General features: G+C 41.8%; 51 protein-coding genes and 1 pseudogene. 29 read left to right on the top strand and 23 right to left on the bottom strand.

The annotated features are described in order from the left end of the window. The 4 genes and pseudogenes from VFM80_RS03130 to ruvA form a co-directional block, all read left to right on the top strand. Positions 1 to 363, top strand: a pseudogene (locus VFM80_RS03130) (DNA polymerase IV); the annotation flags it as partial. 154 nt (positions 364 to 517) lie between these two features. Further along, the gene (locus VFM80_RS03135; protein WP_395069459.1) at positions 518 to 1,354 is read left to right on the top strand and encodes an enoyl-ACP reductase FabI; all 837 of its coding nucleotides are present in this window, start codon (positions 518 to 520) and stop codon (positions 1,352 to 1,354) included. 3 nt (positions 1,355 to 1,357) lie between these two features. Continuing rightward, positions 1,358 to 1,930: a crossover junction endodeoxyribonuclease RuvC gene (gene ruvC, locus VFM80_RS03140; RefSeq protein WP_395069461.1), complete on the top strand. Its 573-nt coding sequence runs from the start codon at positions 1,358 to 1,360 to the stop codon at positions 1,928 to 1,930. A gap of 167 nt (positions 1,931 to 2,097) precedes the next feature. Continuing rightward, entirely contained in the window at positions 2,098 to 2,694 is a 597-nt protein-coding gene (gene ruvA, locus VFM80_RS03145) for a Holliday junction branch migration protein RuvA (protein WP_395069463.1), read from the top strand. 511 nt (positions 2,695 to 3,205) lie between these two features. Here ruvA and VFM80_RS03150 read toward each other — a convergent pair. Both VFM80_RS03150 and VFM80_RS03155 read right to left on the bottom strand, forming a co-directional pair. Then, positions 3,206 to 5,173 carry a CASTOR/POLLUX-related putative ion channel gene (locus VFM80_RS03150; protein ID WP_395069465.1) on the bottom strand — a complete coding sequence of 656 codons (1,968 nt, stop codon included), beginning with the start codon at positions 5,171 to 5,173 and terminating at the stop codon, positions 3,206 to 3,208. 337 nt (positions 5,174 to 5,510) lie between these two features. Beyond that, the gene (locus VFM80_RS03155) at positions 5,511 to 6,515 is read right to left on the bottom strand and encodes a sugar phosphate nucleotidyltransferase (protein WP_395069467.1); all 1,005 of its coding nucleotides are present in this window, start codon (positions 6,513 to 6,515) and stop codon (positions 5,511 to 5,513) included. A 221-nt stretch (positions 6,516 to 6,736) separates the two neighbouring features. On the opposite strand from VFM80_RS03155, the gene VFM80_RS03160 reads away from it, so the two are divergent. Next, positions 6,737 to 8,347 carry a UDP-N-acetylmuramoyl-tripeptide--D-alanyl-D-alanine ligase gene (locus VFM80_RS03160; RefSeq protein ID WP_395069469.1) on the top strand — a complete coding sequence of 537 codons (1,611 nt, stop codon included), beginning with the start codon at positions 6,737 to 6,739 and terminating at the stop codon, positions 8,345 to 8,347. Positions 8,348 to 8,404: 57 nt separating this feature from the next. Here VFM80_RS03160 and VFM80_RS03165 read toward each other — a convergent pair whose 3' ends face one another. Continuing rightward, the gene (locus VFM80_RS03165; RefSeq protein WP_395069471.1) at positions 8,405 to 9,631 is read right to left on the bottom strand and encodes an FtsX-like permease family protein; all 1,227 of its coding nucleotides are present in this window, start codon (positions 9,629 to 9,631) and stop codon (positions 8,405 to 8,407) included. 103 nt (positions 9,632 to 9,734) lie between these two features. Here VFM80_RS03165 and glgB point away from each other — a divergent pair, with 103 nt between their 5' ends. The 8 genes from glgB to rho all read left to right on the top strand — a co-directional run bounded on the left by glgB (position 9,735) and on the right by rho (position 20,516). Continuing rightward, positions 9,735 to 11,936 carry a 1,4-alpha-glucan branching protein GlgB gene (glgB, locus tag VFM80_RS03170; RefSeq protein ID WP_395069473.1) on the top strand — a complete coding sequence of 734 codons (2,202 nt, stop codon included), beginning with the start codon at positions 9,735 to 9,737 and terminating at the stop codon, positions 11,934 to 11,936. Positions 11,937 to 11,942: 6 nt separating this feature from the next. Continuing rightward, positions 11,943 to 13,448 (top strand): 4-alpha-glucanotransferase, encoded by a 1,506-nt coding sequence (gene malQ, locus VFM80_RS03175; protein ID WP_395069475.1) that lies wholly within the window; start codon positions 11,943 to 11,945, stop codon positions 13,446 to 13,448. A gap of 74 nt (positions 13,449 to 13,522) precedes the next feature. Next, the gene (locus tag VFM80_RS03180; RefSeq protein ID WP_395069477.1) at positions 13,523 to 14,344 is read left to right on the top strand and encodes a phosphosulfolactate synthase; all 822 of its coding nucleotides are present in this window, start codon (positions 13,523 to 13,525) and stop codon (positions 14,342 to 14,344) included. Between the two features lie 19 nt (positions 14,345 to 14,363). After that, on the top strand, positions 14,364 to 15,167 hold the full coding sequence (locus VFM80_RS03185; RefSeq protein ID WP_395069479.1) for a glycogen/starch synthase: 804 nt from the start codon (positions 14,364 to 14,366) through the stop codon (positions 15,165 to 15,167). A 36-nt stretch (positions 15,168 to 15,203) separates the two neighbouring features. After that, complete coding sequence (locus VFM80_RS03190; protein WP_395069481.1) at positions 15,204 to 16,418, top strand: hypothetical protein; 1,215 nt, start codon at positions 15,204 to 15,206, stop codon at positions 16,416 to 16,418. Beyond that, the gene (locus VFM80_RS03195; protein WP_395069483.1) at positions 16,405 to 17,721 is read left to right on the top strand and encodes a hypothetical protein; all 1,317 of its coding nucleotides are present in this window, start codon (positions 16,405 to 16,407) and stop codon (positions 17,719 to 17,721) included. The genes VFM80_RS03190 and VFM80_RS03195 overlap by 14 nt, the downstream gene beginning before the upstream one ends. Before the next feature lie 79 nt (positions 17,722 to 17,800). Further along, positions 17,801 to 19,135 carry a tetratricopeptide repeat protein gene (locus VFM80_RS03200; RefSeq protein ID WP_395069485.1) on the top strand — a complete coding sequence of 445 codons (1,335 nt, stop codon included), beginning with the start codon at positions 17,801 to 17,803 and terminating at the stop codon, positions 19,133 to 19,135. 163 nt (positions 19,136 to 19,298) lie between these two features. Further along, entirely contained in the window at positions 19,299 to 20,516 is a 1,218-nt protein-coding gene (rho, locus tag VFM80_RS03205) for a transcription termination factor Rho (RefSeq protein WP_395069487.1), read from the top strand. A gap of 41 nt (positions 20,517 to 20,557) precedes the next feature. On the opposite strand, the gene VFM80_RS03210 is transcribed toward rho, so the two are convergent. The 7 genes from VFM80_RS03210 to VFM80_RS03240 all read right to left on the bottom strand — a co-directional run bounded on the left by VFM80_RS03210 (position 20,558) and on the right by VFM80_RS03240 (position 24,412). After that, positions 20,558 to 20,878, bottom strand: a complete 321-nt coding sequence (locus VFM80_RS03210; protein ID WP_395069488.1) for a rhodanese-like domain-containing protein — start codon at positions 20,876 to 20,878, stop codon at positions 20,558 to 20,560. 9 nt (positions 20,879 to 20,887) lie between these two features. Further along, complete coding sequence (lptB, locus tag VFM80_RS03215) at positions 20,888 to 21,652, bottom strand: LPS export ABC transporter ATP-binding protein (RefSeq protein WP_395069490.1); 765 nt, start codon at positions 21,650 to 21,652, stop codon at positions 20,888 to 20,890. Between the two features lie 4 nt (positions 21,653 to 21,656). Then, complete coding sequence (gene purQ, locus VFM80_RS03220) at positions 21,657 to 22,355, bottom strand: phosphoribosylformylglycinamidine synthase subunit PurQ (RefSeq protein ID WP_395069492.1); 699 nt, start codon at positions 22,353 to 22,355, stop codon at positions 21,657 to 21,659. Positions 22,356 to 22,359: 4 nt separating this feature from the next. Next, a complete protein-coding gene (locus VFM80_RS03225) occupies positions 22,360 to 22,689 on the bottom strand; it encodes an ATP-dependent Clp protease adaptor ClpS (protein ID WP_395069494.1) in 330 nt (109 codons plus the stop codon). A gap of 3 nt (positions 22,690 to 22,692) precedes the next feature. Then, entirely contained in the window at positions 22,693 to 22,938 is a 246-nt protein-coding gene (gene purS / locus VFM80_RS03230) for a phosphoribosylformylglycinamidine synthase subunit PurS (RefSeq protein ID WP_395069496.1), read from the bottom strand. Between the two features lie 145 nt (positions 22,939 to 23,083). After that, the gene (miaA, locus tag VFM80_RS03235) at positions 23,084 to 23,992 is read right to left on the bottom strand and encodes a tRNA (adenosine(37)-N6)-dimethylallyltransferase MiaA (protein ID WP_395069498.1); all 909 of its coding nucleotides are present in this window, start codon (positions 23,990 to 23,992) and stop codon (positions 23,084 to 23,086) included. 288 nt (positions 23,993 to 24,280) lie between these two features. Continuing rightward, entirely contained in the window at positions 24,281 to 24,412 is a 132-nt protein-coding gene (locus VFM80_RS03240) for a hypothetical protein (protein ID WP_395069500.1), read from the bottom strand. Between the two features lie 225 nt (positions 24,413 to 24,637). Here VFM80_RS03240 and dnaN point away from each other — a divergent pair, with 225 nt between their 5' ends. The 3 genes from dnaN (at position 24,638) to VFM80_RS03255 (ending at position 27,487) form a co-directional block, all read left to right on the top strand. After that, on the top strand, positions 24,638 to 25,753 hold the full coding sequence (gene dnaN / locus VFM80_RS03245) for a DNA polymerase III subunit beta (protein WP_395069502.1): 1,116 nt from the start codon (positions 24,638 to 24,640) through the stop codon (positions 25,751 to 25,753). Then, positions 25,753 to 26,541, top strand: a complete 789-nt coding sequence (locus VFM80_RS03250; protein ID WP_395069504.1) for an SAM hydrolase/SAM-dependent halogenase family protein — start codon at positions 25,753 to 25,755, stop codon at positions 26,539 to 26,541. The genes dnaN and VFM80_RS03250 overlap by 1 nt, the downstream gene beginning before the upstream one ends. A gap of 139 nt (positions 26,542 to 26,680) precedes the next feature. Beyond that, complete coding sequence (locus VFM80_RS03255) at positions 26,681 to 27,487, top strand: class I SAM-dependent methyltransferase (protein WP_395069506.1); 807 nt, start codon at positions 26,681 to 26,683, stop codon at positions 27,485 to 27,487. Positions 27,488 to 27,621: 134 nt separating this feature from the next. Here the strand turns inward: VFM80_RS03255 and VFM80_RS03260 are convergent, their stop codons facing one another. The 4 genes from VFM80_RS03260 to VFM80_RS03275 all read right to left on the bottom strand — a co-directional run bounded on the left by VFM80_RS03260 (position 27,622) and on the right by VFM80_RS03275 (position 32,248). Continuing rightward, a complete protein-coding gene (locus VFM80_RS03260) occupies positions 27,622 to 28,626 on the bottom strand; it encodes a 6-bladed beta-propeller (RefSeq protein WP_395069508.1) in 1,005 nt (334 codons plus the stop codon). Between the two features lie 135 nt (positions 28,627 to 28,761). Next, a complete protein-coding gene (argS, locus tag VFM80_RS03265) occupies positions 28,762 to 30,390 on the bottom strand; it encodes an arginine--tRNA ligase (RefSeq protein WP_395069510.1) in 1,629 nt (542 codons plus the stop codon). A gap of 131 nt (positions 30,391 to 30,521) precedes the next feature. Continuing rightward, positions 30,522 to 31,085: a DsbA family protein gene (locus tag VFM80_RS03270; RefSeq protein WP_395069512.1), complete on the bottom strand. Its 564-nt coding sequence runs from the start codon at positions 31,083 to 31,085 to the stop codon at positions 30,522 to 30,524. Beyond that, positions 31,082 to 32,248, bottom strand: a complete 1,167-nt coding sequence (locus VFM80_RS03275) for an IscS subfamily cysteine desulfurase (protein ID WP_395069514.1) — start codon at positions 32,246 to 32,248, stop codon at positions 31,082 to 31,084. The genes VFM80_RS03270 and VFM80_RS03275 overlap by 4 nt, the downstream gene beginning before the upstream one ends. A gap of 78 nt (positions 32,249 to 32,326) precedes the next feature. Between VFM80_RS03275 and nadC the strand changes: the two genes are divergently transcribed. The 10 genes from nadC to VFM80_RS03325 all read left to right on the top strand — a co-directional run bounded on the left by nadC (position 32,327) and on the right by VFM80_RS03325 (position 41,364). After that, positions 32,327 to 33,157, top strand: coding sequence for a carboxylating nicotinate-nucleotide diphosphorylase (gene nadC, locus VFM80_RS03280; RefSeq protein WP_395069515.1), 831 nt, complete (start codon positions 32,327 to 32,329; stop codon positions 33,155 to 33,157). A 117-nt stretch (positions 33,158 to 33,274) separates the two neighbouring features. Then, positions 33,275 to 34,384, top strand: coding sequence for a quinolinate synthase NadA (gene nadA, locus VFM80_RS03285; RefSeq protein WP_395069517.1), 1,110 nt, complete (start codon positions 33,275 to 33,277; stop codon positions 34,382 to 34,384). Between the two features lie 128 nt (positions 34,385 to 34,512). Beyond that, complete coding sequence (locus VFM80_RS03290; protein ID WP_395069519.1) at positions 34,513 to 36,231, top strand: hypothetical protein; 1,719 nt, start codon at positions 34,513 to 34,515, stop codon at positions 36,229 to 36,231. Between the two features lie 6 nt (positions 36,232 to 36,237). Further along, the gene (locus VFM80_RS03295) at positions 36,238 to 36,435 is read left to right on the top strand and encodes an HU family DNA-binding protein (protein WP_395069521.1); all 198 of its coding nucleotides are present in this window, start codon (positions 36,238 to 36,240) and stop codon (positions 36,433 to 36,435) included. A gap of 3 nt (positions 36,436 to 36,438) precedes the next feature. Beyond that, positions 36,439 to 36,867, top strand: a complete 429-nt coding sequence (locus VFM80_RS03300; protein WP_395069523.1) for an HU family DNA-binding protein — start codon at positions 36,439 to 36,441, stop codon at positions 36,865 to 36,867. Then, a complete protein-coding gene (locus VFM80_RS03305; RefSeq protein WP_395069525.1) occupies positions 36,827 to 38,029 on the top strand; it encodes an SPOR domain-containing protein in 1,203 nt (400 codons plus the stop codon). Before VFM80_RS03300 ends, VFM80_RS03305 begins: the two co-directional genes overlap by 41 nt. A gap of 13 nt (positions 38,030 to 38,042) precedes the next feature. After that, positions 38,043 to 38,750, top strand: a complete 708-nt coding sequence (locus tag VFM80_RS03310) for a MotA/TolQ/ExbB proton channel family protein (protein WP_395069527.1) — start codon at positions 38,043 to 38,045, stop codon at positions 38,748 to 38,750. Between the two features lie 2 nt (positions 38,751 to 38,752). Beyond that, a complete protein-coding gene (locus VFM80_RS03315) occupies positions 38,753 to 39,166 on the top strand; it encodes an ExbD/TolR family protein (protein WP_395069529.1) in 414 nt (137 codons plus the stop codon). A gap of 4 nt (positions 39,167 to 39,170) precedes the next feature. Then, positions 39,171 to 39,992, top strand: coding sequence for a hypothetical protein (locus VFM80_RS03320; protein ID WP_395069531.1), 822 nt, complete (start codon positions 39,171 to 39,173; stop codon positions 39,990 to 39,992). Positions 39,993 to 40,020: 28 nt separating this feature from the next. Next, positions 40,021 to 41,364: a S41 family peptidase gene (locus VFM80_RS03325; RefSeq protein ID WP_395069533.1), complete on the top strand. Its 1,344-nt coding sequence runs from the start codon at positions 40,021 to 40,023 to the stop codon at positions 41,362 to 41,364. A 40-nt stretch (positions 41,365 to 41,404) separates the two neighbouring features. Here the strand turns inward: VFM80_RS03325 and VFM80_RS03330 are convergent, their stop codons facing one another. The 4 genes from VFM80_RS03330 to VFM80_RS03345 all read right to left on the bottom strand — a co-directional run bounded on the left by VFM80_RS03330 (position 41,405) and on the right by VFM80_RS03345 (position 47,427). Next, positions 41,405 to 42,424 carry a mechanosensitive ion channel family protein gene (locus tag VFM80_RS03330; RefSeq protein ID WP_395069535.1) on the bottom strand — a complete coding sequence of 340 codons (1,020 nt, stop codon included), beginning with the start codon at positions 42,422 to 42,424 and terminating at the stop codon, positions 41,405 to 41,407. Between the two features lie 133 nt (positions 42,425 to 42,557). After that, the gene (locus VFM80_RS03335; protein WP_395069537.1) at positions 42,558 to 45,032 is read right to left on the bottom strand and encodes a glycogen/starch/alpha-glucan phosphorylase; all 2,475 of its coding nucleotides are present in this window, start codon (positions 45,030 to 45,032) and stop codon (positions 42,558 to 42,560) included. Between the two features lie 114 nt (positions 45,033 to 45,146). Further along, on the bottom strand, positions 45,147 to 46,019 hold the full coding sequence (gene ispE, locus VFM80_RS03340) for a 4-(cytidine 5'-diphospho)-2-C-methyl-D-erythritol kinase (RefSeq protein ID WP_395069539.1): 873 nt from the start codon (positions 46,017 to 46,019) through the stop codon (positions 45,147 to 45,149). Then, entirely contained in the window at positions 46,012 to 47,427 is a 1,416-nt protein-coding gene (locus tag VFM80_RS03345) for a CCA tRNA nucleotidyltransferase (RefSeq protein ID WP_395069541.1), read from the bottom strand. Before VFM80_RS03345 ends, ispE begins: the two co-directional genes overlap by 8 nt. Before the next feature lie 117 nt (positions 47,428 to 47,544). Here VFM80_RS03345 and VFM80_RS03350 point away from each other — a divergent pair, with 117 nt between their 5' ends. After that, positions 47,545 to 47,946 (top strand): universal stress protein, encoded by a 402-nt coding sequence (locus tag VFM80_RS03350; protein ID WP_395069543.1) that lies wholly within the window; start codon positions 47,545 to 47,547, stop codon positions 47,944 to 47,946. Positions 47,947 to 47,971: 25 nt separating this feature from the next. Here the strand turns inward: VFM80_RS03350 and VFM80_RS03355 are convergent, their stop codons facing one another. The 4 genes from VFM80_RS03355 to VFM80_RS03370 form a co-directional block, all read right to left on the bottom strand. Then, on the bottom strand, positions 47,972 to 48,463 hold the full coding sequence (locus VFM80_RS03355) for an HAD domain-containing protein (protein WP_395069545.1): 492 nt from the start codon (positions 48,461 to 48,463) through the stop codon (positions 47,972 to 47,974). Between the two features lie 473 nt (positions 48,464 to 48,936). Beyond that, positions 48,937 to 49,617, bottom strand: coding sequence for a methyltransferase (locus VFM80_RS03360; protein ID WP_395069547.1), 681 nt, complete (start codon positions 49,615 to 49,617; stop codon positions 48,937 to 48,939). Positions 49,618 to 49,747: 130 nt separating this feature from the next. Then, the gene (locus tag VFM80_RS03365) at positions 49,748 to 52,228 is read right to left on the bottom strand and encodes a protein kinase domain-containing protein (RefSeq protein WP_395069549.1); all 2,481 of its coding nucleotides are present in this window, start codon (positions 52,226 to 52,228) and stop codon (positions 49,748 to 49,750) included. Between the two features lie 103 nt (positions 52,229 to 52,331). Continuing rightward, complete coding sequence (locus VFM80_RS03370) at positions 52,332 to 52,895, bottom strand: ECF-type sigma factor (protein WP_395069551.1); 564 nt, start codon at positions 52,893 to 52,895, stop codon at positions 52,332 to 52,334. Between the two features lie 229 nt (positions 52,896 to 53,124). On the opposite strand from VFM80_RS03370, the gene VFM80_RS03375 reads away from it, so the two are divergent. Both VFM80_RS03375 and VFM80_RS03380 read left to right on the top strand, forming a co-directional pair. Further along, a complete protein-coding gene (locus tag VFM80_RS03375; protein WP_395069553.1) occupies positions 53,125 to 55,026 on the top strand; it encodes a thiol-activated cytolysin family protein in 1,902 nt (633 codons plus the stop codon). Positions 55,027 to 55,294: 268 nt separating this feature from the next. After that, positions 55,295 to 56,953 (top strand): hypothetical protein, encoded by a 1,659-nt coding sequence (locus VFM80_RS03380; protein WP_395069555.1) that lies wholly within the window; start codon positions 55,295 to 55,297, stop codon positions 56,951 to 56,953. 93 nt (positions 56,954 to 57,046) lie between these two features. On the opposite strand, the gene VFM80_RS03385 is transcribed toward VFM80_RS03380, so the two are convergent. Further along, the gene (locus VFM80_RS03385) at positions 57,047 to 57,442 is read right to left on the bottom strand and encodes a hypothetical protein (RefSeq protein ID WP_395069557.1); all 396 of its coding nucleotides are present in this window, start codon (positions 57,440 to 57,442) and stop codon (positions 57,047 to 57,049) included. Positions 57,443 to 57,671: the final 229 nt, after the last annotated feature.

A 57,671-nucleotide genomic window follows, 5' to 3' on the forward strand; every position in this document is an offset into this window, starting at 1 on the left:
CCTCATCGGGTTCGCAAATCGTATGGAAAGGAGCGAACCTTCTCGGAGGACATCGACAGTCTGGAATGGGTAAATAATTTTTTGGATGAGCTGGGCCAAACCATTGCCGAAGGAATGAAAAAGATCAACGCGGCCGGCAAGACCATCACTCTTAAAGTCCGCTATGATGATTTTGATACTATCACCCGAAGTTATTCCCTTCCCCAGTACACAAATCGGTATCGGGATATCATGGATGTAGTGCGTAAGCTATTAGAAGAAACCGAAGTTGGAAATCGCCCTGTGAGGTTGCTTGGGATCACGTTGTCTAATCTAAACCTGAATGAAGAAACAGTTTGGGAGCAGTTAGAGTTTTCGTTTTAGTTTTCATGTGCTAACGTGTTACGGTGTTACAGTGGTTTACTTGCCACTGTAACACCGTAACACTTAAACACGGACACACAATACCGACTATCATTTTACCGAGATTATCGTGAATTTCCCCTTATACCATACAACAATAAGAAATTGATCAAACATGAGTGACGGTTACGGATTATTAAAAGGAAAAAAAGGAATCATTTTTGGCGCATTGGACGATCGAAGTATCGCCTGGAGAATAGCTTTAGCTTGTAAGCGAGAAGGAGCTGACTTTGTGCTCTCCAATGCACCGGTGGCATTACGACTTGGTGCGTTGGATGCATTAGGTGAAGAAACCGGTGCCCCCATCATTCCATGTGATGTCACCAAAGATGATGAGATCGAAGAGCTGATGAGTCAAACCAAAGAGCATTTGGGTGGAGTTGATTTCATTCTTCATGCCATCGGTATGTCGCCAAATGTGCGTAAGAAAAAGGAATACACCGACCTCAACTACCACTGGCTGCAGCAAACACTGGATATCTCGGCTATTTCTCTGCACCGGGTTCTTAACCACGCTGAAAAAGCAGAAATTTTGAACGACGGAGGGAGCGTCGTAGCACTTTCTTACATCGGAGCGCAACGTATCTTCTCTAAATATTCGGACATGAACGATGCCAAAGCCCTGCTTGAAAGTATTGCAAGAAACTATGGAAGTCGATTGGCCAAACGAGGTATTCGAGTGAATACTGTTTCTCAGGCTCCTACCAAAACCTCGGCCGGAACCGGTATCAAAGGTTTTGACGGAATGTACACCTTCGCCGATATGATCGCGCCGATGGGGAATCCATCTGCTGATGAATGTGCCGATTATTGCGTGACTCTTTTCTCTGACCTGACGCGAAAAGTGACCATGCAGAATCTGTTCCACGATGGCGGTTTTGTGAATTCCGGTATTTCAGAAGAAATGATCGAAGACCTTGCTAAAGTTTACGGTGACAAAGACGACGAATAATATATGCCTGATATAATCCTCGGTATTGATCCCGGTTCCCGAAACACCGGCTATGCCCTGTTAACGGAAGAAAACGGAAAGCTGATCGCCTTACGGTGTGATGTAATTCGTATGGCTGATATTGAAGATCATGCCGAGCGATTGCAGGTTATTTTTGACAAGATCTCGGCTATCATTCGTTCTAACAAACCCACGTCCTGCGCGGTTGAAACCCCGGTTTACGGAGTTGATCCCATGGCTATGCTGAAGCTGGGCCGGGCACAAGCGGCTGCCATGCTGGCCATCACCAACAACGGACTTCCCGCAGTGGAATATTTCCCAAAAGTGGTAAAGAAATCCATCACCGGAAATGGAAATGCCAGCAAAGAGCAAGTCGCTTTTATGCTGAACAAAATGGTGAAATTACCGGATGAGAAATTATCCAATGATGCCACGGATGCTTTGGCCGTGGCCTGGTGCCACATGATGAAGGGCAAAGGAATCCCCGGATTTTCCAAAAAGAAAACGCATCAGAATAATAAGAAAAGTGATTGGGCAAGTTTTGTGGCAGATAATCCCGATCGGGTGATTAAGTGAGAGTTGAAAGTTGATAGAGTGATTTTTGATGGAATTAGTTCTGCGATATTGAATCTGTACTCTTTTTTGAATTTTTATTTATACCGTAGGGGCGAATCGCATTCGCCCTGATGTTTGAATCTAACATAGGCGTATGCAATACGTCCAAAAATAGAAATGAATAACACATGATCGCATTTTTAAAAGGCTACATCGAAGAAAAAAAAGAAGGAGTCGTCATCCTTGATGTATCCGGTGTGGGTTACCGCGTAGAAATTTCCTCCATCACCCAGGAACAACTCGAAAGCGCCGGTTCAGAAGTAAAGTTACTCATCTACCATCACATCACCGACAGCGATCAGCGATTATTTGGTTTCTTTTCTTCGGATGAAAAAGCACTTTTTGAGAAACTCATCACCGTAAAAGGAGTGGGACCGAAACTGGGACTTACCATTTTATCCGGCTTACCGGCCGCTCAGCTTATCGGGGCTATCACCAACAGCGAAGCCGGAACCCTTTCCAAAGTACCCGGTATTGGCAAGAAAACAGCGGAGCGAATCATCGTGGAACTGAAGGATAAGCTTTCTGAATATGCTGCTTCCGCGGGAGTTACCCCGACTTCATCATCTGAATCGAGCGTTACTGGAGAAGCCATTTCTGCTCTTGAGTCGCTTGGATTCAAAAAGAAAGAATCGGAGCAGGCGGTGATGAAAGCCCTGAAAGAGACCGAGAGTGAGGATGCTTCGGTGATAATTAAAAAAGCACTGGTGAGTTTGAATAAATAGGCCAAAACCTTACTCAGTATCTATACCTCTCTCTATCATTTTAATGAATAAATTCATCGAGCTTTTAATGGTGTAGTATTCTTTGGAGGCATAAAAGACTATACCTGCCCAACCTAACCAACACGTAAGACCTACAGTTAGATCAAACCAGTTTGGTTCTGCACCATATTTAATGAGACTGATTATTCCATACAAAGAACAAAGTATCAAAGAAAAAGATACGGCTTGAAATATCTTTTTTGCTTTACCTATCTGCTCTTCTGCAAATTCTTAATAACGCTCTTCATTGAGCAGTTTTTTGTCCTTATACAAAAAATATTGAGAAGTGTCTCTAAGGTGTTCCTCAAAAAGTTTCCAGGATCTGTTTGGTTTCCATGACTTATGATTTCATTTTCACCCATAATTGAAATAAGAATTTTTTTAAAAAATATTCCATCCAATTTTTAGCTCACTTTCTACGAGATGAAACCCTTTATTCTGTAAGAGGAAATTTTCCAGGTGCCCAAAAACACTAAACCGTACTTAACACTACTAACTTTATATCCTCGGTCAATTTAACATTTTGGTGCCTTGGGATATTCAAACTGAGCTCTGATTTTAATTCCGCATTAGGAAGGTATACGCCAAGTACGGTATCCTGATATTCAGCGATGTGCTTTTCCAGATCTTTGAATTTTAGCACACCGGGTTGAAGGTTGTATTCAGAGAGATCCCTGAAAATAATTTCAGCCCCCCCAACCGTAAACAGCTCGTTATACACACAAAAGAGTTCTCGCCGCATTGCAATAGTTGCCAAAAGATTACTCAAAATGAGCGGGCTAATAATAGTTTCGCTGCGAAAGTTCTGGATGAGGATCTCGTTGCCGGGGTCTGTCAACTCCATTACTACATGCGGGCGTTTATCTGCCGTTTCAAGTAATTCTTCCAGCAGCGTGAAGCCAACGATGGTACGGGCATCAGCTTCTTCCTCATCGGCCATCTTATCACTGCTTACCAATAAAATGTGATCGAACCGATTAGGTTCTACAGCTCGCAATTCAGATTCCCGAATATAATCTGCAAGTACATGAGTACAAGTAATATTATTTACTGAGGATAAGATATGATCGATGGCAGAGTGGCGGTCTTGAAGCGGGCGTAACGCAGCAAAGGTGATATGAAATTCTTCATTTTCATAGGTGCCAAGCTCTTTCACCAATGCCGGAATATGGTGATTCCAACCAAGTACAAGCAATTTGGTGATTCCTGTATAATTGTTCACCTTAGGTCTTTCTTTCACTTTAAGTTCAGCGCTTAAAGGCTTGAGATGTTTCAAATCCTCGGGTTGAACTTCTATGTCATCTATACTTTTAGCTAAAAGGATCAACCGATCTGTTTTATCAACCTTCAGGCCAAGGGGGGGATTTAAAACGGGCGTAAATATACCATCCTGTTCCTTCACCACGCCAAATAGAATAGCTTTTGGAAATATTCCTCTAAGTTCGTTGATGGTTTTTCCATCCGCCTCCGGAAGTTCATAAGCATATAAATTATTATTCAAACTGTGCGAGAGTATCTCATTATATACCAGGGAGATTCCATCGTGATGCAAATTTTGGGTGATTAGCCGGCTAATGATGGTGTCACTTGAAATAACTTCTAAAGGTCCCCGATAGGCTCTATAGGCAGCTTTTACTTTATTTTCATCCTGAATTTCAGCTACTATATAGGGTTGTTTTCTATTTTTATGAAGCCTGTTAGACTCTGCATTCAAAGACAATAACGTTTTAATGGTCTCGACATCGGGTGTAATGAGTTCTTTATTTGCCCTGCTCGGACTTGGAATGATGATTGCTGAAGCATTCATGCTGTCAACCCTTCCTAAATGCTCCCTGTCCAGGACATCTCCTGATCTCAGTATCACTTCTTTTGCCCGCTTTCCGATCAGGGGATTATCTCTCAGTTCCTGAAGTTTATTGGGTGTTACATTATCAGCCAGTATGATCAGTTTCAGCACCCGTGCCCCATGTCTCTTCAAGAACTTTTTAACCCTCTTGGTGGATTGCATCAATTCTGAAACGATATGAATGGTTCGATTTGTCCAGCCTAAGATAACAACGTGATTGTAAGCTGTAACGGGAGAAAGTCCCTGCTCCAGGCTCCGGATCTTACGGTTTAGCCAGGCCGTAATAATTGCCACCATAGAACCCATAAATACTACATAACCTGCAACAGTGAGAAGGGTTGAAACTATTCTCCTCCAGGTACCCGAGTCATCTCCCAAATAACCGGGATCGGAAAGCCTGAGAAAAGCCCACCAAACTGAATCCCCAATTGAAGATGTAGGATCGCCTGCCGGCAGCACCAATAATCCACCTATCACTGAAATGATCCCGATCAGGGCAATTACAAATAGTAATTGAATATGGGTGCCTTTTATGAATTGTCGCTCCAAAAAGAAGTTGAACCATTCAGTGAAATATCGGGTAAGCTTTTTCATACTAGGGATTGATCCTGCTTTAAGATTGCTCTGAATATACTATTTAACCTGAGTTCGATATAAGATATCCCATAACAAGTAAAAAAATAACATAGGGTCATTCCCGCGTAGGCGGGAATCTGATTATAGCCATAAAATCAGCGGTTGATTCCTAAAAAGACAATTAGATTTCGGGCATTCGTCGCAAAATGAACCTGTACTTTATCATATGATTTATTTTTATGTCGAACTCAGGTTATTTACAAAGACATGAAGGAATTTGGAAAACAATTCCCGAAAATAAAAAAGGCTCCCAATAAGGAGCCCTTTTACTTCAAAATTCAATATTGAATATTCACTAATCAATATTCAACGCGCTATGGTCACCCACATCCACTTTTCCTTTTACATTTTTCAATGTAGTATGGGCTCCAATGGTTGAGCCTGAAGTCTCCACATCTTCCAGGGATGCATGATCGCGAATGATGGTATTTTCCACTTTGGAATTTTTGATCACCGTATCATTTTCAATACTCACTTTCGGGCCAATGGTACTGTTTTCAATTTCAACCCCTTCCCCAATATATACCGGCGGAATGATTTTGGTTTCTTTGAAACGGCTCTCATCCACACCGTCAAATTCTTTTTCGGTGATGATGCCGGTAGTTTCCAGCCAGGCAGGCAGCGTTCCGCAATCCAGCCATTCATCCACGGTTGCAGTTTTGAAGATCTTGCCATCCTGGATCATTTTATCCAAAGCAGCCGTTAGGAAATACTCTCCGCCCGGACCTCTCATATCATTATCCAGCACCCACTCGATCTGCTTTTTGAAATAATTTCCATCTTTGAAATAATACACCCCAATAATGGCAAGGTCAGAAATAAACTCTTTAGGCTTCTCCACAAATCCGGTGATCTTGTCGCCCTCGTGCACGGCCACACCAAATCGGGAAGGGTCTTCTACTTTCTTCAACCAGATCACGCTGTCAGCATCTCCAAGATCAAACTTTTCTTTACTGTCAAAAATGGTGTCCGCAAAAGCAATGATCACTTCTCCGTCCAAATGTTCTTTGGCCATGGCTACAGCGTGAGCAGTTCCCAGGGCTTCAGCCTGCACTTCAAAAAGAGCTTTGGCGTTGTGACGCTTGCTCATCTCGCGCAGCGGCTGCTTGATGTCTTCTCCAAAATCGGGTCCGAGGATATACACGATCTCTGTAATATCACGATCGAGCGTACGGTTAAAAGTTTCTACAATGCGTTCAACGATCATGGTTCCCGCAACAGGAAGCAGGGGTTTGGGAACTGTATGGGAATGCGGGCGAACGCGGGTACCCCGTCCGGCCATTGGGATAATTAATTTCATATATTTCTCTTCGTTTATTGAAACAATTTTATTGATTGCGCGGTGAATATAGGAAGGTTCTAAACCGATTTCGAATAACCGTTAATTTCATAACTTCCCAATAATCTTCAGCGGCTTAAATTTTTAAACTAATTCTGAACAATTTGAACTGGTATTACACGCTCCTTGATGTCGGCGCTATCCTTTTTTGCCTCATTCTTTTACGATACACTTGGTATCGCATGTGGTTTTTTCTTCATACGTATCAACAGGTAGGCTATAAAAACAACGAATTCTGGCAGTGGATGAAAAGTCACTGGGATGAAAAGATCATCCCGTCCAATATAGCAATGATCAATATCCTCATCTTTCTTTTACTTTGGTTTGAAGATTGGATCTTAGATAAGGTCACTTATTCTTCAGTTGCTGTGGTCTTGTTCACACTTTCCTTTTTCTGGTTCGGGTCTGTTGCCCGTTACAGTTCTGCCAAGATAAAAAAACCATTGGTTTATACTTCAAGGGTTAAACGTTTAATGGTGCCATTTGTAACATTCTCGGCATTTTTCCCCGCTTTATTTACATATATGAGTTTCACGGGATTTCTGCCTTTTTTAGATCTTCTCCTTCCCAATCACTTCGCGGGATTGCTTTCTTTTGATCTCCTGATGCTTCTTGTGGGATGGGGATTAGGGCTTGCCTTTATTCCCTTTTACATCCTCTCCTCAGGGCTTCTCACAAAGCCAATCGAAACTTATATTCAGAACGGCTTCAAAAATCAGGCCCGAAAGAAGCTGGCTTCCATGCCCGACCTTAAAGTGATAGCAATAACTGGCAGCTATGGCAAGACCAGCACTAAATTTATGATTCGTGATCTTTTGAAAGAGCGCTACAACGTGTGCTCCACGCCTGGAAGTTATAACACCCCTATGGGTATTTGCAAGGTGATCAACAACGACTTGCAGTCCAACCATCAGATCCTGATCCTGGAGATGGGAGCACGGTATGAAGGCAATATTCAGGAACTTTGTGATATCGCCAAGCCGGATATTTCAGTTGTAACGAATGTAGGAGTTGCTCACCTCGAAACATTTGGTTCACAGGATGTGATCGCCAAAGAAAAGGGAACCTTGGTTGATAATTTATCGGATGGAGACGTAGCTATATTGAATGCAGATGACCCCAGGGTTTCGAGAATGGGAGCAGATCTACCTGAGATCAATCGCATATTAGTCGGATTAGAAGAAGGGGACGTCCGAGGAAGCAACATTTCCTATGATACCTCAGGAATGGAATTCGATGTGGAGGCCGGGGATGAAAAAGAACGCTTTCAAACCAAACTTTTAGGTGCTCACAATGTCCAGAATTTATTGCTGGCTGTTGGCGTGGCAAAACATTTCGGCATCCGCTTGAAGACCATGGCACTGGCCGCAGCTAAGATCGAACCTATTGAGCACCGCCTGGAAATGAAGCAGCAAGGCGATCTTTTTGTGATCGATGATGCTTTTAACTCTAATCCTGTGGGAGCTAAAAATGCAGTAGAAATATTAAGTCAGTTCAATTCCGGTCAACGTATTATCATTACTCCCGGAATGGTTGAGCTGGGAGATATCGAGGCCGAGGAAAACCGGAAGTTTGGTTCTGCCATTGGTAAAGCTAATTTGGATCTTGTAGTGTTGGTGGGAGAAGAAAGAGCCCAACCCATCCTGGAAGGAATCAGGGAACACGACACCACTGCCATGAATGTCCGTGTAGTTAATAACTTATTTGAAGCTAATGAGCTGGTCAAGAAACATGCCCGTCCCGGAGATGTCATCCTCTACGAAAATGATCTTCCTGATGTATATAATGAGTAAGAAATTTTGAATTAGAGTTGTCTATTCAAAATTCATAATCCAAAATTTCTAATTTCTCTATTCAAATCGAACGGCATCGGCGGGCTGGACCTGTGCGGCTCGGTGAGCGGGATACCAGCTTGCCAAAATGCATAGTATCAAGCTTGCAACTAGGATAATGCCCACATCCAGAGGGCGGACCTGAACCGGATAGGCATCAATAATAAAAGCAGAAGAAAGTTTCACCAGTCCGAATTTCATTTGTGCCCAACTCAATAATAATCCAAGTGCCCCCCCAATACCGCAGCCAATGAGCCCTATGTATAAACCCTGTTTTCTGAAAATAGATTTAATGCCTTTTTTGCTGTACCCCATCGACATTAAGATCCCTATGTCCCGTTGTTTTTGAATAACGATCATAGTCAGCGACCCAATAATATTAAGCACGGCCACGATCACAATAAGTATCAATACCACAAAAGAGCCCCACTTTTCCAGATACATAACATCATACAATGGTTTTTGAAGATCATACCAGGTTGAGATCTCAAAGTTCGGTCCAAGCTTTGCTTCAAGCTTTTCCTTCACCTCTTCAGCGGCTTCATTATTGTGAAGCTTAATATCCAATCCCGTTATCTCATTTCGAACCCGAAAAAGCCTTTTTGCTGCTTCAATATCGACAAAAACTTTCGGGCCACCCGCAACCTGTTGTAAGAAATAGGCACCCCTCAAATCAAATCGATAGGTCTGAGGTACCGTTATTTGGGTAAGGGCGTTTTTCATCCCGGCAGCACTCAGCAGCGCGATATCATCTTCAATATTAAGCCGGAGCCGGTTTTTTAGTTCTTCATGAACAATAATACCGGGTGTTCTGTCGCGAACTGAAAGATCAAAAACACCGGTAGTCACGCTTTTTTCGATATCTACCAGCTGGAAAAACAAATCCCGCTCAATACCTTTAACTTCAACCACTTCATTCTGCACACCGTCCAACACCAGTAATGCCTTCCCCTCCACATAAGGAGAAATAATACGCACTTCCGGCAATGACCTTATTTGCTCCATCAGCTGCTCATTTTGTGCGAATGTATCCGAACCGGAAGCTTCTATTCTGACATCGGGATCGTAGGAAAGCAACAAGCTTTTTATCACATCAAAGAAGCCATTAAAAACAGACAGAACTACAATTAAAAGCGCTGTACCGATAGTTATACCGGTAATACTGATAAATGTAAGTGTAGATATAAGCGATACATGCTTTTTGGAAAAGAGGTAACGCCTTGCAATAAATCCGGAATTATTCATAGCCCCAAAATATAGAATCAAGTACTCGAAAGCACTTTAAATCAACACATACATTTCATAAACTTTTAGTATCTTTACCGCCCTTTCAAACTCAATAATTGTGATGAGTTCTACACTTTCAAAAGAAATTATTGCTTCTATATCAGATGGATCACATGGTGATCCTTTTTCGGTTTTAGGGTTACATGAAATTGAAGTTGATGGAAAAAATAAATTAGTACTAAGAGCCTTTCGGCCTGAGGCCAAGTCTGTTACGGCTATTATTGATAAAAAGAAGTATGAGTTAGACCGTATCTCATCAGACGGTTTATTTGAACGAGTGTTTGCCAGACGAAAAAACCGATTCCATTATCAGTTCATGATTGCTCCACATAAGGGAGAAACTTTTACCATAACAGATGCTTATCAGTTTAAGTCACTGATTAGTGATTTTGACCTGCAATTGTGGGGAGAAGGAAATCACCATCAGGCATATGAGTTTATGGGGGCCCATCAACGAAAAATAGATGGAGTTGAAGGGACTCATTTTGTAGTTACCGCCCCAAGTGCTGACCGTGTAAGTGTGATCGGTGAGTTTAACAGTTGGGACGGTCGTGTACACCGCATGCGAAAATTCCACGATCAGGGAATTTGGGAGATCTTTATTCCGCATGTTCAAGAAGGCGATTATTATAAGTATGAAATTAAGTCACCCGCTCAGGATCCTCCGCTTAAAAAAGCGGATCCGTTTGGCTTTTATTCTGAATTAAGGCCGGGCACAGCTTCTATTGTTAAAGATGTTGAAAGCTTTTCATGGAATGATGAGAAATGGCTGAAGTCTCGCGAGCAAAAACAAGATCTTGAGCAACCGATCTCGATCTATGAAATGCATTTGGGTTCCTGGCGGCGTAAAGTTGGAGAAGAGCCCGGCTTTTTGAATTACCGGGAAACGGCCGATCAGCTTGTCCCTTACTTAAAAGATTTGGGATATAGTCATGTTGAGCTTATGCCTGTAGCTGAACATCCTTATGACCCTTCATGGGGATATCAGATCACCGGATATTTTGCGCCCACCAGTCGCTTTGGCACTCCTGAAGACTTTATGTATTTCGTTGATCAGTGCCACCAGGCGGATATTGGAGTTATTATTGATTGGGTTCCGGCTCACTTTGCCAAAGATGACCATGGGCTGCGTCGCTTTGACGGAACGGCCCTTTTTGAACATAATGATCCCCGTAAAGGAGAGCATAAAGACTGGGGCACATGCATCTTCAACTTTGGGCGCACTGAGGTCAATAACTTCCTGATCTCAAACGCCATCTACTGGTGCGATAAATTTCATATAGACGGACTTCGTGTTGATGCCGTAGCTTCTATGCTCTATTTGGATTATTCACGAGAGGAAGGAGAATGGGTTCCCAATAAGTATGGAGGGCGTGAAAATATTGAGGCTATCAACTTTTTAAGAAAATTCAACGACTCTGTTCACCACCATTTCCCGGGGGTAATTACTTTTGCTGAAGAGTCCACTTCATGGGGCGGTGTTTCTCGCCCAACTGAAACCGGCGGATTGGGATTCGACTTCAAGTGGAACATGGGTTGGATGAATGACACCTTAACTTATATTGAAAAAGATCCACTCTTTAGAAAATATCACCAGGATCAGCTGACCTTTTCTCTGATCTATGCTTTTTCGGAAAACTTTACCCTTCCATTTTCGCACGATGAAGTAGTTCACATGAAGCAGTCCATGCTTTCAAAAATGCCCGGTGATGACTGGCAAAAATTTGCTAACCTGCGGCTTCTTTACTTATATATGTATGCACATCCCGGCAAGAACCTTCTTTTCATGGGATGTGAGTTTGGACAATGGTCGGAATGGAGTGAATCGAGATCTTTAGACTGGCATCTTCTGGAGTGGGAAAAGCATCAGGGGCTCCATTTGATGCTCAAAGACCTAAACCAGATCAACAAAGAAGAAAAGGCCCTGCATCAAATGGACTTTGACTGGCGTGGCTTTGAGTGGATCGATGTAAGCGATGCCGATAACAGTATTATTTCTTTTATCCGAAGAGCAAAAGACCCGGAAGACTTTATTGTTGTGATCCTTAACTTTACTCCCAAAGTTCATTATGGGTATAAAGTTGGTGTTCCCCATGCCGGCGAATTTAAGGTACTCATAAACAGTGATTCCGAATTTTACGGAGGAAGTAATGCCGGAGACAGTAAAGTTCATGCAGAGTGGGGGGAATGGCATAATCAAAAAGCCAACATTGCTATAACAGTACCGCCTTTAGCCGGTATAATTTTAAAACCAAAGAATTAACATTAGATGAGGTTTCCACGATCCAGCGGCTGCCTAGTTCATCCAACCTCGTTTCCCGGAAAGTATGGTATGGGAGATTTTGGATTTGAAGCCCGCGATTTTCTTGATTTTTTAGAACGTACACATCAAACTATTTGGCAGGTATTGCCCCTTACTCCAACCGGTTATGGCAACTCACCTTACGCCAGTTATTCAGCATTTGCCGGGAATATCTATTTGATCAGCCCCGATGTTCTTTATAAAAAAGGCTTACTTACTAAGGAAGAGATCAAGTCCATAGAGCTCCCATCAACAATGGTTGCCGACTATGATCTTTCCTTTGAAAATAAAAACAGGGTTTACAAAATCGCCTGTGACCGCTTTTATCAGAACCTTGCTAAAGAGGAAGAACAGGCTTTCAACGCTTTTAAAAAACAAAACAAGCACTGGTTAGACGACTTTGTTCTTTTCATGGCCTGTTCACTTCATTATAACAAACAGCCTTGGAATACCTGGGATGATGATATTGCTCAACGCAAACCAGGAGCGCTAAAGAAATATCGTAAGAAATTCAGCGATGAGATCGCCTTTCAGTACTGGCTTCAATTTGAATTTAATAATCAGTGGATCGCACTTAAAAAATATGCCAACGAAAAAGGAATTCGTATTGTAGGTGACATCCCAATTTTTGTAGACCACAATAGTGCTGACGTATGGGCCAATCCCAAATATTTTGAGGTAGACAAAAAAGGTAACCGCCAATTGGTAGCAGGTGTTCCTCCGGATTATTTCAGTGAAACCGGTCAGCTCTGGGGCAATCCACTGTATAAATGGGATGAGCTTGAAAATGATGGGTTTTCTTGGTGGGTTAAGCGTTTTAAACACATGTTTAATGCTTGTGATGCAATTCGTGTAGATCACTTCCGTGGTTTTGATGCTTATTGGGAAGTTAAAGCCTCTGAAAAAACAGCAGAAAACGGACGCTGGGTAAAAGGCCCCGGAGAAAAATTATTCGATACCATTTTAGATAAATGCGGGGAGCTCCCGATCATAGCAGAAGATCTTGGTTTTATGACAGAAGGAGTCCAAAAACTCAGAGATAAATATAATTTTCCGGGCATGAAGATCATTCAGTTTGCTTTCGACTCGGATTCAACCAATAGCTTTTTACCACACAACTACTCTCAAAACAGTGTGGCCTATTCCGGCACTCATGATAATGACACAGCCATTGGGTGGTATAAAACCACGAATGATGTTGAACAGCACCGGGCACGCACATATACTCGCTCAAATGGAGAAAATATTCATTGGGAGTTTATTCGATTAGGGATGCTTTCGGTCTCAGATCAGGCTATATTCCCTTTACAAGATTTTATGGGATTAGATAGCGCACATCGTATGAATATACCCGGAACATCTTCCGGAAACTGGCTCTGGAGATATACTGCTCAAATGTTAGACGCCGTAGATGAAGTACAAATTCAACAACTTGTAGAAATAAGTAACAGACAGATCAACCCAACTACTTAACCTTGCAAATGCTTGATTTCATATACAGACTGTGTTTTTGTATATTTCAGGCTTAGATATTTTAACTTATATATATGGCTTTTACACTGAACCATTTACCTTATCGAACAGAAAAACCCAGGAAGAAGGGTCTTACCTTAGCCCTAGATAAAGGGTACAGCGTACGTCAAGCTGAAGACTTTGTAGAATCAAGCTCAAAGTATATTGATGTTGTAAAATTAGGCTGGGGTACATCTTATGTAACTCAGAACCTTGAAGAAAAAATTGCGGTCTATCATAATGCAGGTATACCGGTTTATCTTGGTGGCACTTTATTTGAAGCTTACGTCTTAAGGGATCAATTGGATGCTTATGTTGCTCTAATGCAGAAGTATGGTATTGAGCAGGTGGAAGTATCTAATGGAACTATCTGGCTTTCTGATGAACGAAAGCAATCCATAATTAAAGAATTGAGTAAAGATTTTACGGTTTATTCCGAGGTCGGAAGCAAAAACCCAAATGATATTCTGCCTCCGTATAAATGGGTAAAGATCATAGAAAATGAACTTAAGGCCGGTGCAGTCAAAGTTATTTGTGAAGCTCGTGAAAGCGGTACTGTTGGAGTATTCAGGCCTAATGGGGAGGTTAGATCCGGATTGATTGAAGAAATAACCGATCAAATTCCTCAGGAAAAACTGATCTTTGAGGCTCCGCAAAAAGAACAACAGGTTTGGTTCATTCGAAAATTTGGAAGCAATGTAAATCTTGGGAACATTCAGCCTGCTGATGTTATTTCAGTTGAAACTCTAAGGCTTGGCCTCCGAAGCGACACTTTATTAGACTTTTACTCATTGGATGACGATGAGGATCTAAACAATGTTATCAAAGACAATAACACAATCTCTAACAAAGAGTAATCACTGAGAGTAACTATTTATGAAAATTCTTTACGTTGCAGCAGAAATCTCACCTTTCGCACGCATGACCTATACTGCCGATTTACTTCGGTTCTTGCCGGCATCATTACAAGATAAAGGATTCGAAATTCGGATTCTGCTCCCAAAATACGGTACGATCAATGACCGGAGAAACAGGCTGCACGAAGTAATTCGGCTTTCAGGAATTGAAGTTGAAGTAGGTGACAAAATAGAGACCATGAAAATAAAAGTAGCAAGCATACCTAATGCCAAGCTACAGGTATATTTCTTAGATAATGATACCTATTTCAAGAGAAAAGGACTTTTCAGAAAACCTGATTCCGAAGAGTTTTATGAAGATAATGACGAGCGTCTTGCCTTCTACAATAAAGGCGTACTTGAAACAGTTATTAAGCTCGGTTGGGAGCCGGACATCATTCACTGCCATGATTGGCCTGCTGGTTTGACTCCGCTTTTGGTAAAAACACTATACAAAGACGAGAAAATTTTTAAGAACACAAAAATCGTTTATAATTTACATCACCCCATCAACGAGGGTGATTCAGATTCTGCGAGAGTGCTGGAACTCCTTGGATTGCCCGCTGATACCGAAATCGACAACCTTACCGAAGAGGGTAAAGTTGATCTTTTAAAATTGGGGCTAAAGTATAGTGACCATGTAGTTACCGGTAATTATTTAAAAGATGAATTTGATGATATATTCAAAGAGCTGGGAATAACACCTGAAAAAATTCAGGGATCTCCTGAGGCCGTATCTGATAAATTTGCCGAATACTATCGCACAATATCCGACGCTGAATAGAATAATTGATAGAGAACATTTTAAATATATTTTTTAATGACCAGAACAAATAAGGGTTTTATTTCCTTATGTATTTCGCTGTTAACCTTAGTTTTAATATTTAACGGCTGCGAAGACCCCGGAAGTGTAGGAAATAATTTCATTGAAGAACCCGTAGTAGTTTATGACACACTTTCACTCGATAACGTTACCTCTGAAAATTATTCAGGATACTCAGGTAATTTTGGTTTTACAGCTATAGGAAGCTATTCGGATCAAACTTTTGGAGACATTGAAGCCATGAGCTTAATGAAACCTATAAGAGAGCCAAGCATTCCTGACAGTTTAGGTATTGACGGCAATAACTTTTCCTTTAAGCTTGAGCTTCAACTGGACAGTACAAACACTTATGGTGATACGTTATCTGTATCTGAGTTTTCAATTTATGAGGTCACTTCTCTTTGGAGGGGAAATTCACACCGCATTGATACAGATGTGACTTATGATAACACCACTGAGATTGGAAGTTTTACAATAGGACAAGAGAAAAACATCATCGTAAATCTTGATGATGCCTGGAAAGATAAATATGCAACCTATCTTAATAATGAAGATGCGAATGCTGACTCATTATATCGCTATGAATTTCTTGGTTTAGTAATTGTGCCTACAGGTAATACCAATAAAATTTCTTTCCCAAGAAACGATAGCCGCTTTCTTATATTGACCGAAGATCAATCTGACACTGTAGCCGTGAGCCTAAGTAGTTTTGCTTATAATTTAGATCGAAGTAATGTTAATCAGAGCCCCACAAATACCTCTCTTCATTCCACTATCGAAGAACTTATGAAAATTAATTTCCCGTTAGCTCAAATTAGGGAAAATCATCAGTCCTCAAATATTCTCAGAGCTGATTTAGTTCTTTATGAAGATACTAATACACTCTCTTCATCTTTACCGGTTAATCATAGCAGGCCAAATGTTAATTTTGTTAGCCTAAGCTTTGGTGTTTCTTCTGATGAAGTTTATGAATATCAAATCAGGCAACCTAATTTTACCGGATCAAGAGTTTCTGACGGGCCTTATTTTAAAGCTGATATTACTACTTACTTAAATAACATACTTTATGGCCAGGAAGAGCGGGATGAAATGGTTATAGGAATTGGCTCAAACTCAGGCATTATTCGCTCCACTTTGTTGCACAATGAATCTGCTTCAACGGAATTAAGACCAAAACTAATTATCACATCAATAGTGAATGAAGACAATTAATTTCCATAGATATTTTTACTTAACCGTAGCAATTTTTATACTATCTGTCGGCCAGGTTTTTGCACAAAGCAATTCCAGCAGTATAGGTAACAGCGGTTCTTTTTATTCCTTGTTTGGCGTAGGTTTTCCTATAGAGAATAATACAGCCAGAGAGTCGAGTTTAGGCATTTTCGGTGTTTCTTTGGATAATGCCCAATCAAATAGTTTGCAAAATCCGGCATTGTGGGGTAAAAATGCTTTCACCACAACTTCATCCGGATTCAGTTTTTCAAAATTTCAGTCAACTGATAATAATTCTGTAAGCATAAACTCTTCTCTTCAGGCAAATTATTTTCAACTGACATTGCCGATCTTAAGAGAACGCTTTGGTGTTTCTGCATCTCTCTATCCGGTTACTCGTTCCAATTATCGATTTCTTACAACGAATACGACCGTCACATCAGAAAATGAAACCCTCGAATATATTTCTGATGCCAAAGGAAGTGGTGGGATCAATAAATTTGAAATTGGCTTTGGCTGGAACATAAACAAGAATCTTGCTATCGGTTATGCCCCGTCCTTAGTTTTTATATCTCAAGATAATTCACGTGAACTATATTTTAACAGCAATGAATTTGGGCCAAATATCATTGACACAAAAATAACGGGCTCCACCTTCGGCCATCGTTTTGGAGCACTACTTACTTTCAAAAATCTTTTACGGTCAAATGATAGAATTAGTATTGGTTCTTCATTTATTTTTCCGATTAATATTTCCACCAATGAAAAAACTATAAGCACGAAAATCGTTAATAATCAGACTCGTGAAGTGGTTCTTGAAGAAAGTCATGGAGGTGCTGCAAAGCTCCCCGTAGAATTAACTTCAGGCCTGACTTATTATCCCAGCCCTTTAGTCAACATTTCGCTTGAAGGTAAGCTTCAAAAATGGAGTGATGCTCAATCAAGCCTCAACAGTGCTAATAATCAATCCTTTGAGCTATCTGATCGTGCTAAATTAGGACTTGGCGGCGAATATCACCCGTATAAAACAAATTCAACGAGTTTTCTCTCTAACTTCCGGTACAGTGCCGGGGTTTCCTATGATACCGGCCACCTTCAAGCTCAAGGCCAGGATATTAATACCCTTTGGTTTTCTGCCGGTTTAGGAATAATTTCCCCTTTCTCTAATTCTACTATAGATTTAAGTGCTCAGTACGGACTTAGAGGAACTACCTCTAATAATTTGATTAGAGAGAAAATTTGGGCCTTTAATATATCTGTGAATTTATCAGAGCTTATGTTTTTCAGACCCAAGCTGAATTAAACAATTAATATTTATAATATAATAATTAAACAACCTGTTGAGTTTTAATAACTGACAGTATTAATAATAGCGAAGACCAATGAAATATCTAATTACGCTTTTAGGGATTCTTTTTGTTAGCTCTCCCATTACACATGCTCAAGCAGATACATGCCAAAAAGAGCCGCCCAGTGGTTTATCTCCATTAGCAGCCTATTCTATCTTTTATGAAAATTATCGCTCAGGCGATTACGAATTTGCGTTAGACTATGGTCGCTGGCTAATATGTGCAAAGCCTGAAAAACTAGAGGGAAACCCCAGGTTCAGCCTTTTAACTCAATACGACCGAATGGTTACCATTTATCAGGAAATTGGCAATAGCAAAGAAGACCCTACCCTTAAAGCAGCTTACATTGATACTGCTGAAACTCTTTTAAATGAAAGCCTTGAATTATTTGGAGATGAACCTAAATCAAGGTTTGATATAATTTTTACGAGAGGCCGTTTTTATCAACAAAATTATAATACCATAGATAATGGGTTGCAGAAAGCCTATTCCGACTATGAAACACTTTTTGAGATAGATCCTAAAAGAGCTGTTTCAATGGGTGATGGTTATTATTTACGGCAGGCATTAAATAATATCATCGATCAAGATCGCACCGAAGATGCCCAAAACTTTATTGATAATGTTAAACCACATGCAGAAGGAGATGCACTTGAGTTTATAGAAGAAAAACAACAGGAAATTTTAGGCTCTCCTGAAGAACAGATCGCTTATTATACTCCACTCTTGGAGGAGGATCCTAACAATCTTGATGCTCTTAGAGCACTGGAAGGTGCATATGAAAGTCTTGATGATCGCGATAAGCTGAAAGAAATTAAGCTAAAACTCAATGATCTTGACCCAAGTTATGATAGTGCATTAGACCTGGCTGAACTTGCCCGAAGCAATGCAAACTACAACGAGGCCGTTCGATTTTATCAGCAGGCATTAGATAGAGCTACTGATGACTCTCAAAGAAAAGAAATGTATCTAAGTTTGGCTGACATGAATATAAACCTTGGAAAGCTAAGCATAGCAAAAGAACAGGTTCAAAAAGCTCTTCAAATAGATCCTAATGACGGTACTTCCCTCATCAAAATGGCTACTATTTACGGTGCTGCCGTTAGTCAGTGTACTGAAGACCGCACGCTTGAAGCCGCCGATAAAGTTGTTTACTGGGTTGTAATAGATTATTTGAACAAAGCTAAACAAGTTGACTCTTCAGTAGCAAATTCAGTTAACCAACAGCTATCTACGTATCAAGATGTAACGCCAAATTCGGAAGATAAGTTTTTTACTTTGAATCTTGAGAACGGAGATACAATCACAGTTGATGGCTCTCTTAACAACTGTTATAGCTTTATTAACGAAACTACAACCGTTCGTTAATTTGGTATCAATAAAAACATTTGTATCTTTTCCTATCCACTAATACATTAAGGTGCGGAGATTAAATCCGCACCTTTCTTCCCTCCTTCCTCCTTTACATTTAACATACATAATGTTCACTTTTCAATATCTGGAGAAGGATTAAACAATACGCATTAAGCAAATGGCTCCTAAAAAAAATTACAAAAATCGCAATAAGAACAAGCGGAATAACCGCAGCAACAAGGCCGATAATGCCTTTATCCCCAAATTTTATTGGAAAAATAATCAAGGACTAGCCGGTCGCTATGCAGGGGTTTTGGAGATCAATTCAAAAGGATGGGGATTTATTCGAAAGCTTGATTATGAGTTCTCATATCAACCTCAGGATCCATTTTTAAAACCTGAGGAAGTTAAAGATCTTGACCTAAGACCAGGCTTGGTTTTAGAAGGTGAATTTGAAGAAGATAATAAGGGCCATAAGCACGTTGCTTCTGTAGACGTAATAAATGGACGGCCCGTAGAAGCGTGGACGAAATCCAGCCGGTTTGAGAGGCAAACACCAATCATGCCCATTGACTGGATAAAGCTTGGTTTTAATGCTGATGATGTGGAAATGCGGGTTATGGATCTCGTTGCCCCAATTGGAAAAGGCCAACGCGCCCTGATTGTTGCTCCACCGAGAACAGGTAAAACCGTTCTGTTAAAGAAAATTGCTAAAACTCTGACTGATAACTATGATGATATTCATGTCAGTGTTCTTTTGGTAGATGAGCGCCCTGAAGAAGTAACCGATTTTATTAGAACTACACAGGCCGAAGTTTTTGCCTCCTCTAACGATAAGCAAACCCAAAGCCATATTAGAATAACCGAAATGGCCTTGGGTTACGCCAAAAGAAAAGCCGAAATGGGTCAGGATTCAGTTCTTTTGATCGATTCTCTTACGCGCCTGGGTAGAGCCTATAATGCCATTCAAACCAACAGCGGTAGAACCCTTTCGGGTGGTTTAGATATTCGTGCTCTTGAGATACCCAAAAAGATCTTTGGCTCTGCCAGAAAAATAGAGGGGGGAGGATCATTAACCATCATCGCTACCTGCCTTATTGAAACAAATTCACGCATGGACGATCTGATTTTTGAGGAATTTAAAGGTACAGGTAATATGGAGCTCGTTTTGGATCGGGAATTAGCCAACGACCGTATTTATCCGGCCATAAACATCCAAGCTTCAGGAACACGAAATGAGCACAAGTTTATCACCGATTCTTTGGAAGAGCGAAACATGGTGAGAAGATATCTGCTTAAAAAATCTCCGAAAGAATCCATGCTTGGTTTGTTGAAAGTTTTGAAGAATACAGATAGTAATCAGGAACTTCTCAACCAAATTGCTGCATTAGCATAAATGCTGCAGACCTTACAAAGCTGTTAAAGGTTTTCGGAACTTTAAATTACCGGAAGCGACGGGTCAATTTCCTTAACCCATTTTTTCATTCCGCCCTCTAAACTGAAAACGGTTTCAAAGCCGGAATTGATCAAGATCTTTGCCGCATCTTTACTGGTATTTCCGGAACGGCACATCACAACCACATCCTTATCCTTATATTCATCAATTTCACCTAAACGGCTTTCCAGATCATTATAAGGGATATGATGGCCATCGATATTTGAAACCAGGTATTCGTGATATTCCCTTACGTCGAGTAGAAAAAAAGTATCCCCAGCTTCTTTTCTTTTCTTTAATTCATGGACTGAAATCGTTTTCATAGGATCGTATTATTCTTCTGAAGTATAGCGGTCTAATTTAAATTGCTTCCCAAGATACAACTGCTTGGCTTTTTCATCTTCAGCAAGCACATCAGCTGAGCCTTCCATTAATATCTTTCCTTCAAACATTAAGTAGGCCCGGTCAGTGATGGCCAGCGTTTCATGCACATTATGATCGGTGATCAAAATTCCGATGTTTTGATGACGCAAACCGGAAACAATTCCCTGTATATCTTCTACGGCAATAGGGTCAACTCCGGCGAATGGCTCGTCAAGTAAAATGAATTTCGGATCGGTAACTAAAGCTCGTGCGATCTCCGTTCTTCTTCTCTCGCCACCCGAAAGGCTATATCCCTTGCTGTTCACTACTTTATGAAGCCCAAACTCTTCAATCAGCTTATCCACTTTAAGGTCAATTTCTTTTTGGGGAATGGATAGAAACTGAAGTACCGATTCAAGGTTTTCTCTCACCGTGAGGTTTCGAAATACACTGGCTTCCTGGGCAAGGTATCCAATTCCCATCCTTGCCCGCTTATACATCGGCTCACGTGTTAGATTTTTTTCATTCAGATAAATCTTTCCCGCATTGGGACGAACCAGCCCAACCATCATATAAAATGTTGTGGTTTTTCCGGCTCCGTTTGGCCCCAACAAACCCACCACTTCGCCCTGCTTAACATTTATCGAGACATCATCCACAACCGTACGTCTGCTGTAGCGCTTAACCAAGCCCTCGCTATGTAACATCAATTCCGGCTGGATTTCCGTGCTCATAGTTTTAAGCTACTGACAGAGAATTTAAAATAGATTCAAAGATCGGCTTTCCGTCTTCAGAGCCAAGCAGTTTTTCCATGGCTCGCTCAGGATGCGGCATCATCCCCAAAACATTTCGGCCCTCATTACAAATTCCGGCAATGTGGTCGATGGAGCCATTAAAGTTAGCCTCTTTAGTCAAGTCACCATTTACATCACAATAACGGAATAGCACCTGATCATTGTCCTGAAGGGATTTCAATCCGTTGTCATCAATAAAATAGTTTCCTTCTCCATGAGAAACCGGTATATCCAAAACCTGTCCCTTCTTCAATCCATTGGTAAAAATGCTATCGGTTGATTCTGTTCTGATGAATACATCCTTGCATACGAACTTTAGTTTTTCGTTATGCATCATTGCACCGGGAATAAGTCCGGCTTCCAACAAAATTTGAAATCCGTTGCAGATTCCCATGACAGGACCTCCTTTTTCGGCAAATTTCACTACTTCCTGCATAATGGGAGAGAACCGGGCAATAGCTCCTGAGCGTAAATAATCTCCGTAAGAAAACCCGCCCGGAACTATCAAAAAGTCGATGCCAGAGAGGTCAGTGTCTTTATGCCATAGAAATTTTACGTCAGAATTCATCACATGCTTCATGGCATGGTATGCATCATGATCGCAATTAGAGCCGGGAAATACTACTACGCCAAATGTGGCCATTGTTTTATCCTTTTATTTCAGTAACCAGTTGAATTTCTTTGAGTACACCGTCTATACGAAGGCATTCTTCAAATTCGCCTTCATGAACCAGCGCTTTGCCTTCGTTATGAACCTTCCAGGTTTTGTCTTCTGCTTCAGACAGACTGCATCCGGTAGCTTTCATAAGCTGCGAAATCACCTCTTCAAAAGTGTGAATATCGTCGTCATACAAAATAAGCCGCCAAGGTGTGTTTACTGATTCTTCAACTTCTTCTTTTTCCTTGGTCTCAGTTTGGTACTCCACCTCTTCTTCGCTCAGCACAATAGTATCGATATGTTGAGCAAGGGAGAACATGGATCAGGCTTCGATCGAAATTTCGAAATCTTCCATCACTTCATTAGCAAGCAACTGAGCGCAGGCAGCTTCTACGATTTTTTTTGCAGCTGCTTCATCTTTGGCATCCACATCAAGCTCAATGAACTTGCCAATGCGTACTTGCTGAACTTCATTTAAACCAAGGTTTTGAAGGGCATGATGAGCAGCTTTTCCTTTTGGGTCCAAAATGGATGGACGCAGCGTTACATTTACTTTCGCTTTATACATATTCGGGCTTCATTTAAGTGAGCTCCAAAGTTAACCTTTCTACAACTTAGCTGCTAACTTCTCTTTGAGAATGCAGGAGTCAGACTCAGGATTCAGAATTCTTTTCTGAGTACTGTGTTCTGACTTCCTTTTGATATCTACTTCTTCACCTCAATCTATTTAAAACCTCTTCTTCCATCTCTTTCACACTCATCTCGTCCGCATCCATCCATTGAACAAAATTCCATCGTTTATACCACGTCATTTGTCGTTTGGCGTAACGGCGGGTGCTTGTTTTTATCTTTTCGATGGCTTTTTCCAGCTTCCATTCACCATCCAAATATTTGATGATCTCCTGATAACCTACCGTATTCAATGATTGAAGCTCTTTGGAATTCCCCTCAGCCAGAATGGCTTTCACCTCTTCAACCAATCCTTGTTCTATCATCCGGTCAACACGCAGGTTGATACGATCATATAATTTCTGTCGAGGCCATTTTAGTCCAAGAACTACCGTATTCTTATCAGGTTGAACTTCGTCTTCATCATGGAAGCTACTAAATGGTTTCCCGGTTTGCATCCAAACATCCAAAGCACGGATAATGCGCTGCCGATTCATTCCATCCATTTTTTTAATGTATTCAGGATCAATTTCTTTCAGCATTCCATATAGTGATTCGAGCCCTTCATTTTCGATCCTTTTTTCCAGATTGGCGATATTTTTTTCGTCCGCCTCCGGCATTTCATTAAATGGTTGAATAAGGCTTTGAATATGAAGCGTACTTCCGCCCACATAGATCACATGCTTCGACTCTTGTATTATTTCTTCTTCCCATTTTACTGCCCTCCGCTGAAAACTCATGGCATTATCATCTTCCTCAAGCTCCAGCAACGAAATATTGTAATGGGGAACTCTTTCTAATTCTTTGGGTGAAGGTTTTGCTGTCCCAATGTCAATGTGCTTATAGCATTGCCGGGAATCAGCTGAAATGATAGAAGTATTAAATTCTTCGGCAAGCTGAATGGAAAGCTCGGTTTTCCCAGAAGCGGTAGGGCCTAAAATTATGATTCTCAAAATGTAAAGTTTTGGAATGGAATATTGAGGCAAAGATACGCACTGAAGTTTAAAAACGTGTTACGGTAACACATTAAAACTGATTTATAAAAAAACTACAAATCAAATCTCAGTGATATCCTATGCGTAAACCCGAGATCACTGGAAGCGCCTGCAAAACTGGCACAACTATAATCCAGCAAAAAAGCTTAACGAAATAACTCCATTCTGGTATTTCAGGGGTAATGCAGCTGCTACATAATCATACCCAACTATACCGCTAAAACGCTCGGAATGCATATACATGATCTATGGCGTTTCCACTTCAGCAAGTCCTGCTACGTTCCAAAATGAGGAGGTAACATCACGGGCAAGGGCTCGGGCTCCACTTCCGGTACATAAAAAATCATTGCCATACTTATACTGTGCATGAGAAAGCAAGGGAAAGAAACCCAATAGTAAAAGCGCTGAAATAAAGCAATTCATCAATAAAAAAGTAAAAGGTTACTGTAGCGCTTAAACGATATATTCTGATACTTATTTGAGCTGAAAATTGATCTTTCTGAGGTTGCAGAGAGAGTCAGTATTTCTTAGTATAAGCACACTCCATTGAAAGGGCAACTTAGGGTGTAAAATTGCTCTTTAACCTATTTAAATAATGAATTTATGAAATTTTCTGTATCGAGCAACGAACTCAACAAAGGGCTTTCGGCCGTGATTGGAGCCGTGCCTTCAAAAGCTACACTTCCTATTCTGGAAACCATCCTTTTTGAAAGTGAAGACGGAAAACTGAAACTTACCGCCACAGATCTTGAGATCTCCATCATTGAGTACATTGATGCTGATATCGAAGAAGATGGTGCAGTTGCAATACCTGCACGCCGATTGTTGGAAACTTTGCGTCAGCTACCAAACATCCCCGTATTTTTTGATGTAGATGATCGCAAGAACATCAACTTCCGCACCGATAAAGGTACATACAAATTGGTTGGAGATGATGCAGATGAATTTCCCGAAGTGCCTAATCTGGATGAAGGTACCAGCATAAACACCACAACCGAGTTGATGAATAATGCGATTCACAAAACGCTTTTTGCGGTTTCCAGTGATGATCTGCGCCCTGCGATGATGGGTGTTTATTTCCAGCTCGGCACGAATGAAAGTAAATTTGTTGCGACTGACGGTCACCGCCTGGTAAAGTACAGCAACAAAGAGATCAAGGCTGACAAAGATGTAAATTTCATTGTTCCTGATAAAGCACTGAACCTCATCCAAAAAACTATAAATGGCGATGCTTGTGAACTTACTGTAACAGAAGATCATGCTCGTTTTAAAAGTGAAAGCACCATAGTCATAACCCGTCTTATCAACGAGCAATATCCAAATTACGATTCAGTAATTCCCCGCGATAATGACAAGTTTCTTACCATCAGTAAAGACCAGATGCTGTCTACGGTGAAGCGTGTGGCTATATTCTCGAGCAGTACTACACGGCAAATTCGATTGCAGCTTGGTTCAGACAAACTGACCATTCGTGCTGAAGATCTTGATATGAGCAGTGAAGCGAAAGAGACTATCGAGTGTGAATATTCCAATGAAGAAATGGAGATCGGCTTTAATGCAAAGTATTTGGGTGATGTGCTCAGCAATATCGATGATGATGAAGTTACTTTTGAGTTTTCATCCCCTAATCGCGCCGGTATTGTTAAGCCTTCCAACAAAGATGACAACGAAGATATCCTGATGCTGGTAATGCCGGTTATGCTCAACAGCTATGCTTGATGAGTCAAATAATTACCATCACAACTGATTTTGGTTTGCAAGACCATTATGTGAGCGCTATGAAAGCGGTCATGCTGGGCATTGCTACAAATGCCCGGTTTGTCGATATTTCCCACGAAATTCCCCCACAAGATATTATGGCCGGGGCATGGGTTGTCCGAAATACTGCTTTTCTTTACCCGCCAAATACCGTGCACCTGGTAGTGGTAGATCCCGGTGTGGGAACTTCACGTCATCCGGTAGCCCTGAAAGTTAAAGACCAATATTTTGTAGGACCCGACAACGGTATTTTTTCACTTTTCTTTAACCAATACGACTATGAGGCCTACAAACTGAATAACAAAACCTATTGGAGGGAAGGGGTTTCTAAAACTTTTCACGGCCGTGATATTTTTGCACCCGTTGCGGCGCATCTCAGTAACGGGGTAGAGCTGGAAGATCTTGGCGAACCAATCGAAGAATTGGTAACCTATCATTGGGCCGTTCCCATTGCTGATAAAGACGGGCTTCAAGGCTGGGTCGTTCATATTGATCGTTTTGGAAATTTAATAACCAATATTTCTGAGGAGCTTATTGACGATCACCTCGAGAAAAAGAACGTCAAGATCTACGTGGGGAATACTATGCTCAATAAGATCGTGACCACTTTTGGCGACGTAGAAGAAGGGGAACCTGCTGCATTTATAGGAAGTTCAGGCATGCTTGAGATCGGTATTAATAAAGGAAATGCCGGACGCATGTTAAGTGTTGATAAAGGTGCGCAGATCTCGATCGTGTTGCAGAAGTAATTACCACAGCAACTTTTCGAAAGTTATCCAGTATTCTTTATCTAATTCTAACCCTCAGGTAACTTTGGAAAAGTTAGCTAAAGGTGCTGTAACACTAAAGCTTAATCAGCGTATTCCCTACAAAACAAAATGATTAGTTATGAAGCTTGAATTACGCTCTCCCATAGATGAACGTGCCGGAATTTCCATCCCTGATGAAATTTCCAACCTTTCTATGCCGTTCAACGGAACTGTTGGCTCTAAGGAAGGAGATGAATACCGCGTTAAGAACAACATCATCGATCTTTTAGGAAAAGAACCTGAATTTACCTCTATTGCTCAAAGCACTAACCATTGGAAAATTACGGCGGCTATCTATGAAGATATCTGGCGAAAGCGCTCACTCTCATTGCTTTCGGGAGAAGAGTTTCCGATAGAGAAAGAACATGAGTTACTCATCGACTGGACGGCGCCAAAAGAAGATGGATGGTATTTAGATCTTGGATGTTCTACCGCCTTGTATGCCCGGGCACTTAAAGCGGCTCAGAAGGAAGCAAACATTGTAGCCCTCGATTTTTCTTCTCAAATGCTGGAGGAAGCCCGCCTCAAAGCCGAAGCCGACGAAACAGACATGACATTTATACGTGCTGATGGGAGAGAGCTTCCTTTCTTTTCCAAAACCTTTGACGGCATTGTGATGGGCGGAACACTTAATGAACTGACTGAAGAACTAAAAGTTCTATATGAAGCTAAACGAGTGTTAAAAGAAGACGGCGTTTTCTTCATGATGCATCTCATCAAATCAGAAGCATGGTATGGGCGCTTGCTTCAGGAGTCGGCCGCTATTGGCGGGATTAATTTCTGGACCGTAGATGAAAGTAACAAACTATTCAACCAAGCCGGGTTTGAGGTGGAAGAGCAACTTGTTAAGGGGATTGTTTGTTTTACGAAATTAAGGCCGGCGTAGCCGGAATGCTTAATTTTAAATGTTGAATGTTAAATGGGATCAAGAGCCATTTAACATTCAACATTTTCTCATTTAAAATTACCCCTACATTTATTCTAAAGTGTAAAACCTCAATTCATTTTCAGAGAACCTGTTCAGTTTCCGATCAAAACCCTTTTAATAAAAGTATTAGGGGCTTCTGCTTCCTTGTCTGGGAAATAAAGGGTATCTGTTTGATGGTCATTGAACAAAATAAACGGTACATCCGATGATTCTTTTAATAACTCACCTTCATTCGTTGTCAACATAAAGCTCACCGGATTTCCATCTTCTCCGGTCAGGTTCTTCAAAAATTTAATGCCAATATTGTCACTACCCATACAATACAGCCCCCAAATCCATGATGCTGCTCCATACTTTTTAACCGTTTCATTGGGGTTATTTGAGTTCTCCACTCTCTCCATCACTGAAAACAATTCGGAGTCGATAACCTTGTTGCCGATTTGTCTTCCTTCAAAATCAAAGAAATAAAGCTCTGGAAGCATCGAGTGTGCGGCAATAATTTTATCTCCACACACCGTAGCATATGAGGATTCTGCAAGCGTTAATGGCTGCATGGCATACTCTTTTGGATCCATAGGCAACGGGAAGATCTCTTTATATACACCCATATCCTCCGGATCAAAAAGGTAAAGTAGGTAGTGATCTTCGGCCGTAAAATTACTGCCGGTTAAAAGGACTTTTCCATTTGGCAGCAGCAAACTTTTATTAAGACGGGTTATTTTTGTTGATACTATATCTATTACTTCTCCTGAGGGTGAAAATTTGGTAACCCGCCCACTAAATTCCGTTACCAAAATATTTCCATTCGGAAGTCTCAATGCCGACGTTGGTTGGTTTAAGTCGCCGGGGCCATTTCCTTTTCTTCCCCAAAAAGATAAAAGCTCTCCATTTCTATTATAGATAAGCACGTGGGATTGAGCTTTATCAACAACCAGGATAGTATCATCCTTAACGTTTTGAATTTGAAGGTCTCCACTCAACAGAACATCATCGGTTTCTTCTAATATCAGCGTATCTGTCGTTTCAAAGAATTGACTGTAAAGGTTACAGAATGGGAATAGAATGAGAATTAATACCGGTAAGAATAGCCGCTTCATTGAATTGCGTTGATGATCATTTAACCGAAACTAATCTTCAAATTTTATAAATCAAAAAAACAACATGATTCATATACTTATGTTAAATGGGGTTAAAAGCCATTTAACATTCAACATTATCACATTTAAAATTACCTACATTTGTTCCGGAGCAGTAATTCCCAAGATCCCCAATCCGTTTCTTAAGACTTGAGCCGTTGCCTTTGCCAGTTCCATACGAGCCTGAGCCAGTTTTTCATCTTCCCCTAAAATGCGGCAGTCATGGTAGAAGGAAGTAAATGCGGAAGCCAGCTCGTTCAGAAAATTCACAACGTGATGCGGCTCACGTGATCTTGCTGCACTCAGCACCGTTTCCGGAAACTTCAGCATGGTTTTGATAAGCTTGATCTCACTTTCATGATCCAATACACTTAGGTCAGCTGAACCTGAAAAATTATATTCTTCTGTTACTTTTCGCAGAATACTGGAAATTCGGGCATGGGCATATTGAAGATAAAAGACCGGGTTCTTTTCACCGGCTTCTTTGGCCTGTGCAATATCAAATTCGAGATGGGTGTTTGGCGAGCGCATCAGGAAGAAGAAGCGAGTAACATCGGCACCTACTTCATCCATAAGGTCATCAAGCGTGACAAAATTCGCTTTTCTGGTACTCATCTTAAATGGTTTTCCATCTTTCACTAAAGTCACAAACTGGTACACGACCACATCTACCTTTTCCGGGTCATAACCAAGCGACTTAATGCCATTCAACACATCAGGGTAGGTGGCAATATGATCGGCTCCAAACACATCAATACATAGATCAAAACCGCGATCTAATTTATTGGCGTGATAGGCGATATCGGGGAGGCGATAGGTGGGCTCGCCCGTGCTTTTTACCAATACGGTATCTTTCTCTTTGCCGAACTCGGTAGTTTTAAACCAAACGGCTCCATCTTTATCATACACCAGATCTTTTTTTCGAAGCTTCTCAATGGTTTCTTCGATCTTTCCCTCTTCATACAAGCTATGCTCATTGAAAAAGGAATCCATTTTGATCTTCATGCGCTCCAGCGTACCGCTGATATCCGCAAATATCTCCTCTTCGGCTTTTTCCTTGAATGGCTTTTCATCCTCAGCTTCAACAAGGTCTTCTCCCTTCTCATCCACTAAAGCCTGAGCGATATCCCGAATGTATTCTCCCTCATAACCACCTTCAGGAAATTCAGCTTCCTTTCCAAGTAATTCCAGATATCTGGCGCGAACACTTTCCCCCAAAACCCGCATTTGTCGGCCAGCATCGTTGAAGTAGTATTCTCTTTCAACTTCAGCGCCGGTCCATTCAAGAAGTCGGGCTACGGTATCACCTAAAACGGCATTCCGTCCATGACCGACCGTTAAGGGCCCGGTTGGATTGGCACTGACAAATTCGATCAAAACCCGTTTACCTTTATTGGAATCTGTTTGCCCGTAGGCTTCTCCCGAGTTCAGGATTTGACTCAAGCTGTCAAACAGATACTCTTCAGCAAACCGAAAATTGATGAAGCCGGGGCCCGCAATTTCAACGGCGGAAACTTTTTTCTCATCGAACTTCAAGCCATCTACTATCTGCTGAGCTATCGCTCTTGGATTATTCCGGAGGAGCTTAGCCAACATCATAGCGATATTGGCAGAAGCATCTCCGTGTTCCGGCTGGTTCGGTTCCTCTATCTTGATTTCCGGTACTTCTTCTAATTCAAACTGCTGAAGAGATTTACTTATGATCTCAACTAAATATTCTTTCATGGAATAATAATTTTCAGATTCACCCAAAGATAAGGGAATTGGGAATTAGGAATCAGGTCAGATTACATTTCTTGGCTATAAAAAAAGGGGCAACACAAAAGTATTGCCCCTTCGAGATATTCTTGTTAATACTAATTGATCATATCATCAATAATTGCCTTGAAAGCTTCAAATGTTCTTGGATTCTGCTCTACCCTGGTCCCGTTAATATAGAAGGTGGGGGTTGAATTTACATTAAGGTTCATTCCCTCTCTTTTATCTGCCATCACAATACGTTGCATTTCGGCGGAGTTCAAATCACTTCTGAACTTTTCGACATCCATATCCAGGCTTTTGGCATAACCAATAAACATAGCCTCTGCATTACCCTGAGCCCATTGTTCTTGTCCGGCAAAGATCAAGTCATGCATTTCCTGGTATTTACCCTGAACACGGGCCGCTTCGGCTGCTCTTGATGCCAACTGAGCAAATTCATGCATATTAAGCGGAAAGTGCTTCGTAGTGATGGAAATATCATCTCCATATTCTTGTTTAAGCCTCTCTTCAATAGATACAAAATATTTACACGCCGGGCACTGATAGTCACTGTATTTGACCAAGTTAATTTTTGCCTCTGATACCTCAGTCTCCTGCGCCATCAAGGAGCCGCTAAACATTACGGCAACAATAGTGAATAAAAATAATCCTCGTTTCATAATGTGATTCCTTCGTTCTTTCTATACTGATTTATTTTTTTAAAATGTCGGTATAAGATACCATTCATTTTTTCGATTATCTGCGGAATTTGATCCTCGTTGTTCTCCCTTCCGAAGGATAAACGTATAAACTCCCTCGCTTCTTGTGCACTTTTTCCAATAGCTGTCATTGTTCGGTTTGGTTTTTCACTTCCCACCTGACAAGCACTTCCTGTTGAGATCGCCAAACCGGCCTGATTGCATTCCAGCATTAGAAACTGCCCCTCCATCCCGGGAAACCTAAGTCCTAAAATATTTGGTATAGATCTTTCCGGATGCCCGAAAACTTCCAGATCGAAGGGTAGTTTTTTTAGTTCATTCATTAAAGCTGTTCGAAATAAAAGAATTCGATCCTGTTCTTCTTTCATCTTTTGAGTGATCTGTTTTGATGCAGTTGCAAAAGCCGCAATCGATGGCACATCACTCGTTCCCTGTTTTAAGTTCTTTGGGAAATCAGGGTCGGGGATAAATGGCTTCCAGCTTACTTTAGGATTCATCCAAACCGCCCCTGCTCCTTTAGGTCCATATATCTTATGTCCGGATATCGAAATAGCATCCACATTCAGCTTTTGAATGTCTAATGGAATTCTGCCGTAACTTTGTACACAGTCACTGTGAAAAAGAACTTCTTGTTCTTTTAATAGATCCCCAATTTTTTGAAGGTCTTGTATGATCCCAATTTCAGAGTTCACATGTTGTATGGATACCAAAGAGGTATCATCCTTCAATGCGCTCTTTAACTCATCCATATCCACCTCACCAAACTGGTTTACAGGAAGTCGGGTTATCTCATAGCCTTCCCGTTCAAGCTTTAGAAAGATATTTCGGACGGAAGAATGTTCAATCGAAGTAGTGATGATCTGTTTTCCTTCCTTTGCAGCTAAAAGGGAATAAATGGAAAGAAAATTAGCCTCAGTTGCTCCTGAAGTAAAAAACACATCCTTCGCGCGGGCATTTAATGTATCAGCCACCGTTTTTTTGGAGGCTTCCAGAATTTGTTTTGCCGATGAGCCCTCATCATGTAGGCTGCTTGCATTCCCATAATAGTGCTTGGCAACATTGATATAAACTTCCAGTGCTTGATCACTGATGGGGGTTGTTGCGGCATGGTCAAGATAGATCATTCAAATCGCTCTTATGTTTAAAAAAAGGTATCTTTACTTTGCCTTAAAAATAGACAAATAAAACGGCCTTATCATCAAATGAATCAGCTTGAGCTAACCTCCACTTTAAAAAATGCTTTCCACGAAGATATCGGAATGGGCGATCTTACTTCCGAATCTGTTTTTACTGAAAATCAGCAAGGAAAGGGGATCTACACCTCAAAAGCAGATGGCGTACTTGCCGGGCTTGATGCTGTTATAGCCGGATACAATCTTTTAGACCCCGGTGTAACGGTCACGCTTCACAAGAAAGATGGAGACTTTGTGAAAAAGGGGGATATTATTGGAGAAGTTGAAGGAAGTATTCGCATCCTTTTAACGGGAGAAAGAGTGATCTTAAACCTGCTCCAGCACCTTAGCGGAATCGCTACTTCAACCCGGAATGTGGTCGATTTGCTTGATGACCCAACCATTGCTGTTGCCGACACTCGTAAAACCTTACCCGGATTAAGGAGCCTTCAAAAATATGCCGTACGCTGTGGGGGAGGTAAAAACCATCGCTTTCGTTTAGATGACGGAATAATGATCAAAGACAACCATATTAAAGCCGCCGGCAGTATTAAAGCCGCCGTTGAAATGGTGCAAAAACACGCCGGACATATGGTGAAAGTAGAGGTGGAAACAGAGACCGAAGAACAAGTTTTGGAAGCGGTGGCTGCTAAAGCCGATGTTATCATGTTGGATAACCGCTCCCCTCAGGAAGTAAAGAAGCTGATCAATATTATTCCGGATGATATTGTTGTTGAGGTTTCAGGCGGAATTACCCCGCAAAATATCGGCAGTTATAAGAACTGTGGTGCGAATGTGATCTCTCTGGGTTGGCTTACTCATTCCGTAAAAGCACTGGATATCAGTTTCAACCTGCAGTAAAAGACTGTTAGAACCGAACGAATTCAGTGTTTAATTTCTTAACTTCAACACTGATCATAATGTTGACCTAAATTTCGTTTTTATTACACTCTCGTTTGTACAAGACCTAAATATTCTATGGAAGTTTTAGACCTGTTAGAAATTGAATCAGAAGTCTCCCTGCCCAAGCGCTACAGCCAGTTATCTGTGGAAGAAATGGCAGCTCGTGTTAAGGAGATCAAGGCCAAATTTGGGAATCGTCTTTTTATTCCCGGGCACCATTATCAAAAAGATGAGGTGATCCAGTTCTCAGATGCGCGCGGCGACTCCCTGAAACTCGCTCGGATCTGCTCTCAAATGCCGGAAGCGGAATTCATTGTTTTTTGCGGCGTACACTTTATGGCTGAAACTGCAGATATGCTTACCAAGCCTGGCCAAAAGGTCATTCTTCCTGACCTACGTGCCGGCTGTTCCATGGCAGACATGGCCGATATCGATCAAACTGAAACGGGATGGAAGAAAATGCAGGAGATCTGGGGAGATACCATTTTGCCTCTCACCTATGTCAACTCCACAGCTGCTATCAAAGGGTTTGTAGGAAAACACGGTGGGGCGACGGTCACTTCCTCTAATGCAAAAAAAATGCTGGAGTGGGCCTTCACACAGAAAGAACGCATTTTATTTTTGCCCGATCAGCACCTGGGAAGAAACACCGCTTATGATCTTGGAATACCTTTGGAGCAAATGGCCGTTTGGGCTCCCCTTGAGGAGAGGTTTGAGTATGCCGGTGATTTTGAAGATGTGAAAGTGATCTTGTGGAAAGGACATTGCTCCGTACATGAGAAATTCAATATCAACCACATACAAAATCTCCGTGATAAGGAACCTGACACAAAGATCCTTGTACACCCTGAGTGTACTTATGATGTAGTACAAGCCTCAGATTTGAATGGCTCTACAAGTTTTATTATTGAAACCATTGAACAGGCTGAACCGGGCACAAGGTGGGCCATCGGAACAGAGATGAACCTGGTAAATAGATTAGCTGCTGAAAACCCGGACAAAGAGGTCATTTCCCTAAACCCGTTTCTGTGCCCTTGCCTCACCATGAATAGAATTGACCTGCCCCATTTGCTTTGGTCGCTCGAAAAACTGGAACAAGGTGAGGTGGTAAATCAAATTACTGTTTCGCAAGACGTTAAAGAATATGCTGTACTTGCTCTTGAGCAAATGCTGAAGCGCTCTTAAAATATCTGCGGATTCCCTGTATACTCTTACAGAGTCCGGAACTTGAGTGCATACTCGAAGTACATCTTTTTCGTTCTCAAAGCCTTAAACCTTTGTTAAATTTTAGTACCTTCAGTAAACTCTGTCATATGATGAAGAAAAGACCGCTATTATTTCTATTTTCGATTTTTCTACTCCCCATGCTTGCCAATGCTCAGGATGGTCAAACAGCGGCTGATAACTCCCTGTTACCTGAAATCAATCCACAAGACATTGAAATTCGCAGTGAGTTCAAAGCACGCTTTCCGGGATTAAGAAGACAGCCAATTTTAGGTTTTAACCCTAAACCCAGGGTTTTTCAAATTGACCCCAACCGGATGCCTTTCATAGAAACCCCGGAAGATGCCGTTGCAGACATCTCAATTACAGAACTGGGTCGTCCCGAGCCACCTTACCGCTCTATGCTTGAAATCCCTGATCGATTGAATGCCTATATAAGAGGAGGATTTGGAAGCTATCTGACCCCTGAAATAAACGGATACGGTTTATATGAGCTGAACGACAAAAGCCTCGTTTCCGGAAACTTAAACATGCTTGCATCAGACGGTCACCTTTCCTCTCAAGAAAGCGGCTTTCGGTATCTGGACTTAAGTGGAAGATATACCACTAAATTGCAGGATGGCCTGAAACTAAATATAGACATCGGGGCGCTCAGTGACTTCAATTACCTGTTTGACCTTGAAGACAACTTTCAGCAAAACTCTATCGGTGAAACTTCTGATAAAAGCTATACCGGGTTAAGCGGACAAATTACTCTTCAAAAAATGAAGAATACCCTGAACGGGTGGAGTATCTCAGCGGGCGGAAATATCTTTTCTTCAACTTTGGATGCAGGAAACTCGGGTTTATCCGGAGATCTCGATGAGCAGATCGTAAATGGCTCGGTATCATATTTTTGGCCCGGAAAAAGAATATATGAGACCTTTAAGATCACAGGAAGCATGGAAGCCTCAAATTACACCTCTTCCTTTTATGATGATCAAAACTGGTTAGACGCACAGGGATTCTTAACGTATGAGCGTTTACTCAATTTCACTACCCGAATAAAGGTAAAAGGGGGAGTCGAATATATTTCTGATGCGGATTCCGAAAGCTTTTATATCGTGCCTGAGGTCGAGGTTAAACATAACCTAAATACCAGATTATTCATTACAGGTACTGCTTTTGCACGGCCTGAGCTTCAAACCTTGCAGGAACACCATCAATACAATCGATTTCTGAATATGGAAAGCCAGCTGCAGCACTCCTATAATATCGGAGCTTCAGGTGAGGTTAATTTTCAATTATTTGAAGGCAACAGGCTCTTTGGCGGTGTTACATATACTCATACCAGGGATTATGCCTATTATACCCGCGAAGAAATTCAACCTGCCAACATTCCTGGTTTTTATAATGTGAATTATGGCAACGCCAATATATTTGATCTTTATTTTGGGGCAAGTCAACAGTTGGTACCTGAAAAATTTTGGGCAGATGTTAAGGTTTATGCCCGCCGACCCAGCTTAAAATCCGGGGGAGATATTCCTTACGAGGAAAAACTCGGGCTAAGCGGAGCCATTTCTTACAAGCCTGTAAAAGAACTTACAATTAATGGCTGGACAGAATATATTGGCAGTCGTCAATCACCTGAAACAAATTCTGAACTGGATCCTTTTTTAATACTTAATGCAGGGGCTGAATTTCAGATCAATGAAACATTTGGCGTTTATGCCAAACTATTAAATATTATGGGGCAGGAATACGAAATTTGGAATGGGTATCAGGAACGCCCATTTCAGATCTTTGGAGGGTTAACCGTTAAATTCTAACTTATTATGACAAAAGAATTTTTAGAGACACTGGGAATTGTTATTCGTGACCAGATCATTATGAAAAACACCGTTGAGGTGAAAGGCTTGGGTACATTTAAACCGGTTCACCACAATCAAAGACAAGAAAAAAGGGCTGACGGGTCTAATATGGTGATGCCCCCAAAAGATACTATAGAATTTACAGCTGAACATAAGGGGTAAACCATGCACATTGATCATTCAAAACTTGTTGAGCTACTTGTTGAAACTTCCGGAATTGAAAAGGATAAGATAGAAACCCAACTAACCGAGCTGGTTGACGAAATTCGGGAAGCTATCAGTGAAGGAGAAGCTTACGAGGTAGACGGTTTAGGGATATTTAGCGGCATTGGCAATAATATGATCTTTATGCCTTCTGAGGATCTTGCCACTGAGATCAATTATAAGTATGTGGGTATGGAAGCCATTAAAATTGATGATGCTCCCGAAAAGCCAAAACCAAGCAAGGAAAAGAAAGTTAAAGAAGACGATGACGACCCCTTTGCCGGCTTGTTGGGAGATGATGAGGATGAACCACAAGAATCTGACTCTTCTTTTGAACTTGATGAACCCGATGAAGAGGAGCCAAAATTGTCCGAAAAAAAAATCCACTGACATTGAAGACTTTGCTGACGCTTCGGCTGAAGAGTCTCCTTTTGATTTAGGTGATGAGGATCTTGAAGAAGAAAAGCCCGGTCCCGATAAATGGGGTATCGATACCTACAAAGATGATAGCGCAGAAAGCATGTTTTCAGGTTTGCTTGGTAATCGGGATGAGGATGAACCCAAGCTAACAGAACAAGAAGAAGATGACCTTTTGAGCGAGACCGAAGAGGAGCCTTCTGCTAAAGACCATTCAGAACCTCGGGAAACTTCAAAAAAATATTCTTTTGATGATGATAATGACACATCCCTTTCTTCAGATAAAGAAGATCTTTCGGACGATGAGGATTATGAGGATCCCTTCAAAGCATTACTTGATAACGACGATGAAGAAGAAGATGATTATAAAGATGAAGATGAAAACGAATTCATTCCCGAAACTCCTCCTTCAAAAGAAAACAAGAAAGAAGTAGTTCCTGTAATCAAAAATCTTTCTTCCGGAAATGCTAAAAAACCCAAAGAACAAAAGGAAAAACCTAAAGCCACTTTCCAAAAAAATAACTTTAAGCAGGAACCCAAATCCCAACCTGTTATGCTTTGGGTTGTCTTAATTATTTTACTCTTGGGCGGAGGAACTTATGGGGTGGGTTACTTTGGGATTGTACATATTCCGGGTGTAACACCTGAGTCATCAACATCAATGGCTTCGTCCACTCAACCAGATCCTGCGCCGGCAGAACAACAAAATGAAGCTCCGGCTGAAGAAACACCTCAAGCCCAGCCTCAGCAAACGGAACCAGAGCCGGAAACGGAACAACCTGCTTCAACCACAGGTTCTCAGGAACAAGAACCGCAACCTCAGGTATCACAGAGTGAAGAGGTCCCTGCTAACCAATCTACTTATGGGTTAACAGGTGTTCCTGTTCCTTCCGCAAATGACGGCTATACCATTGTAATTTATTCGCTGACAAGAGAAACAAACATTGAGGCAAAGCGCACCGAATTGACAAATGAAGGATATCGTGTCCTTGTTTCATCAATTCCATCACAGAGATATGGAACGCTTTGGCGTTTAAGTTTAGGACAGTTTGACACAATGAGAGATGCAGCACTTGCTGCTGAAACACTTGAGCAACCCTATTCAGAAAATTACTTTATAACAGAAATCCAATAAATACATCATCTACATGTACCCATTGCTGATATTTTTGCAGGACACCACTGCCGTTGACTCCCTGATGGCTATGCAGGAAGAAACAACCTCCTTCTTTGACTTATTAGTTGAAGGCGGGGTTTTAATGATCCCCATTTCTATTCTTTTTATGCTAACAATGTATGTCATCATTGAACGATGGAGAGCTCTGAACCGATCTCATGTTGAACCTGAGAAATTTTTAGGCACCATTGAAAGCATGTTGACTTCCGGTAAAGGTGGCGCCGCAAACGCCATGAGCTACTGTGATGAGTTTGACAAGCCAATATCAAGAATTATTAAGGCCGGGATCAAAAGGCTAGGCCGGCCTCTACGGGATATTGAAGATGCTATTGATAATGCCGGAAAGAAGGAGATATTTTTTCTTGAGAAAAGAATGAACTGGCTTGCTACCATAGCCGGTGTTGCTCCGTTATTAGGCTTTACCGGAACGGTAACCGGTATGATCGAGGCCTTTATGGATATTCAGTCGCTGCAAGGGAATGTGAACCCCAGCGTTCTTGCCGGTGGTATCTGGGAAGCGTTAATAACCACTGCAGCCGGTTTGATCGTAGGTCTTATCGCCTATGGATTTTATAACTTTTTATTGGGCAAGATAAATCGCTCCATTTTTGAGCTGGAAAATGCTTCGGCTGACTTCCTTGATTTATTACAATCACCTGCTAAAAAAGACAGTAACTAATTATGTCACGAGATTTCAGAAAAGGAGATAAACGGCTTACGCCCTTGTCGCTGTTTTCACAGTCGTCATTGACGGATATTGTATTGCTGTTGCTCATTTTCTTTCTGTTGACCTCTTCCTTTGTTACCAACTTTGGAATTCGGGTTGAAGTACCAAAAGCAGAAAGCAGTGCCGCCACAGAGTCTCAATTTATTTCTGTTGCCGTAACAAAGACCGGTGAATTTTATGTGGATGGAGAATTAACGGCCCGGGGATCTTTAGCTTCAGCCATTAGAAACGCTAGAAATAATAAACCCCAGGGCACCGTTGTATTAAGAGCGGACAAAGATGCTAAGGTTGATGATGCCGTCCGTGTTATGAATATCAGTAAAGCACTTAATTTAAAAATTATAATGGCTACGGAGCAGGGCTCCTAATTATATGGGAAAATATAGATTCACATCAGACGACCGTTTTGCACTAAAGGTTACCTTTGGAGTGAACATCGCACTGCTCATTATTTCGCTTTTATACACTTTTGACATGAACTCAAATGTTCGTCCGTCATATATAGAAGTGGAATTTGGTGAATATAAGACCGGACAACTGGCGGAATATTCTGAAGTTAAGAACGAAGAAGTTGCTCAACGCCCTAATCCTTCTGAAACAGAACCTGAAGTACCGGTCGATGAAGTTCCTGAGCCGGACATTACCCCACAAACACTGTCTGAGGAAGATACCAAGCCTGTTGATCTCGCTGACCAGGTTGAAGAAATAGATGCAGAGGAAATCAATACTCCTGAAACAGATAAAATCGACCCTACTCATCAAGAAACCGAACCCCAGGAAGAAGAAATTGAAATTCCTCCCGTTGCTCAGGAAAATGAAACTGTTACGGAAGGAGCCGATGAAAGCGGTGATGTGGACGGTGCAAGAGGAGACATGAACTCGGATCAGGGAATCGGCAATGATGAAGACAAAACCTCTCCTTATGAATTGAAATGGGAAGGAGATCTCGACCGCAGCCCGATGGTGCAACCTCTTCCTGAAAATACCTCCAATGCTGAAGCTGTTATTACCGTCCGTTTTGAAGTTCGGCCGGATGGTTCAGTGGGGCGTGTTATTCCCCTTAGAAAAATGAATCCTGAATTGGAACGTGAAGTTATGAGCACTTTGAGAACCTGGCGTTTTTCCCGACTTCCAGGCGGAGCTCCTCAGCAGGTTCAATGGGGTACCATTACCTTCCGTTTCGTTTTTGATTAAAAACATCAACATTCCTTAGGTACCTGTTATGACTAAAAGAACCTTATCTTTTTTCGTTTTTGCCCTCTCCATTATTTTTGTGGTAAGTGCTTGTAAAAGTAACCCTTCAGGCAGTGATGATGGAGAATATTCTCAGGTCAACAATTGGGTCCTAGCCAATATGGACTTTTATTATTTTTGGAATGAGTTGGTGCCTGAAGAAGCCGATGGAAACCAACAACCGGAGGATTTCTTTACCGGTATGCTGGAACCAAATGATGCTTTCTCCTATATCTCAGATGATGCAGAAACTTTGTTGGATGAATTGAATGGCTCATCGTTTACAGCCGGTTTTTCTCCTGCCTTCGGACTCTTTTCAGGTACCGAGAATGTATTTATTATCGTAGAGTTTGTATATCCAAATACACCCGCAGCAGCAGCCGGTATAGAAAGAGGGGATATTATTATCCGCATTAATGATCAGGACCTCACCACAGATAACTACCTGGATCTATATTATGATGATTCTTCGGCTAAGTACACTTTCGGTATCTATAATGTAGAAGAGAATTCTATTTCTGAAGGAGGCAGTGTTACAGTTAATAAAGCCGAGCTGTCTTTAGACCCTGTAGTATATACGGACATCATAGAAGATAGTGGTCACAAGATAGGATATATCTTTTACTCCAGATTTATAAACGGCGAGAATGACCAATTTATTCAGGCTGTAGACAATGTGCTTGCTGACTTTGAAAACCAAGGAGTAACGGAACTTATCGTTGACCTAAGGTATAACCCCGGAGGAACAATTGATGCTGCCGAAAACCTTGCAAATTCTATAGCTCCACAGTCCGTCACTACTAATGAAGAGGTCTTTGTGCAATACGAGTATAATGAGACTCTTGAGCAATATTATATAGATAATGAAGGCCTAGATTCTCCAAACCTGATCTCTCGTTTTTCTGAAGATCCCACGAATTTAAATCTTGATCGGGTATATTTTTTAGGAACATCGAGCTCAGCTTCAGCCAGTGAATTGCTGATAAATGGATTAAGACCTTATATGGATGTTGTCTTGGTCGGGACACCTACTTTTGGAAAATTTTACGGTTCTTATGTGTTGACCGGTCTAAACAGCAATCCCCCAAATAATTATGCAATTGTTCCTGTGGTGCTTAAATATGCAAATGCTGTTGGTTTCTCTGACTTCGGAGACGGCCTCGCCCCCGATCACGTTGTAGAAGAAGACCTATTCCAGTCTAAACCCCTTGGAGACCCAACTGATGAGCTGCTTTCTAAAGCGCTCGAGCTTATTACCGGTACACAAACACCCCCCCGCAAAAACGACACCAAGTATTCCTTTTATAAGATTGGAAGATCCAATAAAGTTTAAAAAAGGAAATATCTTATTAGAGAGACCTTTATTTAACTGATCATTTTTTTGATGTTTCCGAGTCTTCGGATCCATGCTTGATGTCCTTTTTACTTTGGTCCAATCCTGAGCGGACATGCAGGTCTCTTTGCGGAAATGGGATCTCGATATCGAATTCAGCAAATTTTCTAACGATAGCCTGATTCAATTCATTCTGAACCTGGTATCGTTTTTTCACGTCCGGTATCCATGCCAACAACTTCATATCCCATGAAGAGTCGCCAAACGATCTGAGGTGAACATCATGCTTTGGATTCTCCAATACATGTTCGCTCTCCTCGGCCACCTCATTTAAAGCTTTTAATACTTTATCCAGATCTGAAGAGTAAGAAACCCCAACATCTATACCCAACCTATAAGTGGTATCTCCATGGGAGAAATTAATCACATTTTTTGTAACAAATTCCGAATTCGGCACAATAATAGAGATGTTATCCAGTGTCTTCACTGTGGTAGAACGAATGTTTATTTCCTGGATATCTCCCTCAATATCACTCACAGAAACGCGATCTCCAACACTTATGGGGCGCTCAAAAAGCACGATCAAACCTGAGATAAAATTCGAAGTTATGTTCTGAAGCCCAAAACCAATACCAACAGAAAGAAAACCAAAAATAACCGCCAGCCCGGTCATATTTATCCCCAGGAATTGGAATGAAATAAATATTCCTATCACCACTAAAATATATTGCGACATTCGGGACAGGGTGTATTGCAAACCACTGTCATTTACAAATCGAGGAAGAATTCGATTATTAAGTGTGCGCTTCAAAAGAGAAGCCAAAAATGAAAATCCAGCTAGCAGGAGTAGAAAGATGAGTAGTTTTAAAAAAGTAACGGGGTTATCCCGCAGGGTAAAAAGTTGTACCTGTAATAAATCCCAAATGTAATTTAATGTTTCCCCAAGTGTATAATCCGAGGGATTAGGAATTTGCATTGCCGAATCTGCGGAAACAAAGAAGTCTGCACTATCTGCAGAAAGAGAATCTAATGGTGTATTCGTTGTGGGTAATTGGCTCATAGCCTCAAATGTAATGGATAATTGCGAGAAAATAATATGGTTACGTGAGGATTAAAAAGAACAACCGTAATGGCTTTTAAAACCCTTATTTGGTTGCAACGCAGAGCGGGTTGGAACCAGTCTCTGTATTGTTTTATTTCAAACTCGTCTTCGGTGCCTTCCAGATCTCATCATTGTAGTCGTTGATGGTTCTATCGCTTGAGAATTTCCCGATGTTGGCGGTATTAAGGATCGCCTTGCGGTTCCACTCATCCTGATCTTTAAAGGCCTCCGAGACCTCATCCTGCTTGTTCACATAAGCTTCAAAGTCAGCCAAAACCATAAAGTAATCTCCTTCATGCAGCAGCGCGTTGATGATGGGTTCAAAAAGCTCTTTGTCTCCGTTACTAAAGAAACCATCCCGGATCTGATCTAATGCCTCTTGAAGCTCTTCATTGGCATTATAATAATCCCAAGGATTATAACCTTCCCGGCGAAGCTGATCGATCTCTTCTTCCTGCAACCCAAATATGAAAATATTTTCTTCGCCCACTTCTTCTTTGATCTCCACATTTGCACCATCAAGTGTTCCGATGGTAAGCGCTCCGTTTAGGGCAAACTTCATGTTTCCGGTACCGGAAGCTTCCATACCGGCCGTCGAAATTTGTTCGGAAAGATTGGCAGCAGGAATCAGTTTCTCAGCAAGCGTTACGCTGTAGTTTTGCAGGAAAACACACTGCAGCTTTTTATTAACTTCCGGGTCTTTATTAACTACATCCGCTATGCTGTTGATCAGCTTGATGTGAAGTTTAGCCATGGTATATCCCGGAGCGGCTTTTCCGGCAAAGATCACCGTGCGTGGAGACATACCCAGATCGGGATTCTCTTTAAGTCGGTTGTACAGAGTGATGACATGCAACGCTGCCATAAGCTGACGTTTATACTCGTGTATACGCTTGATCTGAATATCGAACATGGAACTCGGATCCACATCTAGATCGTTTTCTACCTTGATGTATTCCGCCAGTCGTTTTTTATTCTCGATCTTGATCTCAGCAAACTTCTTGCGGAATTTTTTGTCTTCCGCATATTCGTTAATCTTCTTGAGTTCATCCAGGTCGGTGATCCAATCGTCTCCAATTTTATCAGAGATCAGGTCAGCTAACTCTGGATTACATTGTTTCAACCACCGGCGTGGAGTAATTCCATTGGTCTTATTGGTGAATTTATCAGGATACATCTCATCGAAATCCTTGAACATGAAATCCTTCAACAAACGTGAGTGCATGGCCGCCACTCCGTTCACTTTTCGCGCTCCCACAATTCCGAGATGCGCCATGTGAACCACCGGGTGTTCTCCTTCACTTATAATGCTCATTCGGCTCTGGCGATTTTTATCATCCCCTAATTTTATCTTCACGTCATCCAGGAATCGCCGGTTGATCTCATAGATAATATTTAGATGCCGTGGCAGCAGATTCCTAACGAGCGAAACGGGCCACTTTTCCAGGGCCTCCGGCAATAAAGTATGATTGGTGTAGGCCATGGTATCTACCGTGATGTCCCAGGCTTTATCCCAATCCATGTGTTCCTCATCCAGCAGGTAACGCATCAATTCCGGGATAGCCAAATTCGGATGCGTATCATTACACTGAATGGATACCTTTTCGGGGAACTTGGTAAAATCACCAGACTGCTTTTTAAAGCGCCGGATAATATCCTGCATGGAAGCCGAAACAAGGAAATACTCCTGTTTCAATCTCAATTCCTGCCCCACAAAAACTTTGTCATTCGGATACAGCACACGCGAAATATTCTGCTCGAGCTGATTATCCTTTACGGCATCAATGTATTGCCCCTGATTGAAACTCTTCAGATCAATAGATGAAGAAGATTCTGCTTTCCACAATCGCAGGTAGTTGACGATCCCGTTGTCATATCCGGGGATCGGTGTGTCGTAAGCAATTGCTTTTACACGATGAGTATTTTCCCAAGCATAGCGGGCGTCTCCGTTACTTCCGTTTACCGTAGTCTGATTTCCATAAAACTCTACCGGATACTGAACTTTTGGACGAACGGTATCCCATGGGTTCCCATACTTCAGCCAAAGATCCGGGCGCTCTATTTGGAAACCATCTTGTATTTTTTGATAGAAAATTCCGTAGTCATATCGAATTCCATGCCCGATCGCGGGAATTCCTAAGGTTGCCATTGAATCCAGGAAACAGGCGGCCAGTCTTCCAAGGCCTCCATTTCCAAGTCCGGCATCCCATTCCTGATCGCGGATATCTTCATAGGAAAGGTCCAGTTCCCCGAGAGCCTCAGCTACCAGATCACGCACATTCAGGTTTACCAGCATGTTATCCAACAAACGCCCAATCAGGTATTCCATTGATAAATAGTACACCCGCTTGGAATCGGTGTTATAATAATGCTGCTGGGTTTTCAGGAGTCGGTCATTGAGGCGGTCCATGATAGTGAGTGCCACACTCTGATATTTATCCCAGCCGGTAGTCGAAAATTCATCTTTAGCCAGCGTGTGACGTAAATGCAGCTTAATGTCTTCGCGAAGTGAATCCTTGTCCATTCCGGAGCGGGGATTCATATTTGTTGTCTTTTTCTTACTCATAATTCTTTTCTCTGATCTGTATAGTCTTTATATCGGAAATGAGAGTTGAAAGTTGATAGGTTGAGGCTGCCCAGATTGTCCAAAAGGCAGCATCAACTATCACTTTATCAACTTTCAACCCTCCTTTAAATAAATTCCCTGGTCCGGCTCGAAATTTGGTCTGGTTAGGTTCGCCGGAAATCCGAGCTTATGAAACGAGTCATACGCGTTAATTGCAACAAAATCCTGCTCAAAAATGCCAAAAACACTGGAACCGCTTCCACTCATACTGGCATATCCTGCGCCAAATTCATAGAGCTGATCCTTCAGGTTTCCTACTAAATGGAGGCGTGGAAATACGGCTTTCTCCAACTCATTTATGAGGAGATACCGCCACTCTTCCGGTTCCTCTTCCAGTAATACATTCTTCAGGGAAAACTCCGGCTCGGGATTAGGCTCGCACATTTGGTAAGCTTCCGCAGTACTACTCTCAACATTTGGATACACGGTAACGATCCACGCATCTGGTTGAATATCAAGCTCCTCGATCTCATGCCCGAGCCCTGTTGCGAAGCCCGGCTTCCCTTTAATGAAGAAAGGAACATCGGCTCCAATTTTTTTACCTAACTCGATCAGGTCATTCTGAGATAATCCCAAATTGGCGATCTTGTTCATCATTCTAAGAGCGGTTGCTGCATTGCTGCTTCCTCCTCCTAAGCCGGCACCGATCGGAATGTTCTTCTCCACCTTAATATTAAACTCGTCTTTTAGCCCGGCTTCTTGCTGAAGCAATCGAATGGCCTTTACCACGAGATTGGTCTCGTCCACCGGAATTTTCGGGTCACTCATTTCCAGGTGCATACGGCCGGCTTTTACCTCAAACCGATCATTCCATTCTATAAAGCAAAAGCCTGACTCGATGTTATGATAACCGCTATCAAGCCTTTCAAGCACATTCAGCCCAAGGTTAATTTTAGCGTATGAATTTGAGATCCAGAGATCAGCCATTGTTCAAAAAGTCTTCTTTGTGTTCCATCATATAATTGAAAGCCGCATCATGTTCGTTCGGAATATCTCCGTTCAGGATCGCTTCTTTCACCGCATCTTTCACGTCGCCTACCATTTTACTTGGTTTTATATTCAGTGCCTCCATAATTTCCTCTCCTGAAAGCGGATTTTTCCATTTCCTTAGGCGATCTTTTTCCTCCACTTCTTTGATGCGCCGCTCCACATAATCAAAGTTTTTCTGATATTTCTCGTGCTTGTAGTCATTCTTTGTGGTGATGTCTGCACGGCATAATTTCATCAGATCATCGATGTCATCACCGGCCTCATAAATTAATCTGCGAATCGCGGAATCCGAAACTTCATCTGAAACCAAAGCAATGGGGCGGAGGTGCAGCCGCACTAATTTTCTCACATAACGCATGCGCTCATCCAGGGGGAGACCAAGTCGGCGAAAGATACGCTTTGTCCACTTGGCACCGAGAGCATCGTGGCCGTGAAAAGTCCACCCGGCTCGTTTTTCAAATCGCTGCGTGGGCGGTTTGGCAATATCGTGCATAATTGCTGCCCATCGAAGCCACAGACCTGCTCCCAGTTCGATCACATTATCAAGCACCTTCAGTGTATGCCAAAAGTTGTCTTTATGACGCACGCCATTGATCTCCCTGACCCCATGTAGCTCATGCATTTCCGGAAAGAATTCTTTCAGTAATCCGGTTTTAAACAACATGTTAAACCCCAGTGACGGATTATCACTCATGATTATCTTATTCAATTCATCAATAATGCGCTCTTTGGAAATAATGCTGATGCGATGAGCCATTTCTGTTATAGCCTGAAAGGTCTTTTCTTCGACCCTGAAATCCAGCTGAGAGGCAAAACGTATGGCACGCATCATTCGAAGGGGATCATCATCGAAAGTTTGATCCGGATCGATCGGCGTTTTGACAACCTTGTTTTCCAGGTCTTCCATCCCGCCAAATGGATCATTCAAAGCTCCATAATCTTCTTGGTTCAGCGACCATGACAAAGCGTTGATCGTCAGGTCCCGGCGCAGCTGATCATCCTTGAGCGTGCCATCTTCTACAATTGGTTTGCGAGAATTTTTACGATAGCTTTCTTTCCGGGCACCTACAAATTCCAGTTCAAGATCGCCCACTTTAACCTGTGCGGTCCCAAACTGTTTATATACAGCCAGTGAAGAACCCTCGATCTTCCCCGCCACTTTCTTAGCCAGGGTAATTCCCGGTCCTACTGTAACAAAATCAATATCTATCTCTCCTTCTTTAAGACGATTTAAATAGTAATCACGGACGTACCCGCCCACAACATAAACCGGGCAATCCAATTTTTGCCCTGCATCGCTTATGATGGTAAATATTTTTTGGTGTAAAGTTGGTATGTTCTTCATGTGTTCCAAAGCAACGCAAAGATAGGAATGTTAATGATTGCTTTCAGAGGATAACTAAGATATTTTCACTACAATTAATTTAGAGAATATACACGTCCGTTAATTCAAAATATTGATATGGGAAATACAAAAAAATGGGTCATTGCCACAAACGGGACTAAGTACGCAAGTGCGGCCGTTAAATATGCCGCTGAATTATTTCGGGATCTGCGCGCTGAACCTGAAGTTTACATTTTAGTCGTATCCGTTGATGATGACTCTGTTAACGAAGCCAAAGGCATTATTGAACTAGCAAAGTATACTTTTGAGGATATCGCCGGTAAAGAAGCCTCTTTAACCACATTGGTTGAAACCGGCGAACCGGGAAAAGTGATCGTGGAAAAAATGAATACTATTAAAGCTGATCACCTTTTCATTGGCGGGGCTGATTTTAAGTGGGATATAAATGAAGACGGGGCGGGAGGAATCAGTAATTATATTATTGACAATATCTCCGGCGGGGTTACTCTGATCAAGTAGGTTAAAAACGAGCCTAAGATTTTGATCAAATCTTAATTTCTAAAATCTTTGACGCCTTAGTTACGGCTTCTTTTGTTGAAAAACCCGTTTTTTTATCCACTCTAACTAAGTGTGGTTCCTGTTCTTTGAGCATACTCTCTTCATCATCTATGATTACATAGGAAGATATTTTTCGCAATCTTTTCTTTAGCCAATGATTTATTTCATGTCCTCTGCAATAATTTTCTCCTCCGGTCTGAGGTGCATTAGAAGGAGTTCTGTCGACAATATATTTTGCAGAGATATCATTTGACTCAAAAAACCTATAAAGATCATCCATACTATATTCATGCCTCCACGAAGATGTGATCACAATACGTGCATCATAATGCTTACAGAGCAATGAAATATGCTTACATGCTATAGGAGACCAGATCTTATTTGTGGCGGCACCCGTCTCAGATTTCTGAAATTTAAGATGATTTAGTGTATTCAACACCCCATCGATATCAAGAAAAATGATCGGATACGTCTTCATTTAAGCAAAAATTTATTTCTTATTCCCAAAGCTTCCCTAACCCAAAGTTCTGTGTGCAAGAGTTTTTACGTTTATTACCATCTAACGGTAACTAAAAAGAAGGTAGTGTTCAATAAAAAATACTTCAAGCTATGTCCTAATTAATATGGCTTTAAGATATTGATAATTATTAAACGACTATTTAGTAAAATTGTCCGGGTGATTAATTCAGAAAACCAACTTCCTCTCCTACTCGCCATTAAAGCCTCTTGCCTGTTTTCATCAATTAGACCGTGAGGTTCTGATAAGCATTCCCAACAGAGTCCATGGGAACAGATTAACAGTGGGTAAAGTCATCATGATACGTCCTTCCGAAAGATGTTCAAAAGTAAAGATTAACCCGTTAGCCTGGTTCCGGATCTTGGAGATTCTTCGTCCCGATATGTCATCGGGATCAGAATGACTCATAAGTGCTCTCTTGAATACAAAAAAATTCAATAGGTTCCACCTTGGGCGTTTTCCGCCTTTCCCGAACCATATAGAAAATCCATGTCCGGTTTTTCGGTTGCATAGTAGTGGACCCAAATGTAGATGTGAGAAAATCCCGTTGCTAAAAGAGCAGCCGAAGAGTCGAAGGCAAAAGCAATGGCCCAGTGCAAAAGAAATGCATATACGTACATTCCATTTTTTGTAAATCGAAATATTCCATTGTTCACTAACGGCATTTCCCGATACTGTGGGTCAAAGTGGTCGGCACCGGCAGCCCGCTTTAAACCAAAATAGCGCACTACACTATACATAGCATAGATTCCGGGAAGGGTAAGGATAGCGGTCAGTATGGTTTGATATAGAATGCTTAAGCCAAGACTTCCGCGATCCAGCCATGCCAAAGTGATCAGCAAAATAAATCGGCCTGCAAACAGCAGGAAGAAAAGGATCAGATACCTCTTAAAACCAATCACCCGGCCGGTAGCCCCGGATCTGAGTTCGAGTCGCCAGGCAAGCCATACATAAACCTGATGTGCTATTGGAATACCAATGGTGATCCAAAAAACAACCGGAAACGGACGTTCCAAAACCTTCCATCCATACCATACAAGCGGAAACAGTACGACCAGGCTACCCAAATGGAGTAACTGACCTGTGCTGACCTTCGGAGAATTTATGACATTCATATTTTAGAGGTTTTAATTACCGCTCTCCGGTTATCCTTTATCTGTCACTATGGGTCAATGAAAGGCTAAAATATTAAAATCCGGATTATTAGTCCTATCCAAGATCACAATCTTATACTTAAATCAGTAGTTATTCAAGACCCAACTCTCTCAGTTCATCAATTTGAGCCGAGTACTGGTCCGGTCTGGATTCAAAGTAGGCGAGAGATGCCCTCAGGTGGGTCTCAGCTTCCTTTTGTCGATTTAGATTCCAAAGACACATACCGAGAGTGAATCGCGCACTGTTCAGATCAGCATGGTCATCTGGAAGTACGTTTCTTAATGCATAAGCCCGCTCTGCATACGGTAATGCCTCTTCAGATCGGTTTTGTTTCCGGAGCGCCTCGGCCAGTCCTTTCAATGGATAGGACAACCTAATGTGATCTGTAGGCAGAAGTCTCTCTCCGTGGTCCAGACTTTCACGAATAATTGTTTCGGCTCGTGAATAATCTCCCATTCGCAGGAATACGTTACCGTAACTCTGCAAAATCCCTGATATATAGAAGTTATCATTCCCATACTCTTCCCTGAATATAGCCAGAACATCCCGGTAGGTTTCAGCAGCTTCTTCGAGTCTGCCCGCACCTGAATAAGCCCGGGCTGTATTGGAGTGTGCAGCAAGAGTATTCAAATGCCCGGGCCCAAAGATCTCAAGACGCATTTGGTGTGCCTCAATGGCAAAAGGAATCGCCTTTTCATATTCACCCATATTTTGATATAAACTGGATATATGATTCAGAGTGGAGGCTATCTTTTCGTGAATATCGGGGAAACGCGCCCTGCTTAGCTCCAGCGACTGAAAAAGGTATTTCTCAGCTTTTTCAAAATCACCAACGCGCCGATAATTAGTTCCAAGATAGAAAATAAAATCATCATAGGATTCTCCGGCCTGTTCCTGATTTTGTTCATAGATCGGTTGTATGAGCATCAACACGGAATCTGCCATCTCATACTCCTGATTGGCATCAAGGTGGTAGGTATAGTCGAGGTTAATACTTGCAAATTCGAGTCCCTCCGGCTCAAGATATTGGTTGGCGAGATCCAGCGCGCGATGCATCATAGCAAGTGCCTCATCATATTTTCCGGACTTATCCAGAATAATAGACCGATCTGCCAGCATATCGATATACTTGAATGAAGTTGTGTCCTGAGTTTCCCGATAAAGTTCTGTCGCAATGGAGGAAAGTGAATCCGCTTTTTCCATCTTGATCAGGTTCGCATAAATATTAGCCATTATGATCAATAATTCTGACCTAGTTTTAGGATCACTGACCAGTTCATTATTTATATATGTAGTACTCATATCTACCATGCCCAAAGCCGATAACTCCTGCCCCTGATTTTGCATAGGATCGATCGACCTCAATGAACTTCCGAGCACAGAAGCGATGCGGGTAGCCCGAAGTGCTTCACTTTGTGCTCTCTCTGTCTCACTTTTCAATTCATTGGTATACACCAGGATAAGAATGGTTACTGTGATCAATGAAAAAATACCGACCAATGACGCAACAAGGTTACGTTTCATCCATTTATTAAGCCGATAGACGGGTCTTTTTGAATATGTATATACCGGGCGCTGATCTATCCAGTTCCTTATCTCATCACCTAATTCCGACACATTTTGAAACCTCTGCACCGGATCCTCTTGCATCGCTTTATTGAAAATTGCCCTTAACTCTTTTGAAACAGGATGTGAATCGCAGCTTTCTTTTCGAAATTCTTTTTTGGGATGGCAGCCGGTCAGCAGCTCGGCCATAATCACTCCAAGGCTGTAAATATCGGCTGCCGTTGAGGTTGATTCCCCGCTGATCTGCTCCGGAGAAGCATAGGCTAGAGTCATGGCTTTTATCCCGTACTGCTCGGTTTCTGATTCTTCCAAAATTTTGGCAATACCAAAATCCAGCAACTTTACCTTTGGATGTTCTTCGTCTCCGGTAACCATGATGTTTCCGGGCTTGAGGTCTCGATGGACGATCAGATTCTTGTGGGCATACTGAACCGCATCAATTACATCTAGGATCAGATTTAATCTCTTGTTAAGTGTGAGATCCAATCTATTGCAGTAGTCAAGTATGTTCTCTCCCTTAACATGCTCCATGGCAAACCATGGGCGTTCCTCACCGGTTATTCCACCATCGATCAATCTGGCAATATTAGGATGCTGCAGACGGGCAAGAATACTGCGCTCCCCCAAAAACCGGTTAATGGCCGACTCAGAACCCATACCATATTTGATAAGCTTTAGTGCCACGGTCTGTTCAAACCCGCCTTCTATACGACTGGCCAGATAAACATTCCCCATTCCTCCGGATCCGATCTTCTTGTCGATCTGAAAAGACCCAACCTGAACACCTTCCAAAGGAAAAAGCTCCGACAGGTCAATTTGCTCAATGGCAAATCCATCAAGCAAAGAGGTATGATCAGAATCTGCTTTTAGTAGTGTAATGAGTTCCTCGTAAATGAGTGGGTCTTCTGTTTTAACTGAATTAAGTCTTTCCGTCCTCAATTCAGGATCCAGATCAATGATCTCTTTAAAAAGGGTATTGATCTTTTTCCATTCTGCTGATTTCATGGACCTCTTACTTTAATATTTCGACGTCTGTTTAGGATATTCTACACAGACTTAGTTAGTACTACCCGCGCAGGATCCGCTGTAAAGTGGCGAATCTTTTTTATCAGTTTCCCAATTCTCTTTTCAGCCAGGCGCGGGCCACCCGCCAGTCGTAACGAACAGAATGTTCAGTTCCCCCCATTACCTCGGCAATTTCCTTGTAATTCATTCCACCAAAAAAACGGTATTGAACGATCTGGGCCTGCCGTTCATCCATTTCCTCTAACTTTTTCATGGCCTCATCCAGGTCCAGAAACTCATTAAGACGTGCATTATACGGTGCCATTCCATCGGTAAAAGTTACCACCGGATCTTTCCCTCCCCGTTTCTCTGCATTTTTTTTCCGTGCATAACTGATCAGAATTCTGCGCATGGCAAGTGCTGCGATCGCGAGAAAATGTGAACGATTCTTGTAAGAGGCCTTATCCTGATCTACCAGTTTCAAATAGGCCTCATTGACTAAAGCTGTTGTCTGCAACGTATGGCCGCCTCTTTCATGCCTCAGCTGAAGATGAGCCTCATTTCGCAGATGATCATACACCAATGGATAAACTTTATCGATGATCCGTGAATCATTTTCTTTTACCCCATTTAATAGCATTGTTATGTTGTTTTCATCAATTTTCATGCTAATAACCCCCTCATAGATCTTAATAGTACCCTTTATTAAGTGATACGGCACTAATATCAAATAATCTAACTGAACCAAATTAGATCTACAACATTTGACCCTATTTTTAATAAACAGACGGGCAGGCTTACCCATGCTGAAAATTTTTATTGCGCCAGTTTCCCCAACCTAATGCGCGTACAGTGACAGGAATATCCTATTCAACCTTCAATAGCCTATCACTATCATGAAAAAATCAATTAAACCAATAGCCGAAGTACCTATAGCTGTCTGCGGCTTAGTGATTTTCGCTCTTTTTATATTTACTTCTTGCTCCGATAACGGTACCTCAACCGACACGGACACTGAACTGACGTTTGAAAGTGTAATCGCCTCAGCCGGTTTGCCGGGCGAGTTCCCCGAATCCAGAACCACCGACACCCTGTCCGTAAGCGAACCGGAAGCGGACGACCGGCCGTCAGATGAAGGCGGAAGCACCGAAACCCAGCGCTGGATCTGTACCACAAAAACCCTGAGTGTACTGGACGGCAACGGGCAATTTCCGCTTTTTAATACCAATGCGGATGTGGTCTATCCCGGCAACCTGCTACAGGGAAAGTCCCTATCAAATGCCACACCTGCGCCTATTGTAGTGGAGCGGGCAGGCGGAACTATTTCCTACGATCTGAACAACGGTAACCTTACTTCCACCTTCACTGTCGATAAGGTTAGCAAAAGCTCTATCCAAAATGCCATGAACAATATCATCTCGAATGCGGGCGAAGTGGTACCCGCCAACTTTCATCTGGATATTGAGGAAGTACAGTCTGAACAACAGCTGGCCCTTGAGATGGGGCTGAATGTAAACACATTTGCCACCAAGGTGCAGTCCAATATGTCGTTCAGTACCGACCGATCCTATAACCGCTTCCTGGTCAAGCTCACGCAGAGTTACTACACTATGAGCTTTGACCTGCCCACCAGCCTCAGTCAGCTTTTTGATGAAAGTGTAACACCCGAACAGCTTGCCAACTATGTGCAGCCGGATAATCCTGCTACTTTCATCTCTTCAGTTACGTATGGTCGCATTTTTTACATGCTGGTGGAATCTACTTCCTCTAGCCAAGAGATGGAAGCCAGACTGAATATCTCGTACGGATCCTTTAATAACAAAGCAAGTGGCAGTGTGGATGTTGATAGTTTCCAGGAGATGAACAATGTGAAGATCAAAGTGATAGCTTATGGCGGTGATGCCTCCGGTACTTTCCAGCTGCCTGCAGAACCGACCATCCAAAACATTGCCGACAGGCTCGCTGAAAGCACAGACATCCGTGCGGGACTGCCGCTCTCATATGTGGTTCGAAGTGTTGAGCGGCCGGATAAGGTTGTAGGTACCAGCATAGCCACAGAGTTCGATGTGGTTAACTGTGAGCTGAAAGGAACCCTGCCGCCTGTCACTTTCGTGGGATGGGTGGATCTTTTTGATGATGGCGTGGGGGCGGCTACCAATGTTCGTGATGATATTGTCATCCTGTTCAACGGTGCCGGCACAGAGTATGCCTGGTTCCATGACCGTCAAATAAAAGGAGAAGCATATAATATTGCCGACAACGCGGCTCCTTTGGGTGTTGTTCCTTTTGATGCTGTGGGTTCAGCATTGTTGTTCGATGACGGCAGTATCTATCTGATGAACAAAGAAGGCACCAAATATGCGCCTTATTCTTTTTCTCCGGGTGAGGTATCTGGTGATCCCCAAAACACACCCTTCGGTCAATATAGCGGGACATTTGATATTAACAACTGGGGCAATAACGATGATCATCCCTTTGCCGTTGAGGGTATGGGCGCCGCCACAATGCGAATTAATATACCTTCCGGTATAAATTACAGCATGTATCTCTTCAACAACAACGGAGATGAGTATGTACCGTACGAGGATGGAACATTTGGCTCAGTTACAGATTTTGCGAATTGGGGGCCAGCCGACCAGCATGAGGAATTCACCGTAGTCGGTGCAGCCACCCGTATTCAGCTCGGATCTACCGAACATAATATCTTTTTCAACAAAGAAGGCGACGAGTTTGTGATTTTTGATTTCCAGGGAAATGGTGGAGCAAAGCAATTCTCACAACCTTATATCATAAACTAATGACAGGATAAACAGGATTGCCCTGGTGAATGAAATATTCGGCGACAGCGGTAACTTCCAGTTTGCCAACCGTAGTTTCGGCGCAGTAACGAAAGTAGTTTTAATGAAGATAAAAGGTGCTTTTAGTGATAGAAACATTGCCAGAAGCACCTTTTTTTAATTCACCGCATTGGCGGTATTCTTCTCACCCCTCAAAAAACTTTCCCCAGTTCATCTGTTTTTTGCGCGTATAGAGTTAGACCTCTAATTCTAACTCAATCATAGTACAATGAAAAACTCACTTACATCCTGTTATCAGGATTTTGACCTTAAGCGGATACTGATTATTGTTATTGGTGTTCTGATGGTTACTGCCGCCTCATGCTCCGACAGTGGCGAGATCATCGGTCCCGAGGAACCCGGGGAAATAGAAGTACTCAATGGTATTACTGCAGATGAGCTAGACGCTTATGCAGGTGATTTAGGACTAATTATTAATACCAGGGCTTTAGTAAAAAAGGGCTACAATCCTGCAAAAGTGAATATTACCACAACCGCTTCAGAGGGTAACTACGACCAGGAATTGGCTGTCGATCCGTTCACCAATATTGCACAACTTAAACTTCCAGTTGAAGACCTATCTGAAAGTGCTGAGGCGGAACTTAGAAATGGTGTTGGATTAGAAATTGAGATTACTGATGACGCAAACAATGTTATAACCTTTGCAAGCTATAGTGTTCTTTCATTTGAAGAAAACGAGAATCAAATTGATATAGATGCAACGGCGTTAGATCATCAATCTCAGGATTTACATTTTAAAGATAATATGCACCATTACCTGCAACCGGTAAACTCAAATGGCAGTTATGGCAGTTTTGTTGTCTATAAACCAACAAGTGCTTTAGATACCGGAGTAAGATTAGTGGAGAGAGAAACAACATTTTGGCCAGGTACAACCACTGAACAATTTTTGTTGTATAAATTCCCTAATGAAGACAATGTTTTTGCTTTGTATTCTGCTAATACTTATCGCTATTTAACAATTGGTAATACCACAAGAACGTTTAGACAATCGGGTGCATATTCTTATCCTGATGTTAGCCCAGGTAGTTTAGAAGATGATTACAAGTTTAAAATTCAAAAAGAAGCTAATGGATTATATACAATTAGAGGGGTTACAGATAATAATCCATTAAGAAGATTTGGTAACAGTGGTGATATTAACTGGCACACCAACACTTCAGGGACTCTTCAGTATTTTAGAATTATAACCTTAGATACAGAATGGCAATTCACTCTGTTAGATACAGAACATCTTCAACCTATTTTGCCTGCGGTAGAAACGTCATTTGGCTTTAACAGTACTTTAATAAATTGTGGCTCCGGTTCTTTAGAGCAACAAGTGGGTATAGAGCGGGAAATAACTACCACATATACCAGTGCATTTTCCGAGAGTGTTGGGTTAAGTGGCAGAATAACAACTAATGTTGATGTTTCTGTAAGTGCAACTGCTGAAGCCAGTTTTTTTGGGAGTGGCGGTTCTGTAACCGGTGAAGTTTCAGCCGGGCTTGAGGTATCTACAGAAGCAAGTACGACAACTACTGTTTCTAACGAGGAATCTGTATCAGAAACAAACACATTCTTTTCTAATAGAACGGTAACGGTACCACCGGGAAGCGCATCTCTTGTGTATGATGCTTACCAAACTTATTCCGATGTTAAGGTTCCTTATGTAAAAAGACTCAGACTGAAAGGTAATCTTGCTAATTCCTCAGATTTTCTTACAGGTTTGGAAATCGCAACTCAACTAAATATGGCGAATTTCTCCGGTGTTATTACAAATATTGGCTCTGACTATGTTGAAGTAACCATACGCGGAAATATGCTTTTAGACAATATTGTAGATACGCAAACCGAAGTAAGAGATGTTCCGGCAAATTGCAGCTAATTATTGCCAGTAATTAGGAAAGCGACGGTTATAAACGTAATTGTCGTTTTCCCTTTTTTCATTATGATCAGTTTTGAGGCAAAAATTAGCCTGCTAATTCATTGTTACCAACAGTTCGGCGGTGTAGTCCTCTTTATTGATATTCTCTTCGGCCTTGGGATAGGGGCTCAATGACAGTAGTTTGACGTTATATTGAGAAATATTGGCTTCCTTGGGGTCTGAGTAGGTATTTAGGTCAGCTTCCAGGTCATTTAATTGAATGATAATTCTTGCATTTCCTGCCCACACACAAGCCACATCGTCCGGGCATCGTGAGTCTTCTGCCAGCTCATCAAACCGGACACTAATTTGTTCGTCTTGAAATACCAGGCTTTCTCCATACTTAATTTTAAAGGTCTCACCGATCTCAGGATTCACTGTGATCACGGAATCTTGACAACCAAGAATCAGGAAAGAAGTGACGAGTGCACTTATCAGTATTTTTTTCATAACAATTCCTCTATTTAATAAGAGTAGCTTCCTTTTGATTTTAGGGTATTTGTTTGCCTTTTTCAAGGCGGCGGTATTAGTACCCATACTCAGCCTTATGGTAACGTTTCGGATTAGAGCTATGTTATGAGGATCAAAATGATCTTGATCAGGACAATCTTGGAATATTAGCCGCACCTCCGTCTAATCGTTAAACCGCGTGCCTTTTTCATCGGTTGGAGCAGGAGGT

The organism is Gracilimonas sp., assembly GCF_035704785.1.
Classification (GTDB): Bacteria; Bacteroidota; Rhodothermia; order Balneolales; family Balneolaceae; genus Gracilimonas.

Coding starts and splice junctions, on each gene's coding strand:
- VFM80_RS03135 (WP_395069459.1), top strand. CDS start 518: ATGAGTGACGGTTACGGATTATTAAAAGGAAAAAAAGGAATCATTTTT.
- ruvC (WP_395069461.1), top strand. CDS start 1,358: ATGCCTGATATAATCCTCGGTATTGATCCCGGTTCCCGAAACACCGGC.
- ruvA (WP_395069463.1), top strand. CDS start 2,098: ATGATCGCATTTTTAAAAGGCTACATCGAAGAAAAAAAAGAAGGAGTC.
- VFM80_RS03150 (WP_395069465.1), bottom strand. CDS start 5,173: ATGAAAAAGCTTACCCGATATTTCACTGAATGGTTCAACTTCTTTTTG.
- VFM80_RS03155 (WP_395069467.1), bottom strand. CDS start 6,515: ATGAAATTAATTATCCCAATGGCCGGACGGGGTACCCGCGTTCGCCCG.
- VFM80_RS03160 (WP_395069469.1), top strand. CDS start 6,737: ATGTGGTTTTTTCTTCATACGTATCAACAGGTAGGCTATAAAAACAAC.
- VFM80_RS03165 (WP_395069471.1), bottom strand. CDS start 9,631: ATGAATAATTCCGGATTTATTGCAAGGCGTTACCTCTTTTCCAAAAAG.
- glgB (WP_395069473.1), top strand. CDS start 9,735: ATGAGTTCTACACTTTCAAAAGAAATTATTGCTTCTATATCAGATGGA.
- malQ (WP_395069475.1), top strand. CDS start 11,943: ATGAGGTTTCCACGATCCAGCGGCTGCCTAGTTCATCCAACCTCGTTT.
- VFM80_RS03180 (WP_395069477.1), top strand. CDS start 13,523: ATGGCTTTTACACTGAACCATTTACCTTATCGAACAGAAAAACCCAGG.
- VFM80_RS03185 (WP_395069479.1), top strand. CDS start 14,364: ATGAAAATTCTTTACGTTGCAGCAGAAATCTCACCTTTCGCACGCATG.
- VFM80_RS03190 (WP_395069481.1), top strand. CDS start 15,204: ATGACCAGAACAAATAAGGGTTTTATTTCCTTATGTATTTCGCTGTTA.
- VFM80_RS03195 (WP_395069483.1), top strand. CDS start 16,405: ATGAAGACAATTAATTTCCATAGATATTTTTACTTAACCGTAGCAATT.
- VFM80_RS03200 (WP_395069485.1), top strand. CDS start 17,801: ATGAAATATCTAATTACGCTTTTAGGGATTCTTTTTGTTAGCTCTCCC.
- rho (WP_395069487.1), top strand. CDS start 19,299: ATGGCTCCTAAAAAAAATTACAAAAATCGCAATAAGAACAAGCGGAAT.
- VFM80_RS03210 (WP_395069488.1), bottom strand. CDS start 20,878: ATGAAAACGATTTCAGTCCATGAATTAAAGAAAAGAAAAGAAGCTGGG.
- lptB (WP_395069490.1), bottom strand. CDS start 21,652: ATGAGCACGGAAATCCAGCCGGAATTGATGTTACATAGCGAGGGCTTG.
- purQ (WP_395069492.1), bottom strand. CDS start 22,355: ATGGCCACATTTGGCGTAGTAGTATTTCCCGGCTCTAATTGCGATCAT.
- VFM80_RS03225 (WP_395069494.1), bottom strand. CDS start 22,689: ATGTTCTCCCTTGCTCAACATATCGATACTATTGTGCTGAGCGAAGAA.
- purS (WP_395069496.1), bottom strand. CDS start 22,938: ATGTATAAAGCGAAAGTAAATGTAACGCTGCGTCCATCCATTTTGGAC.
- dnaN (WP_395069502.1), top strand. CDS start 24,638: ATGAAATTTTCTGTATCGAGCAACGAACTCAACAAAGGGCTTTCGGCC.
- VFM80_RS03250 (WP_395069504.1), top strand. CDS start 25,753: ATGAGTCAAATAATTACCATCACAACTGATTTTGGTTTGCAAGACCAT.
- VFM80_RS03255 (WP_395069506.1), top strand. CDS start 26,681: ATGAAGCTTGAATTACGCTCTCCCATAGATGAACGTGCCGGAATTTCC.
- VFM80_RS03260 (WP_395069508.1), bottom strand. CDS start 28,626: ATGAAGCGGCTATTCTTACCGGTATTAATTCTCATTCTATTCCCATTC.
- argS (WP_395069510.1), bottom strand. CDS start 30,390: ATGAAAGAATATTTAGTTGAGATCATAAGTAAATCTCTTCAGCAGTTT.
- VFM80_RS03270 (WP_395069512.1), bottom strand. CDS start 31,085: ATGAAACGAGGATTATTTTTATTCACTATTGTTGCCGTAATGTTTAGC.
- VFM80_RS03275 (WP_395069514.1), bottom strand. CDS start 32,248: ATGATCTATCTTGACCATGCCGCAACAACCCCCATCAGTGATCAAGCA.
- nadC (WP_395069515.1), top strand. CDS start 32,327: ATGAATCAGCTTGAGCTAACCTCCACTTTAAAAAATGCTTTCCACGAA.
- nadA (WP_395069517.1), top strand. CDS start 33,275: ATGGAAGTTTTAGACCTGTTAGAAATTGAATCAGAAGTCTCCCTGCCC.
- VFM80_RS03290 (WP_395069519.1), top strand. CDS start 34,513: ATGATGAAGAAAAGACCGCTATTATTTCTATTTTCGATTTTTCTACTC.
- VFM80_RS03295 (WP_395069521.1), top strand. CDS start 36,238: ATGACAAAAGAATTTTTAGAGACACTGGGAATTGTTATTCGTGACCAG.
- VFM80_RS03300 (WP_395069523.1), top strand. CDS start 36,439: ATGCACATTGATCATTCAAAACTTGTTGAGCTACTTGTTGAAACTTCC.
- VFM80_RS03305 (WP_395069525.1), top strand. CDS start 36,827: ATGAAGAGGAGCCAAAATTGTCCGAAAAAAAAATCCACTGACATTGAA.
- VFM80_RS03310 (WP_395069527.1), top strand. CDS start 38,043: ATGTACCCATTGCTGATATTTTTGCAGGACACCACTGCCGTTGACTCC.
- VFM80_RS03315 (WP_395069529.1), top strand. CDS start 38,753: ATGTCACGAGATTTCAGAAAAGGAGATAAACGGCTTACGCCCTTGTCG.
- VFM80_RS03320 (WP_395069531.1), top strand. CDS start 39,171: ATGGGAAAATATAGATTCACATCAGACGACCGTTTTGCACTAAAGGTT.
- VFM80_RS03325 (WP_395069533.1), top strand. CDS start 40,021: ATGACTAAAAGAACCTTATCTTTTTTCGTTTTTGCCCTCTCCATTATT.
- VFM80_RS03330 (WP_395069535.1), bottom strand. CDS start 42,424: ATGAGCCAATTACCCACAACGAATACACCATTAGATTCTCTTTCTGCA.
- VFM80_RS03335 (WP_395069537.1), bottom strand. CDS start 45,032: ATGAGTAAGAAAAAGACAACAAATATGAATCCCCGCTCCGGAATGGAC.
- ispE (WP_395069539.1), bottom strand. CDS start 46,019: ATGGCTGATCTCTGGATCTCAAATTCATACGCTAAAATTAACCTTGGG.
- VFM80_RS03345 (WP_395069541.1), bottom strand. CDS start 47,427: ATGAAGAACATACCAACTTTACACCAAAAAATATTTACCATCATAAGC.
- VFM80_RS03350 (WP_395069543.1), top strand. CDS start 47,545: ATGGGAAATACAAAAAAATGGGTCATTGCCACAAACGGGACTAAGTAC.
- VFM80_RS03355 (WP_395069545.1), bottom strand. CDS start 48,463: ATGAAGACGTATCCGATCATTTTTCTTGATATCGATGGGGTGTTGAAT.
- VFM80_RS03360 (WP_395069547.1), bottom strand. CDS start 49,617: ATGAATGTCATAAATTCTCCGAAGGTCAGCACAGGTCAGTTACTCCAT.
- VFM80_RS03365 (WP_395069549.1), bottom strand. CDS start 52,228: ATGAAATCAGCAGAATGGAAAAAGATCAATACCCTTTTTAAAGAGATC.
- VFM80_RS03370 (WP_395069551.1), bottom strand. CDS start 52,895: ATGAAAATTGATGAAAACAACATAACAATGCTATTAAATGGGGTAAAA.
- VFM80_RS03375 (WP_395069553.1), top strand. CDS start 53,125: ATGAAAAAATCAATTAAACCAATAGCCGAAGTACCTATAGCTGTCTGC.
- VFM80_RS03380 (WP_395069555.1), top strand. CDS start 55,295: ATGAAAAACTCACTTACATCCTGTTATCAGGATTTTGACCTTAAGCGG.
- VFM80_RS03385 (WP_395069557.1), bottom strand. CDS start 57,442: ATGAAAAAAATACTGATAAGTGCACTCGTCACTTCTTTCCTGATTCTT.